General features: G+C 60.9%; 49 protein-coding genes and 2 pseudogenes (2 of these 51 running past the window's edge). 34 read left to right on the top strand and 17 right to left on the bottom strand.

What is annotated here, in order from left to right:
* The 6 genes from E0D86_RS16110 to guaD all read left to right on the top strand — a co-directional run.
* Nucleotides 1–667, top strand: the 3' portion of a protein-coding gene (locus E0D86_RS16110; protein ID WP_131651058.1) for a BMP family ABC transporter substrate-binding protein. Its footprint begins 416 nt before the window's first position; the window shows 667 of its 1,083 coding nt (coding positions 417–1,083); the start codon falls outside the window, past its left edge; it ends in the stop codon at nucleotides 665–667.
* A gap of 108 nt (nucleotides 668–775) precedes the next feature.
* A complete protein-coding gene (locus E0D86_RS16105; RefSeq protein ID WP_131651057.1) occupies nucleotides 776–1,750 on the top strand; it encodes a 2-oxoglutarate and iron-dependent oxygenase domain-containing protein in 975 nt (324 codons plus the stop codon).
* 166 nt (nucleotides 1,751–1,916) lie between these two features.
* Entirely contained in the window at nucleotides 1,917–3,389 is a 1,473-nt protein-coding gene (xdhA, locus tag E0D86_RS16100) for a xanthine dehydrogenase small subunit (protein ID WP_131651056.1), read from the top strand.
* Nucleotides 3,382–5,778, top strand: coding sequence for a xanthine dehydrogenase molybdopterin binding subunit (xdhB, locus tag E0D86_RS16095; RefSeq protein WP_131651055.1), 2,397 nt, complete (start codon nucleotides 3,382–3,384; stop codon nucleotides 5,776–5,778). Before xdhA ends, xdhB begins: the two co-directional genes overlap by 8 nt.
* 169 nt (nucleotides 5,779–5,947) lie before the next feature.
* Nucleotides 5,948–6,796, top strand: a complete 849-nt coding sequence (xdhC, locus tag E0D86_RS16090; protein ID WP_131651054.1) for a xanthine dehydrogenase accessory protein XdhC — start codon at nucleotides 5,948–5,950, stop codon at nucleotides 6,794–6,796.
* A 132-nt stretch (nucleotides 6,797–6,928) separates the two neighbouring features.
* Nucleotides 6,929–8,233, top strand: coding sequence for a guanine deaminase (gene guaD / locus E0D86_RS16085; RefSeq protein ID WP_131651053.1), 1,305 nt, complete (start codon nucleotides 6,929–6,931; stop codon nucleotides 8,231–8,233).
* Between the two features lie 361 nt (nucleotides 8,234–8,594).
* Here the strand turns inward: guaD and E0D86_RS16080 are convergent, their stop codons facing one another.
* Nucleotides 8,595–9,350: a GntR family transcriptional regulator gene (locus E0D86_RS16080; RefSeq protein ID WP_131651052.1), complete on the bottom strand. Its 756-nt coding sequence runs from the start codon at nucleotides 9,348–9,350 to the stop codon at nucleotides 8,595–8,597.
* A 368-nt stretch (nucleotides 9,351–9,718) separates the two neighbouring features.
* Between E0D86_RS16080 and E0D86_RS16075 the strand changes: the two genes are divergently transcribed.
* Nucleotides 9,719–11,065 (top strand): NCS2 family permease, encoded by a 1,347-nt coding sequence (locus tag E0D86_RS16075; protein ID WP_131651051.1) that lies wholly within the window; start codon nucleotides 9,719–9,721, stop codon nucleotides 11,063–11,065.
* A 556-nt stretch (nucleotides 11,066–11,621) separates the two neighbouring features.
* Here E0D86_RS16075 and uraH read toward each other — a convergent pair.
* On the bottom strand, nucleotides 11,622–11,975 hold the full coding sequence (gene uraH, locus E0D86_RS16070) for a hydroxyisourate hydrolase (protein ID WP_131651050.1): 354 nt from the start codon (nucleotides 11,973–11,975) through the stop codon (nucleotides 11,622–11,624).
* A gap of 347 nt (nucleotides 11,976–12,322) precedes the next feature.
* On the opposite strand from uraH, the gene puuE reads away from it, so the two are divergent.
* The 7 genes from puuE (at nucleotide 12,323) to E0D86_RS16035 (ending at nucleotide 20,033) form a co-directional block, all read left to right on the top strand.
* On the top strand, nucleotides 12,323–13,255 hold the full coding sequence (puuE, locus tag E0D86_RS16065) for an allantoinase PuuE (RefSeq protein WP_131651049.1): 933 nt from the start codon (nucleotides 12,323–12,325) through the stop codon (nucleotides 13,253–13,255).
* Nucleotides 13,252–13,767 (top strand): 2-oxo-4-hydroxy-4-carboxy-5-ureidoimidazoline decarboxylase, encoded by a 516-nt coding sequence (gene uraD / locus E0D86_RS16060; protein ID WP_131651048.1) that lies wholly within the window; start codon nucleotides 13,252–13,254, stop codon nucleotides 13,765–13,767. The genes puuE and uraD overlap by 4 nt, the downstream gene beginning before the upstream one ends.
* A gap of 136 nt (nucleotides 13,768–13,903) precedes the next feature.
* The gene (locus E0D86_RS16055; RefSeq protein WP_131651047.1) at nucleotides 13,904–14,428 is read left to right on the top strand and encodes an ureidoglycolate lyase; all 525 of its coding nucleotides are present in this window, start codon (nucleotides 13,904–13,906) and stop codon (nucleotides 14,426–14,428) included.
* A 141-nt stretch (nucleotides 14,429–14,569) separates the two neighbouring features.
* On the top strand, nucleotides 14,570–15,817 hold the full coding sequence (locus E0D86_RS16050; protein WP_131651046.1) for a urate hydroxylase PuuD: 1,248 nt from the start codon (nucleotides 14,570–14,572) through the stop codon (nucleotides 15,815–15,817).
* Between the two features lie 168 nt (nucleotides 15,818–15,985).
* Complete coding sequence (locus E0D86_RS16045; RefSeq protein WP_131651045.1) at nucleotides 15,986–17,335, top strand: nucleobase:cation symporter-2 family protein; 1,350 nt, start codon at nucleotides 15,986–15,988, stop codon at nucleotides 17,333–17,335.
* 307 nt (nucleotides 17,336–17,642) lie between these two features.
* Nucleotides 17,643–19,142: a uracil-xanthine permease family protein gene (locus E0D86_RS16040; protein ID WP_131651044.1), complete on the top strand. Its 1,500-nt coding sequence runs from the start codon at nucleotides 17,643–17,645 to the stop codon at nucleotides 19,140–19,142.
* A gap of 75 nt (nucleotides 19,143–19,217) precedes the next feature.
* Nucleotides 19,218–20,033 (top strand): outer membrane protein OmpK, encoded by an 816-nt coding sequence (locus E0D86_RS16035; RefSeq protein WP_131651043.1) that lies wholly within the window; start codon nucleotides 19,218–19,220, stop codon nucleotides 20,031–20,033.
* 130 nt (nucleotides 20,034–20,163) lie between these two features.
* Here the strand turns inward: E0D86_RS16035 and E0D86_RS22025 are convergent, their stop codons facing one another.
* Nucleotides 20,164–20,892 (bottom strand): methyl-accepting chemotaxis protein, encoded by a 729-nt coding sequence (locus tag E0D86_RS22025; RefSeq protein WP_371924087.1) that lies wholly within the window; start codon nucleotides 20,890–20,892, stop codon nucleotides 20,164–20,166.
* A gap of 129 nt (nucleotides 20,893–21,021) precedes the next feature.
* A pseudogene (locus E0D86_RS22020) lies at nucleotides 21,022–22,050 on the bottom strand (cache domain-containing protein); the annotation flags it as partial.
* A gap of 232 nt (nucleotides 22,051–22,282) precedes the next feature.
* Here E0D86_RS22020 and E0D86_RS16025 point away from each other — a divergent pair.
* Complete coding sequence (locus tag E0D86_RS16025) at nucleotides 22,283–23,743, top strand: diguanylate cyclase (protein ID WP_165914253.1); 1,461 nt, start codon at nucleotides 22,283–22,285, stop codon at nucleotides 23,741–23,743.
* Between the two features lie 17 nt (nucleotides 23,744–23,760).
* Here E0D86_RS16025 and E0D86_RS16020 read toward each other — a convergent pair whose 3' ends face one another.
* Nucleotides 23,761–24,579 (bottom strand): ABC transporter substrate-binding protein, encoded by an 819-nt coding sequence (locus E0D86_RS16020; protein WP_131651040.1) that lies wholly within the window; start codon nucleotides 24,577–24,579, stop codon nucleotides 23,761–23,763.
* 254 nt (nucleotides 24,580–24,833) lie between these two features.
* On the opposite strand from E0D86_RS16020, the gene E0D86_RS16015 reads away from it, so the two are divergent.
* The 3 genes from E0D86_RS16015 (at nucleotide 24,834) to E0D86_RS16005 (ending at nucleotide 28,464) form a co-directional block, all read left to right on the top strand.
* Nucleotides 24,834–25,457 carry a TetR/AcrR family transcriptional regulator gene (locus E0D86_RS16015; RefSeq protein WP_131651039.1) on the top strand — a complete coding sequence of 208 codons (624 nt, stop codon included), beginning with the start codon at nucleotides 24,834–24,836 and terminating at the stop codon, nucleotides 25,455–25,457.
* Between the two features lie 196 nt (nucleotides 25,458–25,653).
* A complete protein-coding gene (locus tag E0D86_RS16010) occupies nucleotides 25,654–27,714 on the top strand; it encodes a bifunctional diguanylate cyclase/phosphodiesterase (RefSeq protein ID WP_177493062.1) in 2,061 nt (686 codons plus the stop codon).
* A gap of 66 nt (nucleotides 27,715–27,780) precedes the next feature.
* Nucleotides 27,781–28,464 carry a spermidine synthase gene (locus tag E0D86_RS16005; RefSeq protein WP_131651037.1) on the top strand — a complete coding sequence of 228 codons (684 nt, stop codon included), beginning with the start codon at nucleotides 27,781–27,783 and terminating at the stop codon, nucleotides 28,462–28,464.
* A gap of 61 nt (nucleotides 28,465–28,525) precedes the next feature.
* Here E0D86_RS16005 and E0D86_RS16000 read toward each other — a convergent pair whose 3' ends face one another.
* Together E0D86_RS16000 and E0D86_RS15995 are read right to left on the bottom strand one after the other, a co-directional pair.
* A complete protein-coding gene (locus tag E0D86_RS16000; RefSeq protein ID WP_131651260.1) occupies nucleotides 28,526–29,374 on the bottom strand; it encodes a GIDE domain-containing protein in 849 nt (282 codons plus the stop codon).
* 40 nt (nucleotides 29,375–29,414) lie between these two features.
* A complete protein-coding gene (locus tag E0D86_RS15995) occupies nucleotides 29,415–29,987 on the bottom strand; it encodes a LemA family protein (RefSeq protein WP_131651036.1) in 573 nt (190 codons plus the stop codon).
* A 186-nt stretch (nucleotides 29,988–30,173) separates the two neighbouring features.
* On the opposite strand from E0D86_RS15995, the gene E0D86_RS15990 reads away from it, so the two are divergent.
* From E0D86_RS15990 to E0D86_RS15960, 8 genes and pseudogenes are all read left to right on the top strand, one after another.
* On the top strand, nucleotides 30,174–31,517 hold the full coding sequence (locus E0D86_RS15990; RefSeq protein ID WP_131651035.1) for an imelysin family protein: 1,344 nt from the start codon (nucleotides 30,174–30,176) through the stop codon (nucleotides 31,515–31,517).
* Nucleotides 31,518–31,689: 172 nt separating this feature from the next.
* Nucleotides 31,690–33,105: a di-heme oxidoredictase family protein gene (locus E0D86_RS15985; protein ID WP_131651034.1), complete on the top strand. Its 1,416-nt coding sequence runs from the start codon at nucleotides 31,690–31,692 to the stop codon at nucleotides 33,103–33,105.
* A gap of 39 nt (nucleotides 33,106–33,144) precedes the next feature.
* Nucleotides 33,145–34,218: an imelysin family protein gene (locus E0D86_RS15980; RefSeq protein ID WP_131651033.1), complete on the top strand. Its 1,074-nt coding sequence runs from the start codon at nucleotides 33,145–33,147 to the stop codon at nucleotides 34,216–34,218.
* Nucleotide 34,219: 1 nt separating this feature from the next.
* A complete protein-coding gene (locus E0D86_RS15975; protein ID WP_131651032.1) occupies nucleotides 34,220–35,314 on the top strand; it encodes a DUF1513 domain-containing protein in 1,095 nt (364 codons plus the stop codon).
* 121 nt (nucleotides 35,315–35,435) lie between these two features.
* Nucleotides 35,436–36,128, top strand: a pseudogene (locus tag E0D86_RS22015) (methyl-accepting chemotaxis protein); the annotation flags it as partial.
* A 165-nt stretch (nucleotides 36,129–36,293) separates the two neighbouring features.
* Nucleotides 36,294–37,061 (top strand): methyl-accepting chemotaxis protein, encoded by a 768-nt coding sequence (locus E0D86_RS22010; protein WP_371924086.1) that lies wholly within the window; start codon nucleotides 36,294–36,296, stop codon nucleotides 37,059–37,061.
* Nucleotides 37,062–37,359: 298 nt separating this feature from the next.
* Entirely contained in the window at nucleotides 37,360–38,514 is a 1,155-nt protein-coding gene (locus tag E0D86_RS15965; protein ID WP_131651030.1) for an efflux RND transporter periplasmic adaptor subunit, read from the top strand.
* A gap of 24 nt (nucleotides 38,515–38,538) precedes the next feature.
* A complete protein-coding gene (locus E0D86_RS15960; protein ID WP_131651029.1) occupies nucleotides 38,539–41,568 on the top strand; it encodes a multidrug efflux RND transporter permease subunit in 3,030 nt (1,009 codons plus the stop codon).
* A 25-nt stretch (nucleotides 41,569–41,593) separates the two neighbouring features.
* Here E0D86_RS15960 and E0D86_RS15955 read toward each other — a convergent pair whose 3' ends face one another.
* The 6 genes from E0D86_RS15955 to E0D86_RS15930 form a co-directional block, all read right to left on the bottom strand.
* Complete coding sequence (locus E0D86_RS15955) at nucleotides 41,594–41,893, bottom strand: DUF2845 domain-containing protein (RefSeq protein ID WP_131651028.1); 300 nt, start codon at nucleotides 41,891–41,893, stop codon at nucleotides 41,594–41,596.
* 53 nt (nucleotides 41,894–41,946) lie between these two features.
* A complete protein-coding gene (locus E0D86_RS21665) occupies nucleotides 41,947–42,177 on the bottom strand; it encodes a hypothetical protein (protein ID WP_131651027.1) in 231 nt (76 codons plus the stop codon).
* Between the two features lie 231 nt (nucleotides 42,178–42,408).
* Entirely contained in the window at nucleotides 42,409–44,058 is a 1,650-nt protein-coding gene (gene groL, locus E0D86_RS15945; RefSeq protein ID WP_131651026.1) for a chaperonin GroEL, read from the bottom strand.
* Nucleotides 44,059–44,116: 58 nt separating this feature from the next.
* The gene (locus tag E0D86_RS15940) at nucleotides 44,117–44,410 is read right to left on the bottom strand and encodes a co-chaperone GroES (protein WP_131651025.1); all 294 of its coding nucleotides are present in this window, start codon (nucleotides 44,408–44,410) and stop codon (nucleotides 44,117–44,119) included.
* A 247-nt stretch (nucleotides 44,411–44,657) separates the two neighbouring features.
* Nucleotides 44,658–45,122 (bottom strand): FxsA family protein, encoded by a 465-nt coding sequence (locus E0D86_RS15935; protein WP_131651024.1) that lies wholly within the window; start codon nucleotides 45,120–45,122, stop codon nucleotides 44,658–44,660.
* A gap of 126 nt (nucleotides 45,123–45,248) precedes the next feature.
* Nucleotides 45,249–45,953, bottom strand: coding sequence for a HugZ family protein (locus E0D86_RS15930; RefSeq protein ID WP_131651023.1), 705 nt, complete (start codon nucleotides 45,951–45,953; stop codon nucleotides 45,249–45,251).
* Between the two features lie 103 nt (nucleotides 45,954–46,056).
* Between E0D86_RS15930 and E0D86_RS15925 the strand changes: the two genes are divergently transcribed.
* Nucleotides 46,057–46,815, top strand: a complete 759-nt coding sequence (locus tag E0D86_RS15925) for an SDR family oxidoreductase (RefSeq protein ID WP_131651022.1) — start codon at nucleotides 46,057–46,059, stop codon at nucleotides 46,813–46,815.
* Nucleotides 46,816–46,956: 141 nt separating this feature from the next.
* Here the strand turns inward: E0D86_RS15925 and E0D86_RS15920 are convergent, their stop codons facing one another.
* Nucleotides 46,957–47,961: a DUF481 domain-containing protein gene (locus E0D86_RS15920; protein WP_131651021.1), complete on the bottom strand. Its 1,005-nt coding sequence runs from the start codon at nucleotides 47,959–47,961 to the stop codon at nucleotides 46,957–46,959.
* 141 nt (nucleotides 47,962–48,102) lie between these two features.
* Here E0D86_RS15920 and E0D86_RS15915 point away from each other — a divergent pair, with 141 nt between their 5' ends.
* Both E0D86_RS15915 and E0D86_RS15910 read left to right on the top strand, forming a co-directional pair.
* The gene (locus E0D86_RS15915; protein ID WP_131651020.1) at nucleotides 48,103–48,462 is read left to right on the top strand and encodes an MGMT family protein; all 360 of its coding nucleotides are present in this window, start codon (nucleotides 48,103–48,105) and stop codon (nucleotides 48,460–48,462) included.
* Nucleotides 48,463–48,496: 34 nt separating this feature from the next.
* The gene (locus E0D86_RS15910; protein WP_131651019.1) at nucleotides 48,497–50,197 is read left to right on the top strand and encodes an AmpG family muropeptide MFS transporter; all 1,701 of its coding nucleotides are present in this window, start codon (nucleotides 48,497–48,499) and stop codon (nucleotides 50,195–50,197) included.
* 42 nt (nucleotides 50,198–50,239) lie between these two features.
* Here E0D86_RS15910 and E0D86_RS15905 read toward each other — a convergent pair whose 3' ends face one another.
* Complete coding sequence (locus E0D86_RS15905) at nucleotides 50,240–51,064, bottom strand: mechanosensitive ion channel family protein (protein WP_131651018.1); 825 nt, start codon at nucleotides 51,062–51,064, stop codon at nucleotides 50,240–50,242.
* An 84-nt stretch (nucleotides 51,065–51,148) separates the two neighbouring features.
* Entirely contained in the window at nucleotides 51,149–51,628 is a 480-nt protein-coding gene (locus tag E0D86_RS15900) for a YajQ family cyclic di-GMP-binding protein (protein WP_131651017.1), read from the bottom strand.
* A 145-nt stretch (nucleotides 51,629–51,773) separates the two neighbouring features.
* Between E0D86_RS15900 and E0D86_RS15895 the strand changes: the two genes are divergently transcribed.
* The 5 genes from E0D86_RS15895 to E0D86_RS15875 are packed head-to-tail and all read left to right on the top strand — an operon-like array spanning nucleotide 51,774 to nucleotide 57,335.
* Nucleotides 51,774–52,739, top strand: a complete 966-nt coding sequence (locus tag E0D86_RS15895) for a response regulator (protein ID WP_131651016.1) — start codon at nucleotides 51,774–51,776, stop codon at nucleotides 52,737–52,739.
* Nucleotides 52,739–53,656: a putative 2-dehydropantoate 2-reductase gene (locus tag E0D86_RS15890; protein ID WP_131651015.1), complete on the top strand. Its 918-nt coding sequence runs from the start codon at nucleotides 52,739–52,741 to the stop codon at nucleotides 53,654–53,656. Before E0D86_RS15895 ends, E0D86_RS15890 begins: the two co-directional genes overlap by 1 nt.
* Before the next feature lie 42 nt (nucleotides 53,657–53,698).
* Complete coding sequence (locus tag E0D86_RS15885) at nucleotides 53,699–55,702, top strand: ATP-binding protein (RefSeq protein ID WP_131651014.1); 2,004 nt, start codon at nucleotides 53,699–53,701, stop codon at nucleotides 55,700–55,702.
* A gap of 21 nt (nucleotides 55,703–55,723) precedes the next feature.
* The gene (locus E0D86_RS15880) at nucleotides 55,724–56,314 is read left to right on the top strand and encodes a cob(I)yrinic acid a,c-diamide adenosyltransferase (RefSeq protein WP_131651013.1); all 591 of its coding nucleotides are present in this window, start codon (nucleotides 55,724–55,726) and stop codon (nucleotides 56,312–56,314) included.
* Nucleotides 56,307–57,335: an ion transporter gene (locus tag E0D86_RS15875; protein ID WP_131651012.1), complete on the top strand. Its 1,029-nt coding sequence runs from the start codon at nucleotides 56,307–56,309 to the stop codon at nucleotides 57,333–57,335. The genes E0D86_RS15880 and E0D86_RS15875 overlap by 8 nt, the downstream gene beginning before the upstream one ends.
* Here the strand turns inward: E0D86_RS15875 and E0D86_RS15870 are convergent.
* Nucleotides 57,332–57,671, bottom strand: the 3' end of a protein-coding gene (locus E0D86_RS15870) for a S9 family peptidase (RefSeq protein WP_131651011.1). The gene runs 434 nt beyond the window's last position; only the last 340 of its 774 coding nucleotides appear in the window; its start codon lies off the right edge, out of view — the gene reads right to left on this strand; the stop codon is at nucleotides 57,332–57,334. The genes E0D86_RS15875 and E0D86_RS15870 overlap by 4 nt on opposite strands.

Raw genomic sequence — 57,671 nt, 5'->3', positions numbered from 1 at the left:
TCGCTACGTCGGCGGCTTCCTCGCGGCGAAGATGACCAAGACCAAGAAGGTCGGCTACATCGCCTCCTTCCCTATTCCGGAAGTCATCCGCGACATCAACGCCATCCAGCTGGCGCTAGACAAGTACAACCCCGGCACCGAAATCAAGGTCGTGTGGGTCAACACCTGGTTCGATCCGGGCAAGGAAGCCGATGCCGCCAACGCGCTGATCGACCAGGGCGTGGACGTGGTCTTCCAGCACACCGACAGCCCGGCGCCGATCCAGGCTGCCGAACGCCGCGGAGTCTATTCCGTGGGCTACGCCTCGGACATGCAGCACTTCGGTCCCAAGGCCGTGCTGACCTCCATCGTCAACGACTGGGGCCCGCACTACACCAAGTCCGCCGAAGCCGTAATGGCCGGCACTTGGAAAGCCGAGGACTTCTGGGGCGGCCTGGCAGAGGACAGCATCAGCCTGCCGATCAGCGACCTGGTACCCGCTGACGTGAAGTCCGAAGCCGAGGAAATCATCGCCAGCATCCGCAGTGGCGCTTTCCATCCCTTCACCGGCCCGATCAAGGATCAGTCCGGCCAGGTGCGCATCGCCGAAGGCCAGACTGCAACCACCAAGGACCTGGCATCGATGAACTTCTATGTCGAAGGCGTGAAGGCCGAGCTGCCGAAGTAAAACGAGAAACCGCTGGAGGCTGAAAGCTCGAGACTGAACGAGGCGCTCTTTCGTCCAGCCTTCAGCTTCCGGCACCGGTATCGAAAAGCACACGCACGAGTCCGCAGAATGACCACCCTTCCGATCATCGACATTTCCCCGCTCTATACCGCCGACGAGACCGCGCATCTCGAGGTCGCTCGACAGATCGACCGCGCGTGCCGCGAGTGGGGCTTCTTCTATATCGAAGGTCATCCCATCGGGGCAGAGCGCATCGCCGAGCTGAGCGACCATGCCCGCCGCTTCTTCGCTCTGCCGGTCGAGCAGAAGCTCGAGATCGACATCACCCGCAGCCGGCATCATCGCGGCTACGGCGCTGTCGCCACCGAGCAGCTCGATCCCGGCCAGCCGTGCGACCTCAAGGAGACCTTCGACATGGGGTTTCACATGAGCACCGAGCATCCGGATGTGCTCGCCGGCAAATCCCTGCGCGGACCCAATCGCCACCCGGCACAGATTCCCGGCTGGATCGAGCTGATGGAAGGCCACTACCGCGACATGCACGAGCTGGCCAGTACCCTGCTGCGCGCCATCGCGCTGGCGCTGGGCATCGAAAGGGACTTCTTCGATAAGCGCTTCGTCGAGCCCATCAGCGTGTTCCGCATGATCCACTACCCGCCCCGCGCCACCGCCAGCAGCGCCGAACAGCAAGGCGCCGGCGCGCATACCGACTACGGCTGCATCACGCTGCTCCATCAGGACCAGGCCGGCGGCTTGCAGGTACAGAACATCAGGGGCGAGTGGATCGACGCGCCGCCGATCGAAGGCACCTACGTGGTCAATATCGGTGACATGATGGCGCGCTGGAGCAACGACCGATACAAGTCCACCCCGCATCGGGTGATCAGCCCGCTGGGCGTGGATCGTTATTCGATGCCGTTCTTCGCCGAGCCGCATCCAGATGCCGAGATCAGTTGCCTGCCCGGCTGCCACGACGTGGGCAATCCGCCGAAACACCCGGTAACGACCTGCGAGGCCTATATGTTGTCGCGCTTCGCCGACACCTATGCATATCGCCGCGAAACCGACGCCAACGCGGTCTAAACGGGCTTTACTGCAAGCACGATGTCACGTCGGCACATCGCACCACTGTGCCGGGCAAGCGCACCTGTCGGGCGAATTGACTTTCCAGTCAGCTATTTGTTGACCTAAAAGTCAGATAAAGCTAATTTCCACGCCAGAGCCCAGAACAAAAAACCCCGGAGGTTCCGTGATCCAGTTCCTACTCAATCGAGAGCTGCGCCGTGAGCAGACTCTCGATCCGAATACCACCGTACTCGAATACCTGCGTGAATACCGCGGCAAGTCCGGTACCAAAGAAGGCTGTGCCTCCGGTGACTGCGGTGCCTGTACCGTAGTTGTGGGTGAGCTGGACGGCGACCGGCTGCGTTATCGCACGCTCAACTCCTGTCTGACCTTCGTTTCCGCCCTGCACGGCAAGCAACTGATCGTCGTCGAAGACCTGAAGGATCAAGGCCAGCTGCACAGCGTCCAGCAGGCGATGGTCGATTGCCATGGTTCGCAATGCGGCTTCTGCACCCCCGGCTTCGTCATGAGCCTGTTCGCCCTGCAGAAGAATCGCGCCGCGTCAGGCCGGGCCGCGTCAGGCGCCGTCAACGAATACGATCCGGCCCAGACCCACGAAGCCCTGGCCGGCAACCTCTGTCGCTGCACCGGCTACCGGCCGATTCTCGAAGCGGCCGAACAAGCCTGCCGCGACAAGCAGCCGGACCAGTTCGACGCGCGCGAAGCCGAAACCATCGCCCAGCTGAAAGCCATCGAACCGAACGAAACCGCCGAGCTGAACAGCGGCGACAAGCGCTGCCTATCGCCGCTCACAGTGAGCGATCTGGCCGAGATCTACAGCGCCAATCCTGATGCCCGTCTGCTGGCCGGTGGCACCGATCTGGCGCTGGAAGTCACTCAGTTCCACCGCGAACTGCCGGTGATGATCTACGTCGGGCACATCGCCGAGATGAAGAAAGTCGAAGTCACCGACAGCGGCATCGAAATCGGTGCCGCCGCCGCGCTGACCGATTGCTACGAAGCGCTGGCCCAGGAATATCCAGATTTCGGCGAGCTGCTGCATCGCTTCGCCTCCCTGCAGATCCGCAACCAGGGCACCCTGGGCGGCAACATCGGCAACGCCTCGCCCATCGGTGACTCGCCGCCGCTGCTGATCGCGCTCGGCGCCCAGGTGGTGCTGCGCAAGGGTGGCAACAGCCGCACCCTGCCGCTGCAGGATTACTTCATCGATTACAAGGTCACTGCTCGCGAGCAAGGCGAATTCATCGAGAAGATCATCGTTCCGCGCGCTCGACCGGATCAGATTTTCCGCGCCTATAAGGTGTCCAAACGACTGGACGATGACATTTCTGCCGTATGCGCAGCGTTCGATCTGCGTGTCGAGAATGGCGTGATCGCCGACGCACGGATCGCCTTCGGCGGTATGGCGGCGATTCCGAAGCGGGCGGCTGCCTGTGAGACCGCGCTGAATGGTGCGGCCTTCACCATCGAAACGGCCGAGCGCGCCTGCGAAGCCCTGGCCCAGGACTTCACGCCACTGACCGACTTCCGCGCCAGCCGCGAATACCGCCTGCTGGTTGCACAAAACCTGCTGCGCAAGTGCTTCCTGGAACAGCACGCACCGAAAACCGAAACGAGGGTGACCGCTTATGTCTAACCACAGCCTTGCCAAGACCCAGGAAGAAATCGCCGCCCTGTTCAAGCAGGACCTGGTCACCGGCGTCGGTCGGAGTGTCAAGCACGACAGCGCGGACAAGCACGTTTCCGGTGAAGCGGTATACGTTGACGACCGCCTGGAATTCCCAAACCAGCTGCACGTCTATGCGCGCATGAGCGATCGCGCTCACGCCCGCATCGTCAGCATCGACACCTCGCCCTGCTACCAGATTCCCGGTGTGGCCATCGCCATCACCGCCGAAGACGTGCCCGGCCAGCTGGACATCGGTCCGGTAGTCGCCGGCGACCCGCTGCTGGCGGACGGCAAGGTCGAGTACGTTGGCCAGCCGGTGATCGCCGTCGCCGCCGACAGCCTGGAGACCGCACGCAAGGCCGCCATGGCCGCGATCATCGAATACGAGGACCTGGAGCCGGTGCTCGATGTAGTCGACGCGCTGCGCAAGAAGCATTTCGTGCTCGACAGCCACACCCACAAGCGCGGCGATTCAGCGACGGCACTGGCTGCCGCGCCACGTCGCCTGCAAGGCACGCTGCACATCGGCGGGCAGGAACACTTCTACCTGGAGACGCAAATTTCCTCGGTGATGCCCACCGAAGACGGCGGCATGATCGTTTACACCTCGACGCAGAACCCCACCGAGGTGCAGAAACTGGTGGCCGAAGTCCTCGGCGTATCGATGAACAAGATCGTCATCGACATGCGCCGCATGGGTGGCGGCTTCGGCGGCAAGGAAACCCAGGCCTCGATGCCCGCCTGCATGTGCGCAGTGATTGCCCACCTCACCGGACGCCCGACCAAGATGCGCCTGCCGCGCATGGAAGACATGACCATGACCGGCAAGCGTCACCCCTTCTATGTCGAATACGACGTGGGCTTCGATGACGACGGCTTGCTGCAGGGCATTCAGATCGACCTGGCCGGCAACTGTGGCTATTCGCCGGACCTGTCGGGCTCAATCGTCGACCGCGCCATGTTCCACTCCGACAACGCCTACTACCTGGGCGATGCCACGATCCACGGCCATCGCTGCAAGACCAACCTGGCGTCCAACACTGCCTACCGCGGCTTTGGCGGTCCACAGGGCATGGTCGCCATCGAGGAGATCATGGACGCCGTCGCGCGTCACCTCGGCAAGGACCCGCTGGACGTGCGCAAGCGCAACTACTACGGCAAGACCGAGCGCAACGTCACGCCGTACTACCAGACCGTCGAACACAACATGCTCCAGGAGATGACCGCCGAGCTTGAGGCAAGCAGCGAATACGCTCGCCGCCGCGAGGAAATCCGTGCGTTCAATGCCAAGAGTCCGGTCCTGAAGAAGGGCCTGTCGTTGACGCCGGTGAAATTCGGCATCAGCTTCACCGCTACCTTTCTCAACCAGGCCGGCGCGCTGGTACACGTCTACACCGATGGCAGCATCCATCTGAACCACGGCGGCACCGAAATGGGCCAAGGCCTGAACATCAAGGTCGCGCAGGTCGTGGCCGAAGTGTTCCAGGTCGATATCGATCGCATCCAGATCACCGCCACCAACACCGACAAAGTGCCCAACACTTCGCCGACCGCTGCCTCCAGCGGTGCCGACCTCAACGGCAAGGCCGCGCAGAACGCCGCGCTGATCATCAAGCAGCGCCTGGTCGAATTCGCAGCACGGCACTACAAGGTCACCGAGGAAGATGTCGAGTTCAAGAACGGCCAAGTGCGCATCCGCGACCAGTTCGTATCGTTCGAAGAGCTGATCCAGCAGGCCTACTTCGGCCAGGTGTCGCTGTCCTCGACGGGCTTCTACCGCACGCCGAAGATCTTCTACGACCGCGACCAGGCGCGTGGCCGGCCGTTCTACTACTTCGCCTACGGCGCCGCCTGCTCGGAAGTGATCGTCGATACGCTGACCGGTGAGTACCGCATGCTGCGCAGCGATATCCTGCACGACGTCGGCGCCTCGCTGAACCCGGCCATCGACATCGGCCAGGTGGAAGGCGGCTTCGTCCAGGGCATGGGCTGGCTGACCATGGAAGAGCTGGTGTGGAATGACAAGGGCAAGCTGATGACCAGCGGCCCGGCCAGCTACAAGGTGCCGGCAGTGGCCGACATGCCGCTGGACCTGCGGGTCAAGCTGGTGGAAAACCGCAAGAATCCGGAAGACACGGTGTTTCATTCCAAGGCCGTCGGCGAGCCGCCGTTCATGCTCGGCATCTCGGTCTGGTGCGCGATCAAGGACGCCGTGGCCAGCCTGGCCGAATACAAGGCACAGCCGAAGATCGACGCGCCGGCGACACCCGAGCGCGTACTCTGGGGCGTGGAGCAGATGCGCAAGCTGAAGCAGAGCGCCACTGCGGCCGTAGCCACGGAAACGACACCGGCCTGACGGGCTGGAAGTCGGGCCCACCCTACAACAGAGTCGGATCGTATCGTAGGGTGGGCTTCAGCCCACCAAAGAGCGAACGTCAATGATGGGCCTCAGCGGAACGCCGCCCGGCCCACCAGAACACTACAACGGAAGAAGCGCTGCGCGGCGCTATCCGAAGGACAGAACCATGAGCAACACGGTCTGGATCGAAGCACTCGCTGACTTGCAGCAACGCGGCGAACCCTGCGTGCTAGTGACCATCATCGAGGAGCGCGGCTCGACGCCGCGCAATGCCGGCTCGAAGATGATCGTCAGCCGCGAGCGCCTGTTCGACACCATCGGCGGTGGCCACCTGGAGTACAAGGCACAGAAGATCGCCCGCGAAATGCTGGAAAACCGCGTGCGTGAAACCCGCCTCGAACGTTTTTCCCTCGGCGCCAGCCTGGGGCAATGCTGCGGCGGCGCGACCGTGCTGTTGTTCGAACCGATGGGCCAACCGCAAGCGCATATCGCCGTGTTCGGTGCCGGCCACGTGGGCCGTGCGCTGGTGCCGCTGCTGGCCAGCCTGCCGTGCAAGGTGCGCTGGATCGATTCGCGCGAGAGCGAATTTCCCGCGCAGATTCCGGCCGGCGTGGAGAAGGTGGTCAACGACGAGGTGGTGGATGAGGTGGAGAACATGCCCGCCGGCAGCTACTTCATCGTCATGACGCACAATCACCAGCTGGATCTTGAGCTGACCGCGGCGATCCTCGAACGCAACGATTTCACCTACTACGGCCTGATCGGTTCGAAGAGCAAGCGCGCCAAGTTCGAGCACCGCCTGCGCGATCGCGGCTTCCAGCCGGAGACCGTGCAGCGCATGCGCTGCCCGATGGGCATCGCCGAGGTGAAAGGCAAGCTGCCGGTCGAGATCGCCGTATCCATCTCCGGAGAAGTGATCGCCACGTACAACATGAATTTTGGTGAAAAAGCCCAGGACGGCGAAAAGCCCGTCCCGATGCTGGTGCCCGCCTCGCGCCGCTCGCAGAACGGCTGACCGAACGATCGCGCTTCTTTTGTGGAGGCGCGCCCCGCGGCGAAGCGGTCCGCTGGTCAGCCAGAGCTAAAAGCTTGGCCCCGAGCCGGGCCTTCCACACTATTCCCTCTATAACGATTTCCGAGAACCACCATGTCCCAAACCAAAGCCTACCGTGCCGCCCTGCTTCACAGCCTCGCCGATCCGCGCGAGGTGGGCATCGAGCAATCCCACGAATATTTCGAAGACGGCCTGCTGGTCGTCGAGGACGGCAAGGTAGCGCAGATTGGCAATGCGGCCGACCTGTTGTCCAAGCTGCCGGCCGGTACCGAGGTGATCGAGTACAAGGATGCGCTGATCACCCCCGGCTTCATCGACACACACATCCATTACCCGCAGACTGGCATGATCGCTTCGTATGGCGAGCAGCTGCTGGACTGGCTCAACACCTACACCTTCCCCACCGAGCGTGCCTTCGCCGACCCGGCCCATGCCGGCGAGGTTGCGAATGTCTTCCTGAACGAACTGCTACGCAACGGCACCACCACGGCACTGGTATTCGGCAGCGTGCACAAGGAATCGGTGGACGCCTTCTTCGAGGCCTGCGAAAAGCGCAACCTGCGAATGATCGCCGGCAAGGTGCTGATGGATCGCAATGCGCCGGACTACCTCACCGACACTGCCGAATCCGGTTACGCCGACAGCAAGAAACTGATCGAGCGCTGGCACGGCAAGGGCCGCCTGCATTACGCCGTCACGCCGCGCTTCGCACCGACCAGCACGCCGGAGCAACTGGCGCTGGCCGGCAAGCTGTTCAAGGAATACCCGGACCTCTACATGCACACCCACCTGTCCGAGAACCGCAAGGAGATCGAATGGGTGCGCGACCTGTTCCCCGAGCGCAAGGGTTACCTGGACGTCTATGACCACCACGGCCTAATCGGCGCGCGTTCAGTGTTCGCCCACGGCGTGCACCTGTGCGACGACGAATGCAAACGCCTCGGCGAAACCGGCTCGGCGGTGGCATTCTGCCCCACTTCCAACCTGTTCCTGGGCAGCGGCCTGTTCGATCTGGAGAAAGTCGAAGGCTTTGGCGTGCGCGTGGGTCTGGGTACCGACGTCGGCGCTGGCACCAGTTTCTCCCAGCTACAGTCGCTGAACGAGGCCTACAAGGTGATGCAGCTGCAAGGGAAGAAACTGGACCCATTCAAGTCGCTCTACCTCGCCACCCTGGGCGGCGCCCGCGCGCTGTATCTGGACGACCGGATCGGCAACCTGCAACCGGGCAAAGAAGCTGATTTCGTGGTGCTGGATTACAAGGCCACGCCGCTGATCGAGTACCGCCTGAAGCAGGCACGCAGCCTGGAAGAGCGACTCTTCGCCCTGATGATCCTCGGCGACGACCGCGCGGTGAAGGAAACCTACGCGGCCGGGGTTTCGGTGCACCGCAAGGCGTGATTCTCCAAGGCGCCTGGCACAGTACCAAGGCGGCGGTGCGCGGAGCGCACCCTACATGGAGCCCCATTCCAACTGCATCGTAGGGTGCGCTATGCGCACCTTGATCGTTCCCGCGCTCTGCGTGGGAACGCAGCCGGAGGCTCTCTGCCTAGAGGGACGGCGGAGCGTCCCGGACCTGTACCACACGGGGCGTGGGTACTATCAAATTTGATCGTCAGATGCCGGCGGGACGAAATTGCGCGCCTCGTCCGACATTCAAACTTCAGCATGTAGGGTGGGCTTTAGCCCACCAAGGCATACTTTGCTGTGGGCTGAAGCGGAACGCCGCCCGGCCCGCCCTATATTTAACGCAATACAGCCTTCAGCGCTTTTTCGCGGCTTTTCCCGCCTTCCCCAGAATGTGGGAAAACACCGCATGTAGATCATCCGAAGCGCTGTCCTCGTCGAGGTTGAGCTTGCTGTCGATGTGATCCATGTGGTGCAGCATCAGGCTCACCGCCTTCTCGCTGTCGCGAGCGGCGATGGCGTCGATCAGTTGGTTGTGTTCGTCGTACGAGCAATGCGAGCGGTTGCCACTTTCGTACTGGGCGATGATCAGCGAGGTCTGAGACACCAGACTGCGCTGGAAGCTCACCAACGGGGCATTCTTCGCCGCCTCTGCCAGTTTCAAGTGAAACTCGCCCGAGAGTCGAATACCGGCGCCGCGATCACCACGAGCGAAGCAATCCTGCTCATCGAGCACCATCTGTCGCAATTCGGCGAGTTGGTCCTCAGTAGCATGCTGTACCGCTAGCTCGGTGATTGCCCGCTCCACCAGGCGCCGCGCGAAGAAGATCTGCCGGGCTTCCTCGACGCTCGGGCTGGCGACCACCGCACCGCGGTTCGGGCGCAGCAGCACAACCCCTTCATGAGCCAGCCGCGACAGCGCGCGCCGGATGATGGTGCGACTCACGCCGAAAATTTCCCCCAGCGCTTCTTCGCTGAGCTTGGTGCCCGGTGCCAGCCGCTGTTCGAGAATAGCGTCGAAAATATGAGCGTAAACGATGTCGTCCTGGGTTCCGGTCCGGGCCTTGCCGTTTCGTGTCGGCTTTTTCAGAGGCTGCAGCTGTTCGTTCATGGTGACTCGCGTCAGAAATTTCGGCAGACCGAACTTTACTGCCTTCGGGACGTTGCTGGCAGTAGTCGATAGTCAAACAGGCAAATAAATAGCTGTTTATTGTGCACAATCAAGAAGAAACGTCGCCTCTTGGGAGTCCCCTCGGCCAGCAGCAAAGTCGCCGCACGGCTGAGAAGGATTTCTGCGGTGACGATTAACAGGCGGAAATCCTGCAAATCGAGTTGCAATTCTTGTATACAAAAGCATAATCGCGTCAAGCCTTCCTGACCTCTCGGTCAAAAAACCGAACAGGACGAGCCTAACCATCACCTGCCCTCGAGAGTACCGCGCTCTGGGTGATAGACAACAAGAACGATGAGGAACACCTTGTGGACACCACTAAGCAGGAACAGCAGACCGCCGCGCTGCAACCAAACAACCCCGGCTGGCTCGATCGATTCTTCAAACTCAGCGAACACCGCACCAGCGTCAAAACGGAACTGCTCGCTGGCCTGACAACGTTCGTCACCATGGCCTACATCATCTTCGTCAACCCGAACATCATGGCGGCTGCGGGCATCGACCACGGCGCGGCGTTCGTCGCGACCTGTGTCGGTGCCGCACTGGGCTGCCTGCTCATGGGGCTCTACGCCAACTGGCCGGTGGGCCTCGCACCGGGAATGGGCCTGAACGCCTTCTTCACCTACACGGTGGTCGGCGAGATGGGCTACAGCTGGGAAATCGCGCTGGGCGCGGTGTTCCTTTCAGGCCTCCTGTTCATGATCATGAGCCTGTCACGGCTACGCGAATGGCTGCTCAACAGCATTCCGATGAGCCTGCGCTTCGCCATGGGCGCTGGGGTCGGGCTGTTCCTCGGTCTGATCGGCCTGAAGACCGCCGGCATCGTCGTTGACAACCCGGCCACGCTGCTGTCCATGGGCTCCTTCGGCGAGCCCTCCGCTCTGCTGGCGGCGATCTGTTTCTTGATGATCGCTGTGCTCAGTCACCGCAATGTGTTCGGCGCGATCCTGGTCAGCATGCTCGCCGTCACTGGCATCGGCCTGGCCATGGGGCTGGTCGAATACAACGGGCTGGTGTCGATGCCGCCAAGCCTGGCGCCGACCTTCCTGGCGATGGACATTGCCGGTGCCTTCAACGTGGCGATGATCAGCGTCATTCTGGCGTTCCTGTTCGTCAACATGTTCGACACCGCCGGCACGCTGATGGGCGTCGCACATCGGGCGAATCTGGTGGACGACAACGGTCAGATCCAGAATCTCTCCCGCGCGCTGAAAGCCGACAGTACCTCCAGCGTCGCCGGTGCCTTTGTCGGCTGCCCGCCGGTTACAAGCTACGTGGAGAGCGCTGCGGGTGTGGCGGCCGGTGGCCGCACCGGTCTGACCGCGATCACTGTTGGCGTGCTGTTCCTCGCCGCCATGTTCTTCGCCCCGCTGGCCGGCATGATTCCCGCCTATGCCACCGCCGGCGCGCTGATTTACGTAGCGATGCTGATGATGAGCGGTATGGCGCACATCGACTGGAAGGACCATACCGATACCATCCCGGCCATTGTGACCGTGGTGATGATGCCGCTGACCTTCTCCATCGCCAACGGAATCGCCCTGGGCTTTCTGACCTACGCGACGCTGAAGATCCTGACGGGCCAGCGCGACAAGGTGTCGGTCAGCCTATACGTGCTCTGCGTGATCTTCATTGCCAAGTTCGCCTTCCTCTAAATCTGGCGGATCGCACGGCCCCATCGCTTCGGCGGTGGGGCTTTTTTGCGTTTTGGCTGGGGGATTTTCTATCAAGCAATGCTGTTCGCTTAATAAGCCCATAAAAGCAGCAGCCTCGTAGGATGGGCTTCAGCCCACGACTGCGGCCAGCAAAAATTCTGGTGGGCTGAAGCCCACCCCACGGAGCTGCATCTCATCGCGCACGGGTCGGTCCTGTAGGCATCGAGGCCGAGCGCGCCGCCGGTGGTTGCGCCTTGTCAGCATCATCCCTCCGTTCAACTAGGCGCCCTTCAGCCAGGATTAGCCTCGAGCCTCCTCCGGATTCACGGTAATCCGCGACACCCTGCCTCCGCTAACAACCCTTTGCCGTTATGTAGAGGGCTCTACATCACCGGCTCGCCACCACAGCGAATCGAACAGCACCAGTCACGGCGCAACGCGCCATGCCTGGCGCACGTACAAAAAAAACCCGCCAAAGAGGCGGGTCGAAGACTCAGAGAGTCAAGCTTTACGCATGGGAGAAAGCACTGCCGCTATCGTCGCGACAGTCAGCCGATCAGCTACCGCGATACGTAGAGTAGCTGTACGGAGAAATCAGCAGTGGCACGTGGTAATGATCCTGCTCGGCGCTGATGCCAAAGCGCAGAACGACCACATCCAGAAACGCCGGCTCGGGCAGTTGCACGCCACGGCCACGGTAATAGTCACCGGCACTGAACTGCAGCTGGTAAACACCGGAACGGTAGTCGTCCCCTTCCAGCAATGGTGAATCGCAACGGCCATCAGCATTCGTCTGGCGCGTGGTGATCAGCTCGAGGCGCTCGCCTTCGACCCGATAGAGTTCGATGCGGATGTCGCTGCCAGGGCAGCCGTGAGCGGCATCCAGTACATGAGTAGTCAAACGTCCCATAGATTCTGGCATCGCGGATCAACACCGCCGATGCCCGCCTCCTCTTGTGATTGGTGTGGACTGGGTTCGAGCATAGCATGCGTACAGGCTTTTGAAAGACAGATTTCATAAAAATTGTACACAATCTAGCACCCTTTTATCCTGCCTGCCGCTCTGCCCGTTGCAGAGCCCCTATCTAGAGCGTGCGCCTTTGAAGAACGAGCGTGGCAATCGCTGCCACCGAACGACACACGAGAAAAATTAAAGATTGGTGATTTACAAACTGCAAAACGTTTTGTATACAATTAACTCATGACGGTCGTACAGCAATTCACGGTGGCGACCCGTATTCAAATAAGGAATAACAAGTGAGCGCCGACTACCCTCGTGACCTTATCGGCTATGCCGAAAACCCACCCCATCCGCAATGGCCGGGCAATGCCCGCATCGCCCTGTCCTTCGTGCTCAATTACGAAGAAGGCGGCGAGCGCTGCGTATTGCATGGTGACAAGGAGTCCGAAGCCTTTCTCTCCGAGATGGTTTCTGCCCAGCCGTTCCAGGGCGTGCGTCACATGAGCATGGAGTCGCTCTACGAATACGGCAGCCGCGCCGGCGTCTGGCGCCTGCTCAAGCTATTTCGCAAGCACGATATTCCGCTGACTATTTTCGCCGTGGCCATGGCTGCGCAACGGCATCCGGACGTGATCAAGGCGATGGTCGCCGATGGTCACGAGATCTGCAGTCACGGCTATCGCTGGATCGACTACCAATACATGGACGAAGCCGAAGAGCGTGAGCACATGCTCGAGGCGATCCGTATCCTGACCAACCTCACCGGCGAGCGTCCGCTGGGCTGGTACACCGGCCGCACCGGGCCGAACACCCGCCGCCTGGTGCGTGAGGAAGGTGGTTTCCTCTACGACTCCGACACTTACGACGACGATCTGCCCTACTGGGACCCGGAATCCACGCCGGATAAGCCGCACCTGGTGATCCCCTACACGCTGGACACCAACGATATGCGCTTCACCCAGGTGCAGGGTTTCAACACCGGCGACGACTTCTTCAAGTACCTGAAGGATGCCTTCGACGTGCTCTACGCCGAAGGTACCGAGGGCGCGCCCAAGATGCTGTCCATCGGAATGCACTGCCGTCTGCTGGGTCGCCCGGCACGTCTGGCCGCACTGCAGCGCTTCGTCGAGTACGCCAAGAGTCACGAGCAGGTATGGTTCGCCCGCCGCGTTGATATCGCTCGCCACTGGCATGCCACCCTCCCTCTCAGACAGGAACCCGCCGCATGAGCCGTTTTCAGACATTGCAGCCTTCCAGCCTCGACCGCGACGCGTTCGTCGCTGCCTTCGCCGACATTTACGAGCATTCGCCCTGGGTCGCCGAGCAGGCTTATGACAAGGGAGTCGATGCCGGTCTCGACGACATCGAGACGCTGCATGCACGCATGGCCGACATACTCCTGAGCGCGCCGCGTGAAACGCAGCTGGCGCTGATCAATGCTCACCCTGATCTCGCCGGCAAGGCCGCGGTGCGTGGCGAGCTCACCGCATCGAGTACCTCCGAGCAGGCCGGAGCCGGCATCCATGAATGCACCGCCGAGGAATTCGCCCGTTTCACAGAGCTGAACGAGGCCTACAAGGACAAGTTCGGTTTCATCTTCATCATGGCGGTCAAGGGCAGCAACCGGCACCAGATTCTGGCGGCGTTCGAGGAACGTCTGCACAACACCCCGGAGCAGGAATTCGACCGGGCAGTGAGCGAGATCAACAAGATCGCGCTGTTCCGTCTGCAGACGATGTGAGCAGGCAGACGTAGGGTGGGCTTCAGCCCACCATGCATACAGCCGGCCTTGTTACGGTGGGCTGAAGCGGAGCGCCGCCCGGCCCACCCTACGGATAGGGCCTCGACCATACATAATTCAACAACGAGCACCAGCCATGCGCACACTCAAGATCGAACCGTTGACCAAGGAAGCCTTCGCCCCTTTCGGTGATGTGATCGAAACCGAAGGCAGCGACTACTTCATGATCAACAACGGTTCCACCCGCCGCTATCACAAGCTGGCGTCGGTAGAGACCGCGCAGCCGGAAGACCAGGCCATCATCAGCATCTTCGCCGCCGACGCGTTGGAGATGCCGCTGGCCATTCGCATGCTCGAACGACATCCGCTGGGCAGCCAGGCGTTCATTCCGCTGCTCGGCAACCCCTTTCTGGTCGTGGTCGCGCCACTTGGCGATGCACCTGTACCGGGACACGTCCGCGCCTTCCGCAGCAACGGCAGGCAGGGCGTCAATTACCACCGCGGCGTCTGGCACCACCCGGTGCTGACGATCGAAAAGCGGGATGAATTCCTGGTGGTCGATCGCAGCGGTTCTGGCAACAACTGCGACGAGCATTTTTTCACCGAGGACGAGCTGGTTCTCCTCGACCCCCACCGGGACTCCGAGCAAGCGACCGATTGATCGACCAAGCGCCACGCCGGCACGGTTGCCGCGCACGACCGACGCCGGACATACGCGCCGCCGAACAAGCGGAACACTTGCAACGAGTCGAATAAGAAGAAACAACCGGCTGGTGCGCCAGCCGTGCAAGAGGTAATTATCGTGGAAGCACATCTGACCGAATGGCTGAACCTGAGTATTCGCTGGATTCATATGATCGTCGGTATCGCCTGGATCGGTGCCTCGTTCTACTTCGTCTGGCTGGAAAACAACCTTAACCGTGCCAACCCCCGAGAAGGCCTGTCCGGCGATCTCTGGGCGATCCACGGCGGTGGTATCTACCACCTGGAAAAATACAAACTCGCACCGCCGCAAATGCCGGAGAACCTGCACTGGTTCAAGTGGGAGGCCTATACCACCTGGCTATCGGGCGTCGCCCTGCTGATGGTGGTCTATTATCTCAACCCCAGCCTTTACCTGGTTCTGCCAGGCAGCGACCTCTCTCCCGCTGCAGCGGTCGCCATTGGCTTCGGTTCGCTGATCGTCGGCTGGTTCATCTATGACCTGCTCTGCGACTCGCCACTGGGCAAGACACCGGCGCTGCTCGGCCTGGTCCTGTTCGTTCTGGTGATCGCCGCTTGCTGGGGCTATTCGCAGATCTTCAGCGGTCGCGCTGCCTACATCCATACCGGCGCACTGATCGGCACCATCATGGTCGGCAACGTGTTCCGTATCATCATGCCGGCCCAGCGCGCACTGGTCGCCGCCATCGAGCAGAACCGCACGCCCGATCCGCTGTTGCCGGCCAAGGGTCTGCTGCGCTCGCGTCACAACAACTATTTCACCCTGCCGGTGCTGTTCATCATGATCAGCAACCACTTCCCGAGCACCTACGGCAGCCAGTACAACTGGTTGATCCTGGCCGCACTCGGCGCGTTGTCGGTACTGGTACGCCACTACTTCAACACCCGCCACGACAGCAACCGCTTCGCCTGGGCCTTGCCCGCCGCCGCAGTCGGCATGATCTGCCTGGCTTTCGTGCTGTCGCCGAACCGCCAGCCCGCTGCACCCAACCTGGCCGCCACCTCCCCGGAGCAAGCGAGCATGTCCGCGCAGCAAAGCGGCACCGCGAGCGCCGAAGCCGGCAATAGCGAGTTCGCCGAGGTCAAGCAGGTGATCAACGAGCGCTGCACTGTGTGCCATGCCGCCCAGCCGAGCAGCCCGCTATTCAGCGCGCCACCCGCCGGGGTCATGTTCGACACGCCTGAGCAGATCAAACTGCAGGCCGCGAAGATTCATGCGCAGACCGTGGCCAGCCAGATCATGCCGCTGGGCAACATGACCAACATGACTCAGGAAGAGCGCGACTTGCTCGGTGCCTGGATCGACAAGGGCGCGCAGATCAACTGATCGTGCCCGCAGGCCGCGCTTTCGAGCGCGGCTTTTTTTTATCCATTACTACCTCATGAATAGCCGTAACAGGGTTCTGCCCTAGCAGAATCACAGCTCGAATATCAGTCCCGCACGTTCAGCGGGGCCACGCGACATCCAATAACAAAAGCGTCCGAGGTGTTTTGCATGAACGATGTAACCCAGCGGGAAACCGCGCCCGTTACAGAAAAGCAGCTGCCTTTGTTGCAGATGCTGCTGGTGAGTTTTCAGCACGTATTGCTGATGTATGGCGGGGCTGTCGCCGTACCGCTGATCGTCGGCCAGGCTGCCGGCCTTTCTCGCGAGGAAATCGCTTTCCTGATCAATGCCGATCTACTGGTGGCGGGTATTGCCACGATCGTTCAATCCATGGGGATCGGTCCGGTCGGCATTCGCATGCCGGTGATGATGGGCGCCAGTTTCGCTGCGGTCAGCAGCATGGTTGTCATGGCCGGCATGCCCGGTGTCGGCATGACGGGTATCTTCGGCGCGACCATCGCCGCCGGCTTCTTCGGGCTGCTGATCGCACCCTTCGTCTCCAAGATCGTCCGTCTTTTTCCGCCGCTGGTGACCGGCACGGTGATTACCGCCATCGGCCTATCGCTGTTCCCCGTAGCAGTGAACTGGGCCGGCGGCGGCAGCACCACCGGCCAGTTCGGCGCCTTGCCCTATCTCGGCGTGGCGGCTGCGGTGTTGACTGTGATTTTGCTGATCAACCAATTCATGCGCGGCTTCTGGGTCAACGTCTCGGTACTGGTGGGCATGGCGTTGGGTTACGTGCTGGCGGCCAGCCTGGGAATGGTCAACCTGTCGGGCATCAACTCGGCGCCGGCGTTCCAGGTGGTCACGCCGAATCACTTCGGCGCACCGCAATTCCTCCTCGCACCGATCCTCTCGATGTGTCTGGTGGTGGTGATCATATTCGTCGAGTCGGCCGGTATGTTTCTCGCGCTGGGCAAGATCACGGGACAGGAAGTCGACCCCAGGCAGCTGCGCCGCGGCCTGCTGTGCGATGCCGGTGCGACTTTCTTTGCCGGCTTCATGAACACCTTCACGCATTCGTCGTTCGCGCAGAACATCGGCCTGGTGCAGATGACCGGCGTGCGCAGCCGCTACGTGACCGCCGTTGCCGGACTGTTCCTGATCAGCCTTAGCCTGCTTCCAAAGGCCGCGTTCATGGTCGCCTCGATTCCTGCGGCGGTCTTGGGCGGCGCCGGCATCGCCATGTTCGGCATGGTCGCAGCCACGGGCATCAAGATTCTGCAGGAAGCCGATATCGGTGACCGTCGCAACCAGCTGCTGGTCGCGGTGAGCATCGGTCTGGGCATGGTGCCTGTAGTCCGTCCCGAGTTCTTCGCGCACCTGCCGCACTGGATGGAGCCCATCACCCACAGCGGAATCGCCGTAGCCACCATCAGCGCAGTGACGCTGAACCTGCTGTTCAACGTGCTCGGCGGGCCGGAGCGCAATGCGCTGACCGGTGCGGCTCAACACTGATCCATGACGGAGCGCGCCGCGACGGAACGCGGCGCCGACGAAAGCTCGCCACCAAACTGCACCACCCTGCCGGACACTAACGCCAGCGCTAAACCAACCGCACTACCCACCCGATCGGGCGCCGCTCGTCTTCTATTTGCGCTCGTCGAAATTGTGCACAATATTGAAATTAATTGTTTAACCGCATGTTCACAGGTTGCTATAGTCAGCTCATCCTGACCGCCGGAACAACTTTCGGCGACCAGCGATCGGGGTCCGTGCAGCCCCAAAGCCCATGACCGAACAATAACTAATGGCAGGCTTGACCATGACCGCAACCGAATCCAGGAGCGGTGACGCTCCCAACCAGGACCTGATCTATCAACTCGAGGATCGCCCGGGTCCGCTTCCCGCCACATTTGCCGCCATCCAGCACGTGCTGGCCAGTTTCGTTGGCGTCATCACTCCGACCCTGATCATTGGCAGCGTGCTTGGTCTGGGCGAATACGTGCCCTATCTGGTGAGCATGGCGCTGTTCGTGTCCGGCCTCGGCACCTTTATCCAGGCCAAACGGGTTGGCCCGGTCGGCGCTGGCATGCTCTGCTTACAGGGCACCAGTTTCGGCTTTCTCAGCGTGATCCTGGCGGCAGGCTTCATCGTCAAGGGTCGCGGCGGCAGCCCCGAAGAAATCCTGGCCACGCTGTTCGGTGTCGGTTTCTGCGCCGCCTTCGTGGAGATCGGGGTAAGTCAGTGCATCCATCGACTACGCCGGATCATCACGCCGGTGGTTACCGGCACCATCATCTGTCTGATGGGCCTGTCGCTGATCAAGGTTTCGATGACGGATATTGCCGGCGGCTACGGGGTTGAAAACCCAGGCGAGCTGCACAACCTGGCGCTGGCTGGGCTAGTGCTTGGCACTATCATTCTGCTCAACCGCTTCGGTATGCCACTGCTGCGGCTGTCGGCAGTGATCGTCGCCTTGGCGGTAGGCTACTTTGCTGCCTGGATGATGGGCATGGTGGATTTTTCAAGTCTCGCGGCGCTCCCGGCAGTTAGCGTGCCGCAGCCGTTCAAGTTCGGCTTCGCCTTCGACTGGATGGCCTTCATTCCGATCGCAGTGATTTTCCTGATCACACCTCTGGAAACTGCGGGTGACCTGACAGCCAACTCGATGATTTCGCGCCAGCCGGTCAAGGGTCCCCTGTACATGAAGCGCATCAAGGGTGGCATCCTGGGCGACGGCTGCAGTTCGCTGCTGGCGGCAACCTTCAACAGCCTGCCGATGACGACTTTCAGCCAGAACAACGGTGTGATCCAACTGACCGGCGTCGCCAGCCGCCATGTCGGGCTGTATATCGCTGGCATCTTGATTCTGCTGGCGCTGTTCCCGGCAGTGGGCGGCGTACTGCAGTTGATGCCCAAACCGGTCCTCGGCGGTGCCACGCTGATCATGTTCGGCACTGTCGCGATCGCCGGGATCAAGATCCTCGCCGAAGCAGGCCTGAACCGCCGCAACATGCTCATCGTCGCCATCTCATTGGGTCTCGGGCTGGGCGTGGCTGCGGTACCGGATGTGCTGAACAATCTGCCCGAGGTATTGAAGAACATCTTCGGCTCGCCGATTACCATTGGCGCCTTCAGCGCAATCCTGCTCAATTTCATCCTGCCTCGCGAACCGGAGGAACTGGACGACTATGACCCCGACAACCTGATCGAGGATTCGGTCGGCACCAATACCCTGGCGGTCAACATCCCGGATTATTCGAAGGTTGCACCGAAGGCGACCAGCAACGATCCCTCAGCGCACCTGACACCAACGGGCTGATCAGCCCTGGCGCCAGGGCACCACGGTGCCCTGGCAGCACTGCATTCACAACAACAAAACCAAAGGGCACTCCGCATGAACTTCAAACTCGCTCCTCTTTCGCTGGCGCTGGCTGGCAGTCTGCTTGCCGCTCCGGCCTTCGCCGAGATGCATTGGCAGAACAACAGCCTGACGTACCTGTACGGCAAGGATTTCAAGATCAACCCAGATATCCAGCAGACGATCACGTTCGAACATGCCAGCGGCTGGAGTTGGGGCGACATGTTCCTGTTCGTCGATAACATCTGGTACAACGGCGTCAGCGGCAGTGATGGGCATACCTACTACGGCGAGTTTGCCCCGCGCCTGTCATTGGGCAAGATCACGGGTCAGGAAATGTCCTTCGGCCCGATCAAGGATGTGCTCCTGGCAGCCACTTACGAGCGCGGCGAAAGCACCGACGGGGTCCCGAACCAGAACTACTTGCTTGGCCCGGCCGTCGACCTGGATGTGCCAGGCTTCGATCGTCTGGCGATCAACGTCTACTACCGCAAGCCCGACGGCACCACAGGCAAACCGTCCGGCCAATGGCAGGTCACCCCGACTTGGGCCATGACTTTCCCGGTAGGCAAGTCCGACATTCTCTTCGATGGTTATATCGACTGGGTAGTCAACGATGCCGGCTCCGAGAGCCGCGGCGATTTCATCTCGAAAAACCTGCACATCAACCCGCAGATCAAATATGACTTGGGCAAGGCGCTCGACGGCGAGCCCGGCAAGCTCTACGTGGGTATCGAGTACGACTACTGGTCCAACAAATATGGCATCGAGGACGGCGGGTTCGTTAGTGAGAACTTCGTTGGCCCAACCGACCAGAACACCTTTAGCTTGCTGGTGAAAGCGCACTTCTGACGATACGGTCAGTTGATGAATACAAAGAAGGCAGCCGATGGCTGCCTTCTTTGTTTCTGCACGATTCATTTGCCGGACATACTCATCCTGTAAATGAAGGGCGCCAGTTCTCCCCGGCGCCCTTCGCTCATCACAACTTGAAACTGCCCATCTGCCGGCTCAGATCGTCCGCCAGGCGACTCAGCGCATGACAGTCCTCGCGGCAACCCTGCACATCGCTGGCAGTCGCCTGGGCGAGGTCGGCGATACCCTGGACGTTGCGAGTGATTTCTTCGGTCACGCTGCTCTGCTCTTCGGTCGCCGCAGCCACCTGAGCGTTCATGTCGCTGATCGCTTCGACCTGCTCGGTGATGGCGTTCAATGACTGGCCGGTAAGCTGGCTGGCTTGCACACCGGTACCGGTGGCAGCCTGTCCGGCATGCATCGAGCTGACCGCGTTGTCCGCACCGCTCTTGAGGCCTTGAATCATCTGCTGAATTTCATCTGTCGATGCCTGGGTGCGACTGGCCAGGGTGCGCACCTCATCGGCGACGACCGCGAAGCCACGTCCCATTTCTCCGGCACGTGCCGCTTCGATGGCGGCATTAAGCGCCAGCAGGTTGGTCTGTTCCGAGATGCTGCGGATCACGGCCAGCACCTTATCGATGGACGCCACCTGCTGAGCCAGATCGGTGACCGATTCAGCGGCATGGCCAATCTCACCGGACATCTTCTCGATGTGCGCGATGGACTCTCCAACCACCTTGCCCGCCTGCAGCGCCTCATCACGCGCACCTTGCGAGGCGTGCGCGGCGCTGCTGGCGTTGCGGGCGATCTCCTGCACCGTCAGACCCATTTCGTTGACGGCTGTGGCGACCATGTCGGTCATCTCGTTCTGGCGCTCGGCACGAGTTGCGGTGTTGTCGACCACTTCCGCCACCTGTCCCACCGCGGTACGCAACTGCTGGCTGGTACTCAGCACGTCGCCGATAAGACCGCGCAGGCTGCCAATGAAACGGTTGAAGCCACGCGCCAGGTCACCCAGCTCATCGGCACGGCTCTCGTCAAGCCGACGGGTCAGGTCGCCACCACCGCCACCGATTTCCACTAGCGCCGAGGTCACCTGGCGAATAGGCCGGACCAGCCCGCGTGCCAGCAGTACCACCAGCCCCAGGAAGAACAGCGCGATACAGGCGGCGATCAGGCTGATGGTCCACAGCGTACGTCGCGCTTCACCGAAGATCTCCGCCTCGGGAACCTCGCTTACCAGTAACCAGCCCAGGCCTTCGATCGGTTGGGCCACTGCAAGGATGACCTCGCCGTCACGCTCGAAACGTATCGCCTTGTTGGCGCCGGCAAGCAGTTCCTGGGCCGCTTGCGCGCCGGTCAAGGTGCGAAGCTCGGTACGATCATTGTGCTCGGTAGCCGGATGAACCTTGACCCGGCCATCGCTGCCGACCAGATAGACATTCCCACGCTCGCCGAAACGGAAATTGCTGATCAGCTCGGACATGCTTTTCAGGCTGTATCCAAGCCCCGCCACGCCGAGGATCTTTCCACCGGAACTGATGCGTTGATTGATGAACAGCGTTGGCTGGCGCGAGGCCTTGTCGATGTCGATCTCGATGCGCTGTTCGATGTTGCCGTCGATCAGGCTGTAGAACCAGCTGTCGGCAGCAGCACTGCGGTTGAGCGTACGTGACAGGCCCGTCTCGGAGTAGTAGTTGCCGCTCTCCAGCACCACGACAGAGGTCGTCAGCGCGTTCTGCTGCATCTTCACACCGTCGAGGTAGCGGCTGATAGCGGCCGCCTGGTCCGCGCTCTCGCCATCGCGCATCCACTCCTGCACGAAGATATTGCCGGCAATGCCGCTCGTCGCGGTGATCGGCTCCGCCAGGGTGCGTTGGATATCGTTACGGATCGCTGTGACGTTGGCTGGCAGCGCTTCTCCGATCAGATAGCGTTCCGCCAGGCGATTGACCGCCGAGGAATAAACGGCGATGACGATCAGAATACTTGTGAGCAGGGCCGCCCCCATACTCACGATCAACTGCCACTGAATACTGCGTCGCATGAAAGGCATGGAGGTATCTCGCTTTGTTTTTTCTTAACGTACACATTTCATTGCTGAAATGTATACGAAATATTAGCTTCTAGAGCTTAAATGGCTATCGGCCAGGTTTCTGATGCCTTTAGATACCGTCCGGCGGCTCGGCAATCGCGCCCAGGCAAAGCGCCTCGCCAGCATTAGTCGGCTACAAGGGGAATGGATGTATCAACCGAATCTGAAGCAGACCACGCTGTTGACGCTGCTTGCCTTCATCATTGGGCTAGGCTTCTTGATCGCGACCATCGCCAATTACTTCGCGTCGCGCGACACCATTCGCCACAGCATCATCGGCACCGAGCTTCCCTTGACGGCAGACGTGATCTCCCTGGAACTGCAAAAGGATCTGGTCAAGCTGGTCCAGGTCGCCTCCGCCATGGCCGAAGATCCGTTGCTGCTCGACTGGGTGGATCAGGGTGAGCGCAACACGAAGCTGATCACTCGCTACCTTCAAGCCATCAAGAAGCGTTACGACACGTCAAACGCCTTCTTCGCCTCTGATCGCTCGCAGATCTACTACACCGATGATGCACACCAGCCCATGCGGCCCGATGAGCCGGCGCACCACTGGTTCTACCGTTTCGAAGGTGCCGGGACGCCTTGGGAAGTTGTCGTGGACATCCGGCGTCTGACCCTGTTTCTCAACTATCGAATGACAGCAAGTGATGGCTCGTTCCTCGGTGTGGCCGGGGTCGGTATGAGTCTGGATCGCATGCGTCATCTGATGGATACCTATCAACGGCGCTATCAGCGCACCATTTACTTCGTCGACAGCCAGCAGAACGTCGTCGTAACCGGTAGCGAAGCTGGGTCGGAAGAGATTCCGCGCGGTGCTCATCTGAGCGATATCCCCGCACTGGCCGACCTCAAGCAGCAGTTACCCGAGCTGCGGACCGGCTCGTTCCTTTACCGAAGCGATGGCGAGCAGCATTTCATCAACATCCGCTACATCCCCGAGTTGAAGTGGTATCTGATGGTGGACAAGCGCGAAAGCAACGTCATGGCGCCGGTACAGCGCAGCCTTTGGATCAATCTGCTGATCGGATTCAGCGTCATGCTGATAGTGCTCGGGCTGGTCGGTTCGATCAGCCGCCGCTACCTGCAACGCATCGAGGCCATGGCCATTCACGATGCGCTGACCGACTTGCTCAACCGGCGCGGCTTCGGCCTGGTCGCCGAGCAGGCGATGCTCGAAGCAAAACGCCAGCGTAGCGACCTTTGCGTACTGATCCTGGATCTCGACCACTTCAAGACGTTCAACGATACCTACGGCCACCTCGGGGGCGACTTTCTGTTGCGCAGCTTCGCCAGGCTACTGGCCCGACAAATACGCCAGAGCGACTTGATATCGCGCTGGGGTGGCGAGGAGTTCGTGATCATGTTCAAGGACACCGATCTGGCCACCGCACTGGCGCTAGCGGAGAAAATCCGTGCAGCCACCGAGGCTGCGACATTCGACTTCGAAGGTACGCCATTGCGAGTGACGGTCAGCATAGGCGCAGCCCAACTGTCACCGGGCGGTAACCTGGAGTCTCTGCTGGGCGCCGCCGATCGTGCCTTGTATCGGGCGAAAAATGGCGGACGCAACCAGGTTTGCAGCGCAACGGGCATAGCTGCCAATTGATCGTCGCTACCGATGCGCTAGTTGCTGGCGGCTTCCTTGGCCTTCTGTCGCTGCAGAAACTCGATTTTCCACTGCTCCATGCCGATGTATTCCGATGACAGGTTCGCCTCCACCTGATGCTTGGCTTTGAGCGCGGCGACGGCGGGCTGCTGGATTTTGAGGTAGCGGTCGAGATGCTCGATCAGTTCGGGATGATTGAGGCTGGACAGGTTAAAGGTGCTACGTGTGTGCGGTAGATCGGCATCGAAGACCAGCGCTCCCGGCTTGGCGCGCACGTTGTTCAAGTAATGCGCCGCCACCACTACGTTGTAATAGGCACCGTCGCTATCCTTGAGCAGTGCCTGACGCACCATGCGCGGCAGGTTCTGGCTACTGACCAGCAAGATCTGGTTGGCCGCGACCCGGTCCTCGTAGCCCCAGGGCGTCCAGCCATCGACCACCGCCAGCCGCCTGAGCTCATCGATACCTCGCCCCACACGCCGCGGCGCCACCATCACACCGTCGACATAATTGACCACCGCCTGGCTGTAGTGCAGACGATGTCCGGCTTTAGCGGGTCCGGACCAGTTGGGATTATCGGGATACTTGGCATCGACACGCCCGTTCAGCAGCGCCGGCAACAGCTCGTCCGCGGGCAACACCTTGTATGTCAGGCGCACACCGTTATACGCGGCGAAACTATCCAGCAGCTCACGGGCGAAGCCCCCGTAATTGCCTTGTGCATCGCCGCTGTAGTGCGGCATGAATGCTGCCTGCTCGACGCCGATTACGTAGGTTTGCTCGGCGGCTACAGGCACTGAAAGCGCCAGCAAGGCGACCGCAAGAAATTTCTTCATTTGGAACTCCTTGTAAGTTGGACGACCCGCTCGGCAGGCTTGAGACGAGCCGGCAGGAAAATGCGAAAGGCGATATCCATGACGCTGCATTGATGGCAGTAGCGTAGCAGCGTTTTTTTAGAATTGTGTACAAAGACTTAAGCATTTGTTCACAAATAGGCGGATTGACGGGCCCGTCTTGAGACGGTCTGGAGGCCGGTGCTAGCATGCCGCGGCTGGCCACCAGGCGGGTGGTCGTGAATTGAACAGGCCCTATGTCCAGTATCCGCGAGCGCAACAAAGAATTGATCCTGCGCGCTGCCAGTGAAGAGTTCGCCGAAAAAGGCTTCGCCGCCAGCAAGACCAGCGACATCGCCAATCGCGCCGGGCTGCCCAAGCCCAACGTCTATTACTATTTCAAGAGCAAGGAAAACCTCTACCGCGAGGTGCTCGACAGCATCGTCGAGCCGCTGCTGCAAGCATCCGCCCCCTTCAATCAGCCCGGCGAACCCGCCGATGTGTTACGTGCCTATATCCGCACCAAAATCCGGATTTCACGCGAGCACGCCTGCGCCTCCAAAGTATTCGCAAGCGAAATCATGCATGGCGCGCCCCATCTGCCAGCCGAACGGGCGGAGCAGCTAAACGCCCAGGCCAGCCACAACGTGGCTCGCATCCAAGGCTGGATCAATCAGGGACTGATGGCGAAGGTCGACCCCAATCATCTGTTGTTCAGCATCTGGGCGGCGACCCAGACCTATGCCGATTTCGACTGGCAGATATCCACCGTGACGGGAAAAGCCTCTCTCGACGATGCAGATTACGAAGCCGCTGCCGATACGATTATTCGTATGGTCATCAAGGGTTGCGAGGTAAAGGAAACGTCCGCAGTCATCTGAACCAACTATGCTTGTCGAAGCCTCTAGCATGCCGCTTGCACGACATATCACTATGTCCTGATGTGGTCGACGGAAGGTTCGGCGGGTCATTGAGGGTTCTGATAACGTTTTGCCCCATAGGCATCCCCAGCTTTTGACGTTTCCTTAATGACTACCAATACTTGCGCTGGCATCGGCCTGGAAAAAGGAAATTCTTTTGACTGCATTGCGCAACAGCCTGTCGAGGAAATTACTCCGTATCGTTCTGCTGTCAGCGCTCGCCGTTGGGCTGGTATTGAGCTGCGCGCAGATCATTTTCGATGCCTACAAAACTCGGCAGCTGATCGGCACCGAGGCCCAACGCATCCTGCGCATGACGCGCGACCCCTCGGCCCAGGCGATCTACAGCCTGGACCGCGAAATGGGCTCACAGGTCATGGAAGGCCTGTTTCAGCATGAGTCGATTCAAGAAGCATCGATTGCCCACCCTGGCGAGGAGCCTCTGGCTGTCAAAAACCGCCCACTCATATCCGCACCGACACGCTGGCTAACCGATCCGATACTCGGCCGCAGTCAGGAATTCTCGATTCCGCTGATTGGTCGCCCTCCTTACAACGAATACTACGGCGACCTGCGCATTACGCTCGACACCGCTCCCTATGGAGAGGAATTCATCAGCGACTCGATCGTCATCTTCTTCGTCGGCATTCTCCGTGCGCTGGCCCTGGGTCTGTTGCTTTACCTGATTTACGAATGGCTGTTGACGCGACCGCTGACCAAGCTCACCGCGCACCTGTCACGGATTAATCCTAGCCGTCCCGGCGAGCATTCACTGCCGATGCCAAAGGGGCATGAGCGAAACGAGTTGGGTCTCTGGGTCGAAACCGCCAACGGCCTGCTCGCCTCCATCCAGCACAACATGCAGCTGCGCCATGCCGCGGAAAGCAGCCTGGAACGCATGACCCAGTACGACCCGCTCACCGGGCTGCCCAATCGACAACAGCTGCAGCAACAGCTCGACAACATTCTCGGCGAGGCCGCCCGGCTGCAACGCCGTGTAGCCGTGCTCTGCCTCGGGCTGGACGACTTCAAGGGCGTGAACGAGCAGTTCAGCTACCAGAGCGGGGACCGCTTGCTGGTCGCGCTAGCCGATCGCCTGCGAAGCCTGAGCGGACGTGTCGGCGCCCTTGCCCGCCTGGGTGGCGACCAGTTCGTGCTGGTGCTGTTCGGCTGCGAACACCCTTACGAGGCCGCGGAACTGGCGCAGAAAGTACTCGACGATCTGGAGCGGCCGGTCACCCTCGATCAGCAAAGCATCCGCCTGCGCGCCACTATCGGTATCACGCTGTACCCGGAAGATGGCGACAGTACCGAGAAGCTGTTGCAGAAAGCCGAACAGACCATGACCTTGGCCAAGAACCGCTCGCGCAACCGCTACCAGTTTTACGTGGCGAGCATCGACAGCGAAATGCGAACGCGCCGGGAATTGCAGAACGACCTGGCCGAAGCAGTCAAACGCAGTGAATTTCATCTGGTCTACCAGCCGCAGATCGACTATCGACTGAAGCGCATCACCGGCGTCGAAGCCCTGCTGCGCTGGACGCAGCCGAGCGGAAAGATGATTCCGCCGGACATTTTCATTCCCCTCGCAGAGCAGAACGGCAGCATCATCGCCATCGGCGAATGGGTGCTCGATCAGGCCTGCCAACAGCTGAGCGAGTGGCATCAACAGGGCTTCAACGACCTGCGCATGGCCGTCAACCTTTCCACGGTCCAGCTGCACCATGCCGAACTGCCAGCAATGATCAACACCCTGCTCAAAAACCATCGGTTGCCGCCCGAGACCCTGGAGCTCGAGGTGACCGAGACCGGGCTGATGGAAGACATCGCCGCCGCCACTCACAACCTGCACAGCCTGCGCCGCTCCGGCGCGCTGATCGCCATCGACGACTTCGGCACCGGCTATTCCTCGCTCAGCTATCTGAAAAGCCTGCCGTTGGACAAGATCAAGATCGACAAGAGCTTCGTGCGCGACATGTCTGCCGATGATGGCGACACGACCATCGTCAGAGCGATCATCCAGCTGGGCAAGAGTCTCAATATGCTGGTGATCGCCGAGGGCGTGGAAACCGCCGAGCAAGAGCGCTATCTCATCGATGAAGGCTGCAACGAAGGCCAAGGCTATTACTACAGCAAGCCCCTACCGGGCCCCGAACTGACCGCCCTGCTTCGCCAATCCAGACGTTTCGAGCGCACGTTCAATTCAGAACCGCTGTGAGCGCACTCCTCCATGGCGCAGCCCTTTTTCACTGCGCTTCCTTATTTTCCCTTCGATGAGCCTTGCATGAAGCGTTTCGTATTGATCGACACCGCCGATATCCCCGGCGGCGGCGCCCTCTGCCTGTTCGAGTACGGTGACGATTTCGTCATCAAGATCCAGGGTGGCAATGGCAACCAACTGATGAACACTCGCATGCACGGCTCAGAAGATGCCCTTGCGCGAATCCCCTGCGAACGGATCGCCCAGCGTCCACAGCCTCGGGTATTGATCGGTGGGCTGGGCATGGGGTTCACTTTGGCCTCGGCGTTGAAACACCTCGGTAAGGATGCCGAAGTACAGGTCGCAGAACTGGTGCCCGGCGTGATCGAGTGGAACCGCGGATCGCTCGGAGAGAAGGCCGGACTGCCGATCAACGATCCGCGTACCCGAGTGCTCAACCATGATGTCGCCGACGTGCTACGGCGCGAACCTCAAGGCTTCGACGCGATCATGCTGGATGTCGATAACGGACCGGAAGGGCTGACCCAGAAGCACAACAGCTGGCTCTATTCAGCAGCGGGTTTGGATACCTGCGCGCAAGCTCTGCGTCCGAAAGGCCTGTTGGCGGTATGGTCAGCGAGCGCGGACCAAGCCTTCTCGCAGCGCTTGGCCAAAGCGGGCTTCAAGGCCGAAGAGGTCCAGGTATTCGCCCACGGAAACCGCGGCACACGGCATACCATCTGGATAGCAGAGAAAAAATCTCGTTAGGCCGGACACCAACAAGCCCCTAACCAATGACAGTGCGCGGCCGAGATCGCCAAGCTGTGGATCAGATAAACGCCAGCTGCGTTGTCAGCAACCAGGCACCGCCAGCGCACAGCGCAGCGCCACCGATCGCCTGCCAGCGGTAGCGGCGCGCAAGGACTTCCTCGCCATGGCTGGAAAGCACGAATGGCAGCGCTTCGGTCGGCCGTGCAAGCCGATGCTCTGCCGGACGACTACTGGCAACGCGGTGCCGCTGCTCCGCCTCGAGACCGGCAGCGAGTCGAACCCGCGCCCACTCCGCGTGGTCGAGCTGGCCGTCGCGATTGTTATCGAAACGCCGCAGCAAGCCGGCGTAATCACCCTTCCACTCGCTCACGACCTGTCCTTGCGCCGCATGGAGATCGAGCCCCTGCCGACCGCCCGCAGTGGTCCGAAAATCGCCGATGGCGTACAGCGGCTCGCCGGCGTGCAGGCGTTCTTCGGTGTAGCGGTAGCGGCGATTGCCGCTTAACCAGGCGAGAAGTCCCGTCGGCGGCAGCCCTCTGGGATGACGCAAGTCGCCGGTCCAGACGTCGCGTCGCGCAGGCAATACCTCGGCGCCCTTCGGGTCGATCAGGCAGTCACCGGTGGCATCGCTCAAGCGCAGCGGGCGGTCGCTGCATCCGTGTTCGACGACCCGCCAGCTGCTGCGCTTGCCTGCGGAGCGGTATTCCTCGATCCGATAGCGCCACCAGAGGCAAGGTTTGGCGGTCAGCGGCGCCAGCATGACCGGCAGATCGGCAACCTCGCCCAACATACCGGCGAGTTCGACATAGCCCTGCGCGGCAGAGCGTATTTTCGACGTCGGCGTGTCCAGCAGGTGGCGAACCTTCGTCCATCGGCTGACCCAGAGCCAACCGCCGCCCAGACACATCGCCACGCCAACCCCCGCTAGCAGCACTTCGGTAGCCCGCTCAACCGAACAGGGGCTTCAGGTCGACGTCCGCCTTTTCCGCCTCGCTGAACTGCAGCAAGGGTGCCTCGCGGAAACCGAATGCGCGCGCCAGCAGCACGTCGGGGAATTGCTCGATGCGCACGTTGTTCAGATTGACCGACTCGTTGTACAGCTCGCGGCGGTCGGCGATACCGCTTTCCAACCCGCTGATGCGCTGCTGCAGATGCCGAAAACTCTCGTTGGCACGTAGCTCCGGATAATTCTCAGCCAGCGCGAACAGCCGCCCGAGCCCCGCACGCAGTCCGGTTTCGGCCTGCCCGAGCGCTCCGACATCGCCCTGCTCGCGTGCATCGGACACGGCGTTACGCGCCCTGATGATCTGCTCCAGCGTGCTGCGTTCGTGCTGCATGTATTGCTTGCAGGTCTCCACCAGCTTGGGCAGCTCTTCATGCCGCTGACGCAACAGCACATCGATATTCGACCAGGCCTTGCTTACGCCGTGCTTGAGGCGCACCAGACCGTTGTAAAGCACCACCGCATAAGCAATGACAAGAAACAGCACGACCCACGCAAGCACGGCGCCCAGGCTCATCGAATATCTCCATAAAGGTCTGGATTCGGAGATGCATTCTAGCCACACAGCCGGATCGCAGACGCGACCTGCTCCACGCAATTTCTTTGCACAAAATGCAAATCTTTCGCATTATGCCCTGCAGCGAATAGTCGCACCTCGTCGGTCGGCATTCCCTTTACTCACCTGCAAGCAAAGGAACCCGCCATGCTACGCACCCCCGTCTGGGCCACTGCCAGCCTTCTCGCTGTCGCCATTTCACTCGCAGGTTGCGGCGAAGACAAAGCGCCAGCCGAACAGGCCGCCGCTCCGCAAACCACCCAGAGCGAGCCGGCAACTGCGAGCGCGCCAGAAGCGACCCTGAACGAAGAAGCCGCACAGGCGGTGGTCAAGCATTACGCGGACATGGCGCATGCCATCTTCAGTGATGCGCACAGCACTGCAATGAAGCTCCAGGAAGCCATCGACGCCCTGCTCGCCGATCCGACGGAGCAAACCCTGCAGGCCGCCAAGGACGCCTGGCTCGCCGCACGTGTGCCCTACATGCAGACCGAAGTGTTCCGCTTCGGCAACGCCGTGGTCGATGACTGGGAAGGCCAGCTCAACGCCTGGCCGCTGGACGAAGGCATGATCGACTACGTCGAGGGCGACTATCAGCACGCCCTGGGCAACCCCGGCGCCACTGCCAACATCATCGCCAACAAGGAATTGCAGATCGGCGAAGACAAGCTCGACGTCAGCGAAATCACCGGCGAGAAGCTCGGCAGCCTGAACGAATTGGCCGGCTCGGAAGCCAACGTCGCCACCGGTTATCACGCCATCGAATTCCTGCTCTGGGGTCAAGACCTGAACGGCACCGGCCCTGGCGCAGGTAACCGTCCCGTAAGCGACTATATCGAGGGTGAAGATTGCACCGGCGGTAACTGCGATCGCCGCCGCACCTACCTGAAAGCCGCGACCGATCTCCTGGTCACCGACCTCGAAGAGATGGTCAACGAGTGGAAGCCCGGTGTCGCCGACAACTATCGCGCCAGCCTGGAAAGCGAATCTGCCGAGAATGGCCTGCGCAAGATGTTCTTCGGCATGGGCAGCCTTTCGCTCGGCGAACTGGCGGGCGAGCGCATGAAGGTCGCGCTGGAAGCCAACTCACCGGAAGACGAGCACGACTGCTTCAGCGATAACACCCACAACTCGCATTTCTTCAATGCCAAGGGCATCAGGAACGTCTATCTCGGCGAGTACACCCGCGTCGATGGCAGCACGCTCAGCGGGCCGAGCCTGGCCTCGCTGGTCGATGGCGTCGATCCGCAGGTCAACACCACGCTGAAGACCGATCTGGAAACCACCGAAGCCAAAATGCAGGTATTGGTCGTCAGCGCCAACGAGGGTGAAGCGTTCGATCAGTTGATCGCACCTGACAATAATGAAGGGCAGGAAAAAGTCCGCGCCGCGATCGGGGCGCTGGTACAACAGACCGGTTCGATCGAGAAAGCCGCTGCCGCACTGGGTATCAGCGACCTGAACCCGGACACTGCCGATCACCAGTTCTGATCCAGTGTTTCAGGGAGCGGTGCAAGGCCGCTCCCTGAATGCCGTTCATGGTGCGCTCTTTCGCTAACAGCCAAGCTGTAGCAACCAGAGCCAGACCAAATGCAAACTGCTCTTATTCACACTCCATTAGGCTGCTAAGATTGCCGCCCTGTCACACGCCCAGGTACACCTGATGCACCCGCTTTCTCGCTCTGCTATCGCCCTGCTGCTGGCCATGAGTCTTGCCGCCTGCGGCGAGCAGGCGCCACGCTTCGAGCAGGCCGAGCCGGGCGAAGCGCTTTCCGCCGGTAGCGCGACCGTGATGAAGTTCGATCAGAACGCCTTCTCGATGCCCTCTGCCAATCTATCGCCTGTGAGGCGACTGGATTTCAGTGTCGGCAACAGCTTCTTCCGAAATCCCTGGGTCATTGCGCCGGCTTCGACCACGGCGCGCGACGGCCTCGGTCCGCTGATGAATACCAACGCCTGTCAGAGCTGCCACATCAAGGACGGTCGCGGCCATCCCGCGGATTCCGAGCGCGGCAATGCCGTTTCCATGCTGGTACGGCTATCGATTCCCGCCGGTGCCGAGCACGCCGAGGTTGTCCGCGAGCGCGGTATCGCACCGGAGCCCGTCTACGGTGGTCAGTTGCAGGATATGGCCATTCCCGGCGTGATGCCGGAGGGCAAGGTCCGTCTCAGCTATGCCACCCGGATCGAGCGATTCGCCGACGGATTCGAAGTCGAGCTGCGCGAACCGAAGCTGGCCATCACCGAGCTCGGTTACGGCCCCATGCATCCCGATACGCAATTTTCCGTCCGTGTGGCACCGCAAATGATCGGCCTGGGTCTGCTGGAAGCCATTCCCGAAGCAGCGCTACTGGCCAACGCCGACCCGGACGACAGCAACGGCGACGGCATTTCCGGCCGCCCTAACCGGGTGTTCGATCAGGTCACGCGCGACACCGCGATTGGCCGCTTCGGCTGGAAGGCCGGACAACCGAACCTCAACCAGCAGAATGCCGATGCGTTTTTCAACGACATGGGCCTGACCACGAGTCTGTTCACCGGCAACAGCTGTACCGATCGGCAAACGGATTGCCTGACCATGCCCCACGGGGGCGAGCCGGAAGTCAGTGACAACATCCTCCGTCTGGTGTCGTTCTACACTCGCAATCTGGGTGTACCGGCGCGCCGCGACGTTGACGCCCCCCAGACCCTTCAGGGCAAAGCACTGTTCCACCGTGCCGGCTGCCAGAGCTGCCATGTGCCAACATTCACCACCGGCGATGCCGCCGAGCCCGAATTGGCCAATCAGCTGATTCGCCCTTATACCGATCTGCTGCTGCATGACATGGGCGAAGGGCTTGCCGATCACCGGCCGGAGTTCGAAGCCAGCGGCAGTGAATGGCGAACCCCACCGCTATGGGGCATCGGCATGACCGAAGCGGTCAGCGGGCATACTCAGTTTTTGCATGACGGACGGGCGCGCAACCTGCTCGAAGCCATACTCTGGCACGGCGGCGAAGCGGAGCGAGCCAAACAGGCCGTGCTCGGTTTCGACAGCGATGAACGCAGCGCCCTGCTGGCCTTTCTCGAATCACTCTAGCGCCGGTTCAACCGGCGCCTGCCTTTGCCGAGGAGCAACATGTATCCCAACCGTTACCTTTCAGCCATTACCGTCACCGCACTGGGGCTGATGCTAAGCGCCTGCGCGCCGTCCGATCCTTTTACCGAAACGAGCAAGAGCCTGGCCGATGAAGTCCTGCTTCCTTCATATAGCCAGTGGGCCGAAACCAACCGGCGCATGGCCGCGAGCAGCATTGCTTTTTGCGCAGGCAACGAAGAGCTGGACGACGCGCGCAAGGCCTTCCTGCAGGCGCAATTCGCTTGGGCGGGCCTGCAACCACTGCTGATCGGGCCGATGGGCGAAGGCAACCGAGCCTGGCAAGTGCAGTTCTGGCCCGACAAAAAGAACCTGGTAGGACGGCAGGTCACCGCCCTGCTGAAGAAGAACCCCCAGCTGACCCAGGCCGATCTGGAAAACGCCAGCGTCGTGCTGCAGGGCCTTTCGGCTTACGAATACGTGCTGTTCGACAAGGCCGTCGACCTGCAGGACGACGCGTCCAAGGCGCGTCATTGCCGGTTGCTCGAGGCCATTGGCGAGCATCAGCAGAAGCTCGCCGCGAGCATGCTTGAGGAATGGCAGGCCGAAGGCGGCATGGTCGCGCAACTCAGCGAATTTCCCAACGAGCGCTACGCCGAATCGCAAGAGGCGATCGCCGATCTGTTGCGCGTCCAGGTCACCGCGCTGGACGGCCTGAAGAAAAAGCTCGGCGCCCCGCTGGGTCGTCAGACCAAAGGCTACCCGCAGCCATTCCAGGCCGAAGCCTGGCGCAGCGACGCCACGCTCGGCAGTATCGATGCCGCCCTCGCCGGTGCACAAAAACTCTGGCAAGGCGCCGATGACAACGGCTTCAAACGTCTGGTACCGGCCGATCAGGCCGACCTGGTCAAACGCATCGACGTCGCCTACGCGACGGCCCGCCAACACCTGACGGACATCATGCTGCCGTTCAGCGAACTAATCGCCGACGAGGCCGGTCGCGGAAGACTGAACGCGCTGTACCAGGACATCGACGTACTACACCGCTTGCATCAGAACGAACTGGCCCGCGCGCTGGGCGTGCAGATCGGCTTCAACGCTCACGACGGAGATTGATATGAAACGTAGAGCCTTTCTCGGACTGGGCAGTGCTCTGGTCGCCGTCTCCGCCGTCGGTGGCTGGACACTGACCCGTCATAGCGAGCAACCGCTGCTGCTCTCCGCGCGCGACGATGCCGATGGTCGTCATTACGCGGTCGGCTATCGACTCGACGGCAGCCGCGTGTTCGCCACGCCGGTCAATGAGCGCTGCCATGATGTCTATGTCCATCCGCATCTGCCGTTGGCGGTATTCGTCGGGCGTCGGCCGAGCCGCGAGAGCTATCTGATCGACAGCAGGGACGGCACCTTGCTACAGATCATCGCCTCGCCACCCGACCGCCACTTCTATGGTCATGGCGTGTTCCATGCCAGCGGCGACCTGTTCTACGCCACAGAGAACGACACCACGGATGCCGGTCGCGGAGTGATTGGCATATATCGCGTCGAGGAGCGCCGGCTGGTCCGCGAAGGCGAACACTCCAGCCACGGCATCGGCCCGCATCAGCTGCTCTGGATGCCCGACGGCGAGACGCTAGTAATTGCCAACGGCGGCATCCGCACCGAGGCCGACAGCCGCGAGATGATGAATCTCGATGCCATGGAGCCGAGTCTGGTGCTGCTCTATCGCGACGGCGCGCTAATCAGCAAGGAGCAACTGCCCGAGCAGATGAATAGCGTGCGTCACCTCGCGGTTGCCGCAGACGGCACCGTGGTATCGGGCCAGCAGTACGAAGGCGACCCCATGGATGCGGTCCCGCTGCTGGCGATCAAGCGTCCCGGCGAAGCGTTCCAGGCGTTCCCGCTGGGTGAAGCGCAGCGCCAGACAATGAACCAGTACACCGCCAGCCTGGCGATCAATGATCCGCTGCGCCTGCTGGCCGTGACGGCGCCGCGCGGCAATAAGGTCTTCATCTGGGATCTGGACAGCGCTGCGCTGCGCGAAGAAATCCACCTGCCCGATTGCGCCGGCGTCGCGGCGGTCGAACAGGGCTTCGTGGTGAGTTCGGGGCAAGGCCGCTGCCGGTTGGTCGACTGCCAGGGCGAGCGCTTCGTCAGTACCCCACTGCAACTTCCGGCAGGGCTCTGGGACAACCATTTGCGCCTGGTCTGAAAGTTCTCAAGTATCGAGACGACGCGCCGAAAAACAGAGCGACCGGGCGGTCACACTTGTGAGCACCCGGTTAGTTCTTGCCAATAGTGCAAGCGCACCTCCTCGATACGAGAACGCTCTGATGTTTCTGAAAAAATCTCTACGGGCTCAGTTGCTGGGCCTGATCGGCGCCAGCCTGCTGGTGATGCTCGTGATCGCCCTCGCCAGTTTTTCCTTCCTGTCCAAGGACATTTCCGCCTACCAGACGCTGCTGAAAGGTCCGATCGAGGCGTCACGATTGATTGACGAAGCCAATCTGGAATTCAAGGTGCAGGTGCAGGAGTGGAAGAACGTCCTGCTGCGTGGCAAATCGCCTGACGCCATGGACAAGTATTGGCAGAGCTTCGAAAAGCAGGAGCGCAACGTCCAGGAGTTACTGTCCACGCTCGTACAACTGAGCAGCCACAGACCGGACCTGTCGAGTAAGATCGAAGCGCTACGAGCGGAACATCGTGCCCTCGGTGTCGCTTATCGAGCCGGGCGCGATGCTTACATCGCCGCCGGTAACGATCCGGTAGCCGGCGATGAAGCCGTTCAGGGAATCGATCGCGCCACCAGCGAACAGCTGAGGGCTCTGGTCGAACAGCTGCGTGAGTCAGCGCAGCACAGCTCCGATGAAATCGGCCACGCCGCCGACCAGGCCATCATTTCCGGGTCGCTGATCATGGTGATCGCTGGCGCGCTGGTCGCTCTTCTCAGCCTGTGGCTAGTCAATCGCCAATTGATTAACCCGATCCGTCATCTGATCGACCACATCGCCAAACTCAGCCAGGGCAATTTCAGCGAACACGTCGACAGCAGCCGTGCCGACGAACTAGGACGTCTAGCAGCCGCAGCTAACATTCTGCGCGACTTTCTCGCTGATACATTCACCCGCCTGCAACGCAGCACCTCGGACCTGGACAATGCCAGCGGCGAACTGAACGCCATCGCGGCGCTGATGGGCCAAGGTACCCGTGAACAATTCTCGCGCACCGATCAGGTCGCAACCGCCATGCACGAAATGTCCGCTACGGCTCAAGAAGTGGCACGCCACGCCGCTGACGCCGCGCGCGCCGCGGACGCTGCCGACCACTCGGCGCAGCAGGGCGAAAGCATGATGCGCTCGACCATTCAGACGATTACTCACATGCGTGGCGAGATCAGCAATACGGCCGACGTCATTCGCCGTCTGGAGGCTGACAGTGGCCGAATCGGCAAGGTGCTGGAGGTCATTCGCGGCATCGCCGATCAAACCAATCTGCTGGCCCTGAACGCAGCCATCGAAGCTGCACGGGCCGGCGATGCAGGCCGCGGATTCGCCGTCGTGGCCGATGAAGTGCGTACGCTGGCCCGGCGCACGGCGGATTCCACCGCCGAGATTCACCAGATCATCGATACGGTGCAGACCGGCGCGGTGGATGCGGTGCGCGCGATAGAAAACGGCCAGAGCCGTAGCGATGAAGGAGTCGAGCGGGTCACCGAAGCGGGCAGCATGCTTCAACGCATCACGCTGGAAGTCGAAGCGATTCGTGACATGAACCGGCAGATCGCCACCGCTGCCGAGGAACAAACCTCCGTGGCGGAAGACATCTCACGCAACCTCACCGAGATCACCACAATCGCCACCACCAATCAGAGCAATGTCGAGCGCACCGAAAAAGCCAGCCAGAACCTGCACGGCTTGTCGGCGCAGCTCAGTGAAGTGACCCACCGTCTCGCAGGCTGACGCAAACCTGCCCTGACCCACCGGCCTCGCCATAAAAGCGGGCCGGTGACGGCGAATGCTGGACGCACCGCTCTATCCCTCTTGTTTGCGCGCCCAAGACTGCACGTCGGGCCTGTCTATCGACTGCTTTACATACATTCAATTCGGGACTAATTTCGCTGTTCTCGACCACACCGGTCGGAACAGTAAAAGGCCGAGCATCCCGTCAGGGCGGCATTCGGTGATCCAGTGTTTACCCGCACGGCTGCCTCGTTCATGGCAGTAGTCAGCCGGCTCACCTCTCCAGGGAATACGGAAAATGTTGCGCCGCATGCTGCTCATGCTGGGCGCGGTGATCGTCGTTGTATTGATTCTCGCCGCCATCAAGTTCAATTCCATATACACGCAGATCCAACAGTTCGAGGCCCCGAAGCCGCCCGTCAACGTCGAGGTCGTGGAGTCGCGCCGACAGCCGTGGCAGCGCCAAATTTCGGCGATCGGCACGCTCACGGCGTCCCAGGGCATCGATCTATCCGTGGAGGTCGTCGGCACCGTCAGCGACGTACAGTTTCGTTCGGGTGAAAAGGTCAGCAAGGGCCAGCCGATCGTTCTGCTCGACAGCGAGATCGAGCAGGCAAGCCTTGCGGCGGCCGAAGCCGATCTGCATCTGGCAAACGTGGAATTCAAGCGAGCCCGCAGTTTGATCGACACTCAGGCCATCTCGCGCAGCGAGTTCGATCGGCTCAATGCCGAGTCGCAAAAAGCAGCTGCCGCGGTCGAGCAGCTGAAAGCCAGCCTGGCGAAGAAACGCATTCTTGCGCCCTTTTCCGGAACCATCGGCATTCGCCAGGTGGACGTCGGTGACTTCGTCGCCGCCGGTACGCCGATCGCGACGCTGCAGGACCTGTCCACCTTGTTCGTCGATTTCTACGTGGCCGAACAACAGGTTCCCTCGCTCGCCATCGGCCTGCCCGTGCACATCCAGGTGCCGGCTTTTCCCCGCGAGCGGTTCACGGGCACCCTCGTCGCCCTGAATCCCAAGGTGGACATCACCACCCGCAACATTCAGGTGCGCGCGGAGCTGGCCAACCCCGGCGAGCGGCTGCTACCCGGCATGTTCGCCGACCTGCAGGTGCTGTTGCCGGACGACGAGCCCCAGGTCGTCGTGCCGGAGACTGCCATCACCTACACGCTGTACGGCAATTCGGTACTGCTGGTGAAGGAAGGCCAGGCGCCCGAACCCGAGGAAGGCGACGAAGCGCCCGAACGCAACGAGCCGTATCTGGTGGTGGAACGTCGCTTCGTCGAAACCGGTGAGCGGCGCAACGGCCGCGTGGTGATCCTCGACGGGCTCGATGCCGGCGAACAGGTGGTGATTGCCGGCCAGCTCAAGCTGGACACCGGCACGCACGTGGCCATCGCCGACAAGCGCACGCTCGAACTCGAGCCGAACAACGGGTCCGACGCCCGCTGACGTCGACACAGGAAAGACATCCTCATGGCTTTTACCGACCCATTCATTCGCCGCCCGGTGCTGGCCAGCGTGGTCAGCCTGCTGATCGTGCTGCTCGGCTTCCAGGCGTTCAACAGCCTGGTGATTCGTCAGTATCCGCAGATGGAAAGCGCGCTGATCACGGTGACCACCGCCTATCCCGGCGCCAACGCCGAAACGATCCAGGGCTATATCACTCAACCACTGCAGCAGAGTCTGGCCAGCGCCGAAGGCGTGGATTACATGACCTCGGTGAGCCGGCAGAACCTGTCGGTCATCTCGGTTTACGCCCGCATCGGCGCCGACACTGACCGGCTCTACACCGAGTTGTTGAGCCAGGCCAACTCGGTAAAGAACCAGCTGCCGCAAAACGCCGAAGACCCGGTGCTGAACAAGCAAGCCGCCGATTCGACCGCGCTCATGTACATCAGCTTCTACAGCGAGCAGCTGAGCAATCCGCAAATTACCGATTACCTATCGCGGGTGATTCAGCCGAAGCTGGCCACCCTGCCCGGCATGGCCGAGGCGGAGATTCTCGGCAATCAGGTCTTCGCCATGCGGCTTTGGCTGGACCCTGTGAAACTCGCCGCCCATGGCCTGTCCGCAAGCGACGTGAACGAGGCGGTGCGTCGCTACAACTTCCTTTCCGCTGCCGGCGAGGTGAAAGGCCAATACGTCGTCACTAGCATCAATGCCAACACCGATCTGAAGACGCCGGAAGCCTTTGCGGCGATTCCGCTGAAAACCCAGGGCGACAGTCGCGTGCTGCTCGGCGATGTTGCACGGGTCGAAATGGGCGCCGAAAGCTATAACGCAATCAGCTCCTTCGACGGCATTCCTTCGGTCTACATTGGCGTCAAGAGCACGCCGAGCGCCAACCCGCTGGATGTGATCCGCGAGGTTCGCGCGGTGATGCCGGAGATCGAATCGCAACTGCCACCGAATCTGAAGGTAACCATCGCCTATGACGCGACGCGCTTCATCCAGGCGTCGATCGACGAAGTGGTTAAAACCCTCGCCGAGGCGGTGGTCATCGTCATCGTCGTAGTCTTCCTATTCCTCGGCTCGCTGCGTTCGGTACTGATTCCGGTGGTGACCATTCCGCTGTCGATGATTGGCGTGATGTTCTTTATGCAGACCATGGGTTATTCGATCAATTTGCTGACGCTGCTGGCCATGGTTCTGGCGATCGGCCTGGTAGTGGACGACGCCATCGTCGTGGTCGAAAACATCCACCGGCACATCGAACAAGGCAAGACACCCTTCCAGGCGGCCATCGACGGGGCGCGCGAGATCGCCATGCCGGTGGTCAGCATGACCATCACCCTGGCGGCGGTGTACGCGCCTATCGGCTTCCTGCAAGGGCTGACCGGCGCGCTGTTCCAGGAATTCGCGCTGACGCTGGCCGGCGCGGTGCTGATCTCCGGCGTTGTGGCGCTGACCTTGTCGCCCATGATGTGCTCGCGGCTGTTGCGTCATGAAGAGAGCTCGACGGGCCTGGCGCACCGGCTGGACAATCTGTTCGACCGCCTGAAACTGCGGTACCAGCGCGCCCTGCACGGCACGCTGAATACCCGTCCCGTGGTACTGGTGTTCGCCGTGATCGTGCTCGGGCTGATTCCGGTTCTGCTCACATTCACCGAAAGCGAACTGGCTCCGGAAGAGGATCAGGGCATCATCTTCATGATGGCCAGCGCACCGCAAACGACCAACCTCGATTATCTGAACGCGTATACCGACCAGTTTCTGGAAATCTTCAAATCCTTCCCCGAGTACTACTCCTGGTTCCAGATCAATGGGTTCGACGGCGTACAGAGCGGCATTGGCGGGTTTTTGATGAAGCCTTGGGATGAGCGCGAGCGTACTCAGATGGAGGTATTGCCGGAGGTCCAGGCCAAGCTCGACAGCATTCCTGGCTTGCAGGTGTTCGGCTTCAACCTGCCATCCTTGCCCGGCACTGGCGAAGGCCTTCCCTTTCAGTTCGTGATCAATACCGCGAGCGACTACGAGTCGCTGCTGCAGGTCACCGAGCGCATCAAGGAAAGAGCCGAAGCGTCCGGCAAGTTCGCCTTCCTCGACGTGGATCTGGCGTTCGACAAACCCGAAATCGTCGTCGATATCGACCGCGAAAAGGCCGCGCAAATGGGCGTAACGATGGAAGACCTCGGCGTGACGCTGGCCACCCTGCTCGGCGAAAGCGAGATCAACCGCTTCACCATCGAGGGTCGCAGTTACAAGGTGATCGCCCAGGTTGAAAGGGCCTACCGGGACAATCCCGGCTGGCTGAAGAACTACTACGTGAAGAACGACCAGGGCGAGATGGTGCCCTTGTCGACCTTGATCAAGGTGCGCGACCGGGCTCGGCCGACGCAGTTGAAGCAGTTCCAGCAGCTCAACGCAGCGACGATACAGGGCTTCCCTATCGTCAGCATGGGCGAGGCGATCGACACGCTGCTCGGCATCGCTCAGGAAGAAGCGCCGCAGGGATTCACCTTCGATTACGCCGGCGCGTCGCGCCAGTACATTCAGGAGGGGAACGCCCTGTACACGACCTTCGCGCTCGCGCTGGCGGTGATCTTTCTGGTGCTGGCGGCGCAGTTCGAGAGCTTCCGCGATCCGCTGGTAATCCTCGTCACGGTGCCGCTGTCGATCTGTGGCGCGCTGGTGCCGCTCTTTCTCGGCCTGTCGAGCATGAACATCTATACCCAGGTCGGACTGGTGACGCTGATCGGGCTGATCAGCAAACACGGCATCATGATCGTCGAGTTCGCCAATCAGCTTCGCCGCGAGCAGGGTATGAGCCGCCGCGAAGCCGTGGAAGAAGCGGCGGCGATTCGACTGAGACCGGTCCTGATGACGACGGCGGCAACGGTATTCGGCATGATTCCGCTGATCCTGGCCAGTGGTGCCGGCGCCGTCAGCCGCTTCGATATCGGAATGGTGATCGCCACGGGCATGACGGTCGGCACCCTGTTCACGCTATTCGTTCTGCCGGCCGTTTACACGCTATTGGCAAGTCCAGACAGGGCGGCTTGATTGAGTAAATAGCCTGATGTGGGGCTTATAACCGACGGGTTTCGATCTTGACTAACTGCCCGTCTATAAAACGCAGGAAGCGATGCGCCCCATTATCTGGACCATAAATCCATGTCTCTACAGTCACAGATCCCCTTGCCGGATTCCCGTCAGGCCGGGTTGCAGGCTCCACGATTTCCTTGTCGTAAGGCTCGCCGCATTTGGTCAGCACCTCAAACGAACCTGCGCCTGTGGCAATTAGTCCGCCGTCACAGCGCATGGTTGCTGCATGGGCTTGTCCAAGAAAAAACGCGCCTAACACCGAGATAAGCGCAGCGCGTTTCATTACCGCCTCCTTGAAGAACACCGCCCCGTCAGCGATAGCGCGGAGCTTGTCCGTCAACCACGCCCGATCAGGCTTTGAGATAGGCCGTACATGAATAGCAGCAGATCGTGATCTGGCCGCACGTCGATCGAAGAAACTCGAGCGACTCGCGGCACTGGACAATGATCACTGACATCGCTGCGCGACACGACGCGAGCGTCGGGCTCGCTCCAGGCAGCAGCGCACAAGGAAGCAACGCTGAGTGCGCCGACTAAAAAAAGTCCTCGAGCAATTTCAAGCTTCATCGCGCAAGCCCTTGTTATTAGGTGAGTCGAGAAACTCACCATAGATCACAATTTAGCCTGCCGCCCAGCCAGACGACCAATGGTCGCTTTCGCTCGCAAGGGCAACGAACGGCAAAGGTGGTCACGCTGCCACCGAAGCATGACAGCGCCATGAATGTCGCTTCAGTTACGAAAAAAAAGGCCCCGCACGAAGCGGGGCCTTTTCATACAGCTAAGCGGGAGCCGGCTGGCTTACATCATGCCGCCCATACCACCCATACCGCCCATGCCACCCATATCCGGCATGGCTGGAGCAGCCTTGTCGTCAATGCTTTCGGCGACCATGGCTTCGGTGGTAACCATCAGACCACCGATGGAGGCAGCAGCCTGCAGTGCGGAACGGGTAACCTTGGCCGGATCGAGAATGCCCATTTCGATCATGTCGCCGTAGGTGTCGGACGCAGCGTTGAAGCCGTAGTTGCCTTCACCCTGCTTGACCTTGTCGACCACCACGCTCGGCTCGCCGCCGGCGTTGGCAACGATCTGACGCAGCGGCGCTTCGACCGCACGACGCAGCAGCGCGATACCGACGTTCTGGTCTTCGTTCTCGCCCTTCAGCTCGGAGATGGATTGCAGAGCGCGTACAAGGGCAACACCGCCGCCAGGCACCACGCCTTCTTCGACAGCTGCGCGAGTGGCGTGCAGGGCGTCTTCGACGCGGGCTTTCTTCTCTTTCATCTCGACTTCGGTACCGGCACCGACCTTGATCACGGCAACACCGCCAGCCAGCTTGGCCAGACGCTCTTGCAGCTTCTCTTTGTCGTAGTCGGACGTGGTGTCTTCGACCTGCTTGCGGATCTGCGCAACGCGGGCTTCGATGTCAACCTGCTGGCCAGCACCATCGATGATGGTGGTGTTTTCCTTGTTCAGCACGACGCGCTTGGCGTTACCCAGATGCTCCAGGGTAGCGGTTTCCAGGCTCAGGCCGACTTCTTCGGAAATCACGGTACCGCCAGTCAGGATAGCGATGTCCTGCAGCATGGCCTTGCGGCGATCGCCGAAGCCTGGCGCCTTGACGGCAGCGACTTTGACGATGCCACGCATGTTGTTGACGACCAGAGTGGCGAGGGCTTCGCCTTCGACGTCTTCAGCGACGATCAGCAGCGGACGACCGGCCTTGGCGACACCTTCCAGCACCGGCAGCAATTCGCGGATGTTGGAGATCTTCTTGTCGACCAGCAGCAGCAGCGGGCTGTCGAGCTCGGCAACCATGGTGTCCGGCTTGTTGATGAAGTAAGGGGACAGGTAGCCACGGTCGAACTGCATGCCTTCTACGACGGACAGTTCGTTTTCCAGGCCCGAGCCTTCTTCAACGGTGATGACGCCTTCCTTGCCGACCTTTTCCATGGCTTCGGCAATGATGTCGCCGATGGAGCTGTCGGAGTTGGCGGAGATGGTGCCGACCTGGGCGATGGCCTTGAAGTCAGTGCATGGCTTGGCCAGATTCTTCAGCTCGGCAACGATGGCGATGGTCGCCTTGTCGATGCCGCGCTTGAGGTCCATCGGGTTCATGCCGGCAGCGACGGCTTTCAGGCCTTCGTTGACGATGGCTTGAGCCAGAACGGTAGCGGTAGTGGTGCCGTCACCGGCTTCGTCGTTGGCCTTGGACGCAACGTCCTTGACCAGCTGCGCGCCCATGTTCTCGAAACGATCCTTGAGCTCGATTTCCTTGGCTACGGAAACGCCGTCCTTGGTGATGGTCGGAGCACCGAAGCTCTTTTCCAGGACAACATTGCGGCCTTTCGGGCCGAGGGTCGCTTTTACCGCGTCAGCCAGGACGTTGACGCCGGTGAGCATCTTCTTGCGAGCGGAGTCGCCGAATTTAACTTCTTTAGCAGCCATGTTGATTCTTCCTCAAATTCTGTTGATGGAGCGCAGTTCGCTATGGGGCGAGCGCTGATCAGGCTTCGACGACGGCGAGGATTTCGTTCTCGCTCATCACCAGCAGGTCTTCACCGTCGACTTTGACGGTGTTGCTGCCGGAGTAAGGGCCGAATACGACCTGATCGCCAACCTTGACGGCCAGCGCACGTACTTCGCCGTTGTCCAGAATGCGACCAGTACCAACTGCAACGATTTCGCCACGGTTCGGCTTTTCGGCAGCGGAGCCCGGCAGCACGATGCCGCCTGCGGTCTTGGTTTCTTCTTCGCTGCGGCGAATCACGACGCGGTCATGCAGAGGACGAAGCTTCATTGTCGATCTCTCCTAGTACAGTGGTTTCCATGCCGATGCATTCTCATCGGCGGGTTGGGCAAATCCGGCGGTGCCGGTTGCGGCCCGCAATGCGAGCCGCAGAAGACGGACTGTCGAACACGACAGCGACCTTGCGGTGACCGCTACATGCGGGCGGCAAAAATGATTTCAAGGGCACAGCGTTGATTTTTTGCATTGAAAAATGAAAAAGGCATGCCTGCGCATGCCTTCTCACGAACACCGAGCGTCACTTGTCGCGGCGTTCCCACTCGCCTTCGATCACGTTGGGGCGTTGTGGCCCGGCTTGACGCTCCTGTTGCTGGCGCAGGTCATCGGCAAAAGCTCGACGGCGCTGAGCCTGGGCCTCGACACGGCGGCCAACGAAGCCGAGAAACAGCTTGCGCGAGGGCGGAAACAGCACCAGCAACGCGATGATGTCGCTGAGGAAGCCAGGCAGGAACAGCAAGCCCCCCGCGATGGCCATCATCAGACCCTGAAGCATTTCGCGCTCTGGCAACTCGCCGCGCGCCAATCGCTCGCGTGCCCGCCAGGCGGTGGCGAAACCTGCCAGACGCAACAATAGAACGCCGGCCATACCGCTAATGACCAGCAGCAGAATGGTCGGCAGCACACCGATCGAGCTGCCGACCTGAATCAGCAACGCCAGCTCGGCCAGCGGAAATAGGAGAAACAGCAGTAAGAAAATACGCATCGATAGTCCTTGGCGGAAGAACGGCTTCCGATCTCGTGTAGATGACGGCAGCTTGTACCGAATTCAACCCGCCCAAAGAGCAGGCTGTAACCGGATTATTCACCCCTGTGCTTACATCAGGCTGAATCAGTTGCGTGCCATGCTCACCAGGGCCTGGCGCACCGCACCCGGGTTGTCGCAGGTGTCTGGAAACGCCAGCCAGTGAATGGCCTGGCCGATGCGAAGGTGAAAGCCTTCGCTGTCGATTCCTACCATCTGCGCAGCAGGCGCGGATGGCAACCCGGCCCGCTCGACATAATGGGCGATGGCTGCGGCATGGTCGTCATTCATATGCTCAAGCATGCCGTTCTCAGCGCCGCCCGCACGCGCGAATGGGTTGCCTAGCGCCACGTCGTCCAACCAGTGAATCGCACCAAAGCCGCCAATGTAGCGCCAACGCACCGGCTGCAGGACCCAGAAATCGAAGTCGTGCGCCCTGTGATAATCACGCGATTCGGGAAAGTAACGGTAGTAACGCGCCGCCGCTGCGTCGATGGCTGACGCATCGTCGAGCTGACGCGCCTCGGCCAGCACGGTCAGGCGCCCGTTGGCCTGTACGTCTTCGACACCGCGCTCGGCCACCAACAACGAACAGCGCGGATCGGCCCGAAGATTCTTCGTGTGCTGAGCGATTCGGCTGATCAGAATCAGCGGCCAGCCGTTTTCGGTCAGGCAGTAGGGCACCGAGGAGCCAAAGGGAAATCCGGGCATCGCTGCGGAGTGCGTCGAGAGCACGCCTCGGTATTCCTTGAGCAGGAGTTGTCGGGCATGCTTGACGGCTTCAGCGCGCACAGGGATTCCTCGATAGGTTTGTTCGATTCGGCGGGGCGCTCAGCATAACGGTTTCACTTGCGGGCGTCGTTTCCCGCGACAAGAACCACAGACGGAGATTCGCATGCAGCTCAAAGACAAAGTCATCATCATTACGGGCGGTGGCCAGGGCCTGGGTCGCGCGATGGGCGAATACCTCGCCGGCAAAGGCGCGCGACTGGCGCTGGTCGACCTCAATCAGGATCGACTGGACGAAGCGGTCGCGGCCTGCAAGAGCGCGGGGGGCGATGCGCGGGCCTACGTGTGCAACGTGACCAATGAAGAACAGGTCAGCCACATGGTGAGCCAGGTCAGCGACGACTTCGGCGGCCTGGACGGCCTGGTCAATAATGCCGGCATCCTCCGCGATGGCCTGACCATCAAGGTGAAGGATGGCGAGCTGTCGAAAATGAGCCTGGCGCAATGGCAGGCGGTGATTGATGTCAACTTGACCGGCGTGTTTCTCTGCACCCGCGAAGTGGCCGCGAAGATGATCGAGCTGAAGCGTCAGGGCGCGATCGTCAACATCTCTTCAATTTCACGAGCCGGCAATATGGGCCAGGCGAACTATTCCGCCGCCAAGGCCGGCGTAGCGGCGGATACGGTGGTCTGGGCCAAGGAGTTGGCACGCTACGGCATACGTGTGGCGGGTGTTGCGCCAGGATTCATCGAGACCGAAATGGTCGCCAGCATGAAACCCGAAGCGCTGGAAAAGATGGCCGCCGGCATTCCACTGAAGCGGCTCGGCAAGCCGATGGAAATCGCCCACTCGGTCGCCTACATCTTCGAAAACGATTACTACACCGGACGCATTCTGGAGCTGGATGGCGGGCTGCGCCTCTAGGAAGAGGCTGGAGGCTGGAGGCTGGAGGCTGGAGGCTGGAGGCTGGAGGCTGGAGGCAATATTGCAGGTTCCGCGCTGTACGCCGGCAAGCTTTCGTCAAGCCTCCAGCGTTCAGCGCTTCTCTTCGTCTTTACTAGGCGCTTACCAACCCACTCCGAAGCCGATGCTGTAGCGCGTTTCATCCATCTCGCTTTCTGAGCCGCTGACGATGTCCTTTTCGGCTTTCATGTTCAGCGACGCCCAGTCGGTCACCTTGTAGCGCAACCCCACCTCGGCATCGAGCTCATAATCGGCGACGTTTTCCAGCGGTTTGCCGATTTCACCGTTGCTGAACAGTTCGAACGTTTTGCCCACCAGATAGCGGTTGTACTGCCACTTCATAGCCAACGAATAGAAATTTTCCGTCTCTCCACTCGCAAACTCGTAGTCGCTGCGGTTGATTAGCGAGGCAAGGGAGAAGGCACCCAGCTCGTTATCCCAGAACTGATAACCCGGACCGGTACCCAGTGTGCGCTGACGGCGAACGTCCTCGACCTTGTCGCGCTTGTATTCGAAGCGTCCTTGCCAGAACCAATGCTCGTCGATGAACCGATCCAGCGCGTATTCGGCGTCCCAGTTATCGGTCGCGGTCACGCCGTCGCGGTATTCACGGTTGTAGTTGGCCGTTCCGTTATGCCGCCAGAGACCATGACGTGCCGAAGTATCGAAGGAGACGTCGTAATCGTCCGTATCGGTTTCTGCGCGTTTGTAATCCAGCGCCACGTCAATATTGCCTTTCCAGGTCAGATCCTGGATCAGCGGTTTCGGGTGGATGATCTGGGTGATGCTGGCCAGCGAAACCGTACGCGGCACCCCGCCGTTGCTCAGCGTGACCGTGCCGTCGTCAGCAGCCTGGAGCGACTTGGCCACTTCTCCGGTCACATCGTCATGCTTGATCAGCAACTGCTGGTTGCTTTCCAGCGTCGCGACCTGGCTCCACTTCACTGGAATCGAGCCGCCGTAGTCGGTCTCGATCAGCAATTTACCGCCATCCATCACACTGATCTTGCCGGTCAGGCGATCACCGTTCTTCAACCATACGGTATCGGCGAACGAAGGCAGGGAGAGTACGGAAAGAGACACGCAAAGCAGGGTTCTAGAGAGCATAGATGACTGAAATTCTGGGCAGATGCGGTTAAAAGGCAGGCATTATCCCTATGCTTTTGGTCACAGCAAGCACTGACCGCTGAACGGGAAACGAGTTCAGCGCCGCTCAATCGGTCCCGGCTCACGAAGGAAGCATTCCGCATGATTGACCAGCCACTTTTATTACCTCCGGGTGCCGACGCCGAAGCGCGTCGCGCCGCCGTCTACCTCGTCATGGCCCAGATCCCGACGGGCAAGGTGGTGAGCTATGGCGAGGTGGCCGCCATGGCCGGACTCGGTCGTGCCGCGCGCTGGGTTGGCCGGCTGATGTCGCAACTACCGGATGGCACCAGCCTGCCCTGGCACAGGGTGATCGGCGCAGGCGGACGGCTCAGCCTGCCAGCAGGCACCGCCGCGGGGCATGAGCAGCGCATGCGGTTACGCGCCGAGGGCGTGACCATCATCAACGACCGCGTCGACATACGTCGGCACGGCTGGCATTCGTCGGAGCACAGCGGGTAGAGTGCGCGCTTCATATTCCTGTCCGTCCCGTCATATGTCCCGTGAAACATGGCGCGCCGCACTCGCCGCCTATGCCAGCCCCGCTTCGCTGACCCTGCTGGTGCTCGGCTTCGCCGCAGGCTTGCCCGCAATCCTGGTGTTTTCCACGCTTTCGGTATGGTTGCGGGAAGCAGGCGTATCGCGCGAAACCATCGGTTTCGCCAGCTGGATCAGCCTGGCGTACGCATTCAAATGGGTCTGGTCACCGATGCTCGACCAGTGGCGTCTGCCCTGGATCGGCGCTTTGGGGCGCCGCCGCTCCTGGCTGGTGCTGTCACAGGCGGTGATCGCCGTTGGGCTGATCGGCATGGCGCTGTGCAACCCGCAGCACAACCTGACCATGTTGATCGCCCTGGCTGTCGCTGTGGCCTTCGCTTCGGCCACCCAGGACATCGCCATCGACGCCTATCGGCTGGAGATCGCCGAGGACAAGCTGCAAGCAACCTTGGCCGCGAGCTACATGACCGGTTACCGGATCGCTATGCTGCTGGCCAGCGCCGGCGCACTGTTTCTCGCCGAATGGCTGGGCTCGACCAATCTCGAATACAGCCAGAGCGCCTGGGCTACGACCTATATCGCCTTCGCGCTGTTGATACTGCCGGGCCTGGTGACCAGCCTGTTGATTCCCGAGCCGGAGGGCGCCGCGCCGCTGCCCAACGAGCCCTCGAAATACAGCTTCAACCACCAGTTGGCGGGAGTCGGTTTGCTGCTGGTCCTGCTGATATCCGTACCGGCGATGATCAACGCGCTGATTGCCCAGGCCTGGCCCCGCGCCACGCTGTACCTGCTATTCATCATCGGCTCGCTGTCGCCCTGGGGGCGGACCCTGCTGTTCCCTGTTAGGCAGATGCTGCACCAGGCCGGACAGCGTCAGCGCCCGGCACGATTCGACTTCGTGCATCAGGCGGTTTCGGTAATCGTGCTGATCATCCTGATGGTGTCGACTACCGGCATGTTCCAGTCCTACTGGGGCGGTTACTGGCCACGCGGCACCATGTATCTGCTGATCTGCTGGGGCTGTCTGTCCGGTCCTGGCCGCATTCTGATGGGGCCGGTGCTGACGCCGATCACCGATTTCATTCTGCGCTATCGCTGGCAGGCGCTGTTGCTGCTGGGGCTGATCGCCACGTACCGGATGTCGGATACGGTGATGGGCGTGATGGCCAATGTCTTCTATATCGACCAAGGCTTCAGCAAGGATCAGATCGCCAGCGTCAGCAAGCTGTTCGGACTGATCATGACGCTGCTCGGCGCGGCGTTTGGCGGTCTGCTGATCGTCCGTTTCAGCATCCTGCCGATCCTGTTCATTGGCGGTGTCGCATCAGCGGCCACCAACCTCATGTTCATGCTGTTGGTGGAGATGGGCGCCAACCTGAACATGCTGATCGTCACCATCTCTTGCGACAACTTCAGTGGCGGCCTGGCCTCCACGGCGTTCGTCGCCTATCTGTCGAGCCTCACCAATCTGAAGTTTTCGGCAACCCAGTACGCCCTGCTGAGTTCGTTAATGCTGCTGTTGCCACGCCTGCTGGGCGGCTACTCCGGCGTCATGGTCGAGCACCTGGGTTACAGCGATTTCTTCCTGGTCACGGCACTGCTCGGCGTACCGACTCTGGTGCTGATTGCCTGGCAGTGGTCCCGCAGCCGCCGGCTACCAGAAGCCTCTGATTCGGTCCCGTCTACCGAGCGAAGCTGAAAAAGAAGCCGGCGAAATCGCCGGCTTCTTTTTTACTGAGCGTCAACTCTGGACCAGATGCATCACACGCTGCGGATACGGAATGCCGATGCCCGCCTCGTCGAAGCGTTCTTTCAGCAGCTCGGTGAAATCGAAGGTCACCGGCCAGAAGTCGCCGGTCGCTACCCAGACCCGCAGCGACAGATTGACAGAACTATCACCCAGCCCTGTCACGAAGACCGCCGGTTCAGGGTCACGCAACACGCGCTCGTCCTCTGCGATTTCCAGCAGGATTTTGCGCGCCAGCTTGATATCCGCGCTGTAGTCGATTCCGACGTTGATATCGGCGCGACGACGCGGTTCGCGCGAATAATTGGTGATGTGTCCGTTGGACAGGCTGCCGTTGGGCACCACGATGGTCTTGTTGTCGCCCGATTTAAGAATCGTGTGGAAGATCTGGATCGAATGCACGGTGCCAGCCACACCCTGAGCCTCGATCCACTCGCCGACTCGAAACGGACGGAACAGCAGGATCAATACCCCACCTGCAAAGTTCGCGAGACTGCCCTGCAGTGCCAGACCGATGGCCAAACCAGCCGCGCCGATCATGGCGATGAAGGAGGTGGTTTCCACCCCGATCATCGACGCCACGCTGACCAATAGCAGCACCTTCAGCACGATGCCCAACAGGCTCTCGATAAAGCCGTGCAGTGAAGGGTCTACCTGGCGTCGCTGTAGCAGGCCGCCAAGATTGCTGACGAGTTTGTTGATCAGCCACCAGCCAATCAGGAAAGTTGCCAGCGCCAGCAATAGCTGAGCACCGTATTGCAGGACGATCGGCAGCCAAGCCTCGGATAGATCGACCAGATAATCGACACTGAAATCCATCAGTGGAAAACTCCTCAGGGAAACCGAGCGTGCCGTCAGACGGCCGCTCGGCTAAAGCGGAAGGCATCAACGATGCCCGGGGCATCAGTCGCGGAAGTTGTTGAACTGCAATGGCATGCCAAAATCCTTGGCCCGCAGCAGGGCGATGGCCTCCTGCAGATCATCGCGTTTCTTGCCGGTCACCCGAACCTGCTCGCCCTGAATGGCCGCCTGCACCTTGAGCTTGGCATCTTTGATATGGGCGACGATTTTCTTCGCCAGCTCCTTGTCGATGCCTTCGCGCAGCACCACGTCCTGCTTGACCGACTTGCCGGATGGGTACGGATCCTTGAACTCCAGGCACTGAATATCGATCTTGCGCTTGACCAGGCTCAGCTTGAGGATCTCCAGCATCTGCTCCAATTGGAAGTCAGCATCGGCGGTCAGATGGACCGTCAGCTCCTTGAACTCGAAGGTACCTTTACCGCGCAGATCGTAACGCCGGTCCAGTTCCTTGAGCGCATTGTCGACGGCGTTAGTAACTTCGTGTTTGTCCAGTTCGGACACCACGTCGAACGAAGGCATGGCCTTTCCTCCTATAAAAAGGGCGCTGCGGTGTGACCCAGCGCGCTTAGCTTGACGATTCAAATGCGCGATCATTATAACGGTTCAGGCCAATAACGCCCGGCCACCGGCCTGTTACGGCAACCCTTCTTAACCGAGCGCATGAATGCCCAACCCCCAACTCAGCATCCTGGTGGTCGACGACGCCAAGTTTTCAAGCGTGATGATCGGCCGCGCCCTGTCCAAGGCCGGGTACGAGGACATTCGCTTCGCCAATAGCGCCAGTGCTGCACTGGAACTCATTGAGCAACGCCCGGCGAATGTTCTGCTCGCCGATTGGCTGATGCCCGAAATGGACGGGTTGGAACTGACCACCCAGGTGCGTCAGCAGGACGAAATGTCCCATCACTACACCTATATCATTCTACTGACCGGGCGGGACGGCCAGGACGTGCTGAGCAAGGCATTCGATCATGGCGTGGATGATTTCATCGGCAAGTCGGTGATGAACGAGCAGTTGGTACCTCGGGTATATGCCGCCGACCGGCTTTGTGGCTCGCTGCAACGGCTGATGCGGGAAAACCGTCTACTGACCGAGAACATCGCCAGCCTGGAAAATCGCAACTTGATCGACCCGATTACCGGGCTGGGCAACATGCGCCATCTTCGTCAGCGGCTCGGCGACAGCCTGAGTCATATCGAGAGCCGTGGCGGCGCGTTGTGCTATCTGGTGATCGGCCTGCCGGAGCTCCTCGGTCAGCGAGAGCGCTACGGCGAGCTTCTTCATCACGAACTGCTGAGAGGCATCGCTCGGCGCTTGGGGCAGTTGGTGCGGCCGCTGGATACCCTCACCCGCCTGGATGATCACCACTTCGGCCTGCTCGCCCTGGTCGACGACTTGCGCGGTTGTTCGCCGAGCAGCTTCAAACGCTTGCACGAAGGGCTCAACCTCAAGGCGTTCAAGACCAGTGAAGGCTTCATTTCGATCAAGGCCGGCATCGGTCTGGTCAGCCTCGATGCGAGTACCCTGCCGGTCGAGCCCCAGACGCTGATCGAAAGCGCCGCGGCCCTGCTGCCCGACGCATACACCACTGGACGTATCGTGCCCCTGCGTTTCCGGCAGCCAGCCTGATGATCGACACCTGGTATGTTCTGGGCGCTGGCAGCCTCGGCGGGCTCTGGGCGACGCGCCTGCACCGCGCCGGCGCACCGGTGCAAGTCATCCTACGCAACCCGCAACGACTCGCTGATTACCGCGCCGCGGGTGGCCTGAGCCTGACTGAGGCCGGCGTCACCGCTGTCTATCCGGTACCCGCGGAGCTGCCGGATGCAGCCACGCCGATAAACCGGCTGCTGGTTGCCTGCAAAGCATACGATGCGCAAGACGCAATCGCCGAGGTGGCATCGCGTCTGGTCAATGGATCGCAAATTCTTCTGTTGCAGAACGGCCTGGGCAGCCAGCAGGCCATTGCGGCACGCTGGCCCGGCAGCCGCTGCATATTCGTTTCAAGTACCGAGGGCGCCTATCGTCAGGCTGACTTCCGAATCGTCCATGCCGGCCAAGGACAGAACTGGCTGGGCGAACCCGACCATCGCAATCAGCCATCCTGGCTCGCCGATCTGGTCGCCGCGGGCATTCCGCACGGCTGGACGGAAGACATCATGGGCAAGCTCTGGCGCAAGCTGGCGATCAACTGCGCCATCAATCCCCTGACCGTCCTGAATGATTGCCGCAACGGCGACCTGCGCGCATTCCCAAAGCAGCTCCACCGACTCTGCAATGAACTCGCGGAGGTGCTCCGAGCCTGCGATCAAGGTGACGCAGCTCATGGGCTCGAAGGCGAAGTGCTCTCGATCATCGAGGCAACGGCCAACAATTATTCCTCGATGCACCAGGACGTGCGAAACGGACGCCGGACCGAAGTCAGCTTCTTGCTCGGCCAGGCTTGTCTGGCCGCGGGACAGCACGATCTGCACGTGCCGGCGCTGTTCAGCCTGCAGCAACAGCTCCAGGCATTCCTGCGTGCCCACGGATTGCCCGCGGACTGAGGCACCGCTACCCTGCTGAAACACCCTAAGTCAGTGCCTGCCATGACTCTGCGCCAGCACCTTGAAAATCTCCCGGTCGGCCGCAAACTGCTGATCGCCCTGCTCGTACTGCTTGCCGCAGTGCTGCTGGTATCGAATCTCGTCTTCATCAGCGCGGCCTACTGGATCTCCCGCCAGAGTGTTGCGCCGCAGGCCATGCATACCCTTGGGGCGCTGTTCTCTACGCCCGAATTGAGCAACCGCGCCCTGGCATCCGAAGCAGCCGCCGACGGGCTCCTGCGGAAGCTGAACGATTATGCCCCGCTGCGCGCAGCAGCGATCTACGACAGCGAGGGCCAGAGCCTGGCACAGCTGTATCACGGCGATTCGCTGGGCCTGCCGCAGCAGGTAAGCGAGCTACCCGCATGGCAAAAGACTGAGATGCGCGCCAATTTACTGGTGGAACTACCACAAGCCGAAGGGCCTCCGGGCCACCTGCTGATCGTGGCCAGTAGCGAATTGCCAGGGGCCTTCTACACCGGCACCCTGACTGCCAGCGTCGCCATCCTTCTGACCAGCCTACTGCTCTGGATACTGGTCGCCCGGCAGATCCGGCAGATGATCACCCGCCCGATCCATGACCTCGAGGCCCTGTCCCGCCAGGTCACACGCGAAGAAAACTACTCGCTTCGCGCGACGCCGAGGAACCGCGACGAAATCGGACATCTGGCCGATGCCTTCAACACCATGCTGTCGCGCATGGAGGCACGGGAACAACAGCTCAAGCGTGCGCGCGACGACGCTCAGGAAGCGTTCGACCATGCCCAGGGACTGGCCGAGGAAACCCGCCACACCAACCGCAAGCTGGAGCTGGAAGTACAGGTTCGCAGCAAGATCGAGAAGAAGCTCACCGGCTTTCAGAACTACCTGAACAGCATCATCGACTCGATGCCATCGGTGCTCATCGCTCTGGACGAGCAGCTCTACGTGACCCAATGGAACCAGCAGGCCAGCGAACTCTCCGGCACCTCCATCGACGACGCGCTGAACCAACCCGTGTTCATCGCCTTCGAGCCGCTAAGACCCTTCCTGACTCAGATTCGCCGAGCTTCCGAACGGCATCAGGTGGAAAAGATCGAGCGCGTCACCTGGACCTTCAACGACGAGCCCCGACATTACGCGCTGACGCTCTATCCCCTGATGGGCGGCGGTGGCGTGGTCATTCGCATCGACGACATCACCGAACGCATCAATATGGAAGAGATCATGGTGCAATCGGAAAAGATGCTTTCAGTGGGCGGTCTCGCCGCAGGCATGGCGCATGAGATCAACAACCCCCTCGGGGCGATCCTGCACAACGCACAGAACATCCGTCGGCGGCTGTCACCGGACCTGGAGCGAAACCGCGAAGCAGCCGACGACACCGGCGTTCGGCTGGAAGCGGTGAATCAATACCTGCAACGGCGAGAAATCCCGCAGCTGCTCGACGGGATCCAGCAGGCCGGCTCGCGCGCGGCCAAGATCGTCAGCCACATGCTGAGCTTCAGCCGCATGAGCAACCGCCAACTGGCCGAATGCCAACTGCCCGTACTGATCGATCAGGCGCTGGAGATCGCCGGTAACGACTTCGCGCTGATGGAGGGGTTCGACTTTCGCTCGCTGGAGATCATCCGCGACTTCGATCCGCAAGTGGACCGAGTCCCCTGCATCGGCAACGAGCTGGAACAGGTACTGCTGAATCTTCTGAAAAACGCGGCCCAGGCCATCCACCAGAAACCGGAGCGAGGCCGTGGGCAGATCGTGTTGCGGACACGTCTGAACCCGCCATGGGCTGAAATTCATGTGGAAGACAACGGCGGTGGCATCCCCGAACACATCCGCAAGCGAATCTTCGAGCCCTTTTTCACCACCAAAGAGGTGGGTCAGGGAACCGGGTTGGGTCTTTCCGTTTCGTATTTCATCATCACCAACAATCACAAGGGCCAGATGGAAGTGCAAAGCAAGCCGGACCAGGGAACGACCTTCACCCTGCGCCTGCCGCTACCATCCACGTCCGACGCCAACTGAAGCACCACCAGGAACCTACAGATGGGCAATCGACTGTCAAAGATCTATACCCGCACCGGCGATGCCGGAGAAACCGGCCTGGCAGATGGCCGCCGCGTCCCCAAGGACCACCCGCGGGTCGAAGCCATGGGCGAAATCGATACGCTCAACAGCCAACTGGGCCTGTTGCTTGCCGAACTTGCCGAAGCGCAGACGCGCTGGCCAGATCTGGCTGAGCTGATCGAAGTATTGGCCCCCTGCCAGCATCGCCTATTCGACTTGGGCGGCGAACTGGCGATGCCGGACTATCAAGCGCTGACTCCTACCGAGGTAGCGCGCCTGGAGGCAGCGATCGACCGCTGGAATGCGGAGCTCGGACCGCTCGAAGACTTCATCATGCCTGGCGGCACCCGGCTGATCGCGCTCGCGCATCTATGCCGCAGCATGGCCCGCACCAGCGAAAGGCGCTGCCAGCAGCTCAATGCCATCGAGCCGTTGCGCCCGGTCGGACTGGCTTATCTGAATCGCCTGTCGGACCTGTTCTTCGTCGTGGCTCGCCTGATCGCGCGTCGCCAAGGCTGTGCCGAAATTCTCTGGCAACCCGCCAGCGCACCTGCCAACGCCGATGCCTGAGCCAGCCGCAGGCCAGCGCGAACGCTTGCACGACGGGCTGCACGCCGCGTGGGAAGCGTTCATCGTCCTGCTGGTGTGCATCAATCTCGGGCTGATCCTGTTCGACAGTCTGTTCATGGTGCAGCCGATCAACCAGGCCCTCGCCGGATGGTTGCCCGAGCTGCATCGGCGCTACGACACGCTGATCCACCGCAACTTCCAGCTGATCGATCTCGGCTTCGTCGCGGTATTCATTTTCGACGTGCTGCTTGGCTGGACCATTGCGCTGTTCGAACGGCGCTATGCACGCTGGTATTACTACCCATTCGCTCACTGGTATGACGTACTCGGCTGCATCCCGCTGAGCGGTTTCCGCTGGCTGCGCGTACTGCGGGTCGGCAGCTTGCTGATCCGTCTGCAACGGTTGGGCCTTATCGAAATGCGCCGGTGGCCGGTCTACGGACTGGTCCGCCGCTATTACCTGCTGCTGCTGGAAGAGCTGTCCGATCGCGTCATGGTTCGGCTGTTCAGCCGTATGCAGCAAGAGATTGGTGCCAGCGACGACCTTTCCCGACGGCTACTGCAGGAGGTGGTAAGACCGCGCAAGGAGCGGCTGCTCGACGATCTATCTCGTCGCCTGAACGCCATGCTGGAGAACGGCTATCGGGACAACCGCGGCGCCATCGAAGGCTATGTCGACGGATTGATCCACCAGGCGCTGGCGAATAATCCGGAGGTCATCCGCCTGCGTCGCCTGCCGCTTGGCGACCGGGTCGTCGATACCCTGGACGATGCGCTCGCCGATATCGCGGCACGGCTCCTCCAAGGCGCGGTAGACGGGCTGCGGGGCGCGCAATTCCAGCGTCTGGCTCGCAGCCTGGCTGACGAATGCTTCGAGGCCTGGGTGTATCAGGACGAAAACACCGATCTAGCGCTGGAGGAATTGCTGGTCGATGTCATCGAAGTGCTCAAGCAGCAGGTGCTCGACCGGCGCTGGAGCCGCTTCGTCGGCCCTATCGAGCCGCCGACGCCGCCGGGTTAGCCCAACCGCGCGGCGGCTGCACCGTGCTGCTGGCCGACACGTCCACCGACGACCATCTCGGTGGCCCATTTGACGAGAATATCGGTGTAGGCCTGGCGGCAATTCTCATGGGACAGACCATGATCGGCCCCAAGGATGATGCGGTGAGTCAGAGAATGGGTCTGATGGAATGCCGCCCGGTAACTCATGATCGTGCTGTGCGGGACCAGATGATCGTGCTCGGACTCGACGATCAATACATCGCCACGAAACTCGGCACAGGCCGCCAACGCCCGATTCTCCTCGGGAGCGACCCGCCGACCACGCAGCTCATTGAGCAGATCGCGACTCAACTGG

It is taken from the genome of Pseudomonas sp. IC_126, assembly GCF_004331835.1.
Lineage (GTDB): Bacteria > Pseudomonadota > Gammaproteobacteria > Pseudomonadales > Pseudomonadaceae > Stutzerimonas.
The sequence above is the reverse complement of the archived record's forward strand: the minus strand, read 5'-3'. Positions and strand labels throughout refer to the sequence as shown.

What these genes read in the sequence shown, in the direction of transcription:
- E0D86_RS15935 (WP_131651024.1), bottom strand. Translation starts at nt 45,122, where the DNA reads ATGCGTATTTTCTTACTGCTGTTTCTCCTATTTCCGCTGGCCGAGCTG.
- uraH (WP_131651050.1), bottom strand. Translation starts at nt 11,975, where the DNA reads ATGGGACGTTTGACTACTCATGTACTGGATGCCGCTCACGGCTGCCCT.
- E0D86_RS15905 (WP_131651018.1), bottom strand. Translation starts at nt 51,064, where the DNA reads ATGGATTTCAGTGTCGATTATCTGGTCGATCTATCCGAGGCTTGGCTG.
- E0D86_RS16000 (WP_131651260.1), bottom strand. Translation starts at nt 29,374, where the DNA reads ATGTGTCTGGGCGGCGGTTGGCTCTGGGTCAGCCGATGGACGAAGGTT.
- E0D86_RS15955 (WP_131651028.1), bottom strand. Translation starts at nt 41,893, where the DNA reads ATGAAACGCGCTGCGCTTATCTCGGTGTTAGGCGCGTTTTTTCTTGGA.
- E0D86_RS15880 (WP_131651013.1), top strand. Translation starts at nt 55,724, where the DNA reads ATGGGCAATCGACTGTCAAAGATCTATACCCGCACCGGCGATGCCGGA.
- E0D86_RS16015 (WP_131651039.1), top strand. Translation starts at nt 24,834, where the DNA reads ATGTCCAGTATCCGCGAGCGCAACAAAGAATTGATCCTGCGCGCTGCC.
- E0D86_RS16005 (WP_131651037.1), top strand. Translation starts at nt 27,781, where the DNA reads ATGAAGCGTTTCGTATTGATCGACACCGCCGATATCCCCGGCGGCGGC.
- uraD (WP_131651048.1), top strand. Translation starts at nt 13,252, where the DNA reads ATGAGCCGTTTTCAGACATTGCAGCCTTCCAGCCTCGACCGCGACGCG.
- E0D86_RS16040 (WP_131651044.1), top strand. Translation starts at nt 17,643, where the DNA reads ATGACCGCAACCGAATCCAGGAGCGGTGACGCTCCCAACCAGGACCTG.
- xdhC (WP_131651054.1), top strand. Translation starts at nt 5,948, where the DNA reads ATGAGCAACACGGTCTGGATCGAAGCACTCGCTGACTTGCAGCAACGC.
- E0D86_RS15990 (WP_131651035.1), top strand. Translation starts at nt 30,174, where the DNA reads ATGCTACGCACCCCCGTCTGGGCCACTGCCAGCCTTCTCGCTGTCGCC.
- E0D86_RS16045 (WP_131651045.1), top strand. Translation starts at nt 15,986, where the DNA reads ATGAACGATGTAACCCAGCGGGAAACCGCGCCCGTTACAGAAAAGCAG.
- guaD (WP_131651053.1), top strand. Translation starts at nt 6,929, where the DNA reads ATGTCCCAAACCAAAGCCTACCGTGCCGCCCTGCTTCACAGCCTCGCC.
- E0D86_RS15920 (WP_131651021.1), bottom strand. Translation starts at nt 47,961, where the DNA reads ATGCTCTCTAGAACCCTGCTTTGCGTGTCTCTTTCCGTACTCTCCCTG.
- E0D86_RS15915 (WP_131651020.1), top strand. Translation starts at nt 48,103, where the DNA reads ATGATTGACCAGCCACTTTTATTACCTCCGGGTGCCGACGCCGAAGCG.
- E0D86_RS15925 (WP_131651022.1), top strand. Translation starts at nt 46,057, where the DNA reads ATGCAGCTCAAAGACAAAGTCATCATCATTACGGGCGGTGGCCAGGGC.
- E0D86_RS15985 (WP_131651034.1), top strand. Translation starts at nt 31,690, where the DNA reads ATGCACCCGCTTTCTCGCTCTGCTATCGCCCTGCTGCTGGCCATGAGT.
- E0D86_RS16105 (WP_131651057.1), top strand. Translation starts at nt 776, where the DNA reads ATGACCACCCTTCCGATCATCGACATTTCCCCGCTCTATACCGCCGAC.
- E0D86_RS15960 (WP_131651029.1), top strand. Translation starts at nt 38,539, where the DNA reads ATGGCTTTTACCGACCCATTCATTCGCCGCCCGGTGCTGGCCAGCGTG.
- groL (WP_131651026.1), bottom strand. Translation starts at nt 44,058, where the DNA reads ATGGCTGCTAAAGAAGTTAAATTCGGCGACTCCGCTCGCAAGAAGATG.
- E0D86_RS15910 (WP_131651019.1), top strand. Translation starts at nt 48,497, where the DNA reads ATGTCCCGTGAAACATGGCGCGCCGCACTCGCCGCCTATGCCAGCCCC.
- E0D86_RS15875 (WP_131651012.1), top strand. Translation starts at nt 56,307, where the DNA reads ATGCCTGAGCCAGCCGCAGGCCAGCGCGAACGCTTGCACGACGGGCTG.
- E0D86_RS15900 (WP_131651017.1), bottom strand. Translation starts at nt 51,628, where the DNA reads ATGCCTTCGTTCGACGTGGTGTCCGAACTGGACAAACACGAAGTTACT.
- E0D86_RS15895 (WP_131651016.1), top strand. Translation starts at nt 51,774, where the DNA reads ATGCCCAACCCCCAACTCAGCATCCTGGTGGTCGACGACGCCAAGTTT.
- E0D86_RS15890 (WP_131651015.1), top strand. Translation starts at nt 52,739, where the DNA reads ATGATCGACACCTGGTATGTTCTGGGCGCTGGCAGCCTCGGCGGGCTC.
- E0D86_RS15975 (WP_131651032.1), top strand. Translation starts at nt 34,220, where the DNA reads ATGAAACGTAGAGCCTTTCTCGGACTGGGCAGTGCTCTGGTCGCCGTC.
- E0D86_RS16025 (WP_165914253.1), top strand. Translation starts at nt 22,283, where the DNA reads ATGTATCAACCGAATCTGAAGCAGACCACGCTGTTGACGCTGCTTGCC.
- E0D86_RS16035 (WP_131651043.1), top strand. Translation starts at nt 19,218, where the DNA reads ATGAACTTCAAACTCGCTCCTCTTTCGCTGGCGCTGGCTGGCAGTCTG.
- E0D86_RS22025 (WP_371924087.1), bottom strand. Translation starts at nt 20,892, where the DNA reads ATGGTCGCCACAGCCGTCAACGAAATGGGTCTGACGGTGCAGGAGATC.
- E0D86_RS21665 (WP_131651027.1), bottom strand. Translation starts at nt 42,177, where the DNA reads ATGAAGCTTGAAATTGCTCGAGGACTTTTTTTAGTCGGCGCACTCAGC.
- E0D86_RS16020 (WP_131651040.1), bottom strand. Translation starts at nt 24,579, where the DNA reads ATGAAGAAATTTCTTGCGGTCGCCTTGCTGGCGCTTTCAGTGCCTGTA.
- xdhB (WP_131651055.1), top strand. Translation starts at nt 3,382, where the DNA reads ATGTCTAACCACAGCCTTGCCAAGACCCAGGAAGAAATCGCCGCCCTG.
- E0D86_RS15885 (WP_131651014.1), top strand. Translation starts at nt 53,699, where the DNA reads ATGACTCTGCGCCAGCACCTTGAAAATCTCCCGGTCGGCCGCAAACTG.
- E0D86_RS16055 (WP_131651047.1), top strand. Translation starts at nt 13,904, where the DNA reads ATGCGCACACTCAAGATCGAACCGTTGACCAAGGAAGCCTTCGCCCCT.
- E0D86_RS15965 (WP_131651030.1), top strand. Translation starts at nt 37,360, where the DNA reads ATGTTGCGCCGCATGCTGCTCATGCTGGGCGCGGTGATCGTCGTTGTA.
- E0D86_RS15995 (WP_131651036.1), bottom strand. Translation starts at nt 29,987, where the DNA reads ATGAGCCTGGGCGCCGTGCTTGCGTGGGTCGTGCTGTTTCTTGTCATT.
- E0D86_RS22010 (WP_371924086.1), top strand. Translation starts at nt 36,294, where the DNA reads ATGGGCCAAGGTACCCGTGAACAATTCTCGCGCACCGATCAGGTCGCA.
- E0D86_RS15940 (WP_131651025.1), bottom strand. Translation starts at nt 44,410, where the DNA reads ATGAAGCTTCGTCCTCTGCATGACCGCGTCGTGATTCGCCGCAGCGAA.
- E0D86_RS16080 (WP_131651052.1), bottom strand. Translation starts at nt 9,350, where the DNA reads ATGAACGAACAGCTGCAGCCTCTGAAAAAGCCGACACGAAACGGCAAG.
- E0D86_RS15980 (WP_131651033.1), top strand. Translation starts at nt 33,145, where the DNA reads ATGTATCCCAACCGTTACCTTTCAGCCATTACCGTCACCGCACTGGGG.